Source organism: Sphingobium sp. FW305-3-2-15-F-TSA7 (assembly GCF_058787155.1).
The window spans coordinates 1-55,882 of the sequence record NZ_JBYSZM010000034.1; the positions used below are offsets into that span (position 1 = coordinate 1).

Annotated in this window: 58 protein-coding genes and 1 other RNA gene (1 of these 59 cut by a window edge); 22 read left to right on the forward strand and 37 right to left on the reverse strand. The window is 65.8% G+C overall.

The window, feature by feature from the left end:
• The 14 genes from AC3WN8_RS23090 to AC3WN8_RS23155 form a co-directional block, all read right to left on the reverse strand.
• Positions 1 to 272 (reverse strand): hypothetical protein (locus AC3WN8_RS23090; protein ID WP_492671843.1); only part of this gene is annotated, 272 nt, incomplete at its 3' end.
• Complete coding sequence (locus AC3WN8_RS23095; protein ID WP_492671844.1) at positions 272 to 799, reverse strand: J domain-containing protein; 528 nt, start codon at positions 797 to 799, stop codon at positions 272 to 274. The genes AC3WN8_RS23095 and AC3WN8_RS23090, both read right to left, overlap by 1 nt.
• Positions 800 to 876: 77 nt before the next feature.
• Positions 877 to 1,494 (reverse strand): YIP1 family protein, encoded by a 618-nt coding sequence (locus tag AC3WN8_RS23100; RefSeq protein WP_492671845.1) that lies wholly within the window; start codon positions 1,492 to 1,494, stop codon positions 877 to 879.
• 70 nt (positions 1,495 to 1,564) lie between these two features.
• Positions 1,565 to 3,388, reverse strand: coding sequence for a CHASE3 domain-containing protein (locus AC3WN8_RS23105; protein ID WP_492671846.1), 1,824 nt, complete (start codon positions 3,386 to 3,388; stop codon positions 1,565 to 1,567).
• Between the two features lie 90 nt (positions 3,389 to 3,478).
• Positions 3,479 to 3,853, reverse strand: an RNA gene (rnpB, locus tag AC3WN8_RS23110) — RNase P RNA component class A.
• 76 nt (positions 3,854 to 3,929) lie between these two features.
• The gene (locus AC3WN8_RS23115) at positions 3,930 to 4,562 is read right to left on the reverse strand and encodes an N-acetylmuramoyl-L-alanine amidase (RefSeq protein WP_492671930.1); all 633 of its coding nucleotides are present in this window, start codon (positions 4,560 to 4,562) and stop codon (positions 3,930 to 3,932) included.
• Positions 4,563 to 4,624: 62 nt separating this feature from the next.
• A complete protein-coding gene (locus tag AC3WN8_RS23120; protein ID WP_492671847.1) occupies positions 4,625 to 5,527 on the reverse strand; it encodes a DMT family transporter in 903 nt (300 codons plus the stop codon).
• Positions 5,528 to 5,635: 108 nt separating this feature from the next.
• A complete protein-coding gene (locus AC3WN8_RS23125) occupies positions 5,636 to 6,484 on the reverse strand; it encodes a CheR family methyltransferase (RefSeq protein ID WP_492671848.1) in 849 nt (282 codons plus the stop codon).
• Positions 6,481 to 7,596 carry a chemotaxis-specific protein-glutamate methyltransferase CheB gene (gene cheB / locus AC3WN8_RS23130; RefSeq protein ID WP_492671849.1) on the reverse strand — a complete coding sequence of 372 codons (1,116 nt, stop codon included), beginning with the start codon at positions 7,594 to 7,596 and terminating at the stop codon, positions 6,481 to 6,483. The genes AC3WN8_RS23125 and cheB overlap by 4 nt, the downstream gene beginning before the upstream one ends.
• Before the next feature lie 10 nt (positions 7,597 to 7,606).
• Entirely contained in the window at positions 7,607 to 7,975 is a 369-nt protein-coding gene (locus AC3WN8_RS23135) for a response regulator (RefSeq protein WP_492671850.1), read from the reverse strand.
• Positions 7,976 to 8,046: 71 nt separating this feature from the next.
• Positions 8,047 to 8,484, reverse strand: a complete 438-nt coding sequence (locus tag AC3WN8_RS23140; protein WP_492671851.1) for a chemotaxis protein CheW — start codon at positions 8,482 to 8,484, stop codon at positions 8,047 to 8,049.
• Between the two features lie 3 nt (positions 8,485 to 8,487).
• Positions 8,488 to 10,821 (reverse strand): chemotaxis protein CheA, encoded by a 2,334-nt coding sequence (locus AC3WN8_RS23145; protein WP_492671852.1) that lies wholly within the window; start codon positions 10,819 to 10,821, stop codon positions 8,488 to 8,490.
• 115 nt (positions 10,822 to 10,936) lie between these two features.
• The gene (locus AC3WN8_RS23150) at positions 10,937 to 11,593 is read right to left on the reverse strand and encodes a histidine phosphotransferase family protein (RefSeq protein WP_492671853.1); all 657 of its coding nucleotides are present in this window, start codon (positions 11,591 to 11,593) and stop codon (positions 10,937 to 10,939) included.
• Positions 11,594 to 11,642: 49 nt separating this feature from the next.
• Positions 11,643 to 12,047 carry a M67 family metallopeptidase gene (locus AC3WN8_RS23155; RefSeq protein ID WP_492671854.1) on the reverse strand — a complete coding sequence of 135 codons (405 nt, stop codon included), beginning with the start codon at positions 12,045 to 12,047 and terminating at the stop codon, positions 11,643 to 11,645.
• Between the two features lie 17 nt (positions 12,048 to 12,064).
• Between AC3WN8_RS23155 and AC3WN8_RS23160 the strand changes: the two genes are divergently transcribed.
• From AC3WN8_RS23160 to AC3WN8_RS23170, 3 genes are all read left to right on the forward strand, one after another.
• Positions 12,065 to 13,015 (forward strand): RluA family pseudouridine synthase, encoded by a 951-nt coding sequence (locus tag AC3WN8_RS23160; RefSeq protein ID WP_492671855.1) that lies wholly within the window; start codon positions 12,065 to 12,067, stop codon positions 13,013 to 13,015.
• Between the two features lie 56 nt (positions 13,016 to 13,071).
• Positions 13,072 to 13,980, forward strand: a complete 909-nt coding sequence (gene rpoH / locus AC3WN8_RS23165) for an RNA polymerase sigma factor RpoH (RefSeq protein ID WP_492671931.1) — start codon at positions 13,072 to 13,074, stop codon at positions 13,978 to 13,980.
• 160 nt (positions 13,981 to 14,140) lie between these two features.
• Entirely contained in the window at positions 14,141 to 14,809 is a 669-nt protein-coding gene (locus AC3WN8_RS23170; protein ID WP_492671856.1) for a glutathione S-transferase family protein, read from the forward strand.
• Between the two features lie 6 nt (positions 14,810 to 14,815).
• Here AC3WN8_RS23170 and AC3WN8_RS23175 read toward each other — a convergent pair whose 3' ends face one another.
• Entirely contained in the window at positions 14,816 to 15,175 is a 360-nt protein-coding gene (locus tag AC3WN8_RS23175; RefSeq protein ID WP_492671857.1) for a VOC family protein, read from the reverse strand.
• A complete protein-coding gene (locus tag AC3WN8_RS23180) occupies positions 15,172 to 16,140 on the reverse strand; it encodes a threonine ammonia-lyase (RefSeq protein ID WP_492671858.1) in 969 nt (322 codons plus the stop codon). The genes AC3WN8_RS23175 and AC3WN8_RS23180 overlap by 4 nt, the downstream gene beginning before the upstream one ends.
• Positions 16,141 to 16,236: 96 nt before the next feature.
• On the opposite strand from AC3WN8_RS23180, the gene AC3WN8_RS23185 reads away from it, so the two are divergent.
• Entirely contained in the window at positions 16,237 to 16,716 is a 480-nt protein-coding gene (locus AC3WN8_RS23185; protein ID WP_492671859.1) for an Lrp/AsnC family transcriptional regulator, read from the forward strand.
• Positions 16,717 to 16,774: 58 nt separating this feature from the next.
• Here the strand turns inward: AC3WN8_RS23185 and AC3WN8_RS23190 are convergent, their stop codons facing one another.
• Positions 16,775 to 17,224, reverse strand: coding sequence for a cupin domain-containing protein (locus AC3WN8_RS23190; RefSeq protein ID WP_492671860.1), 450 nt, complete (start codon positions 17,222 to 17,224; stop codon positions 16,775 to 16,777).
• 47 nt (positions 17,225 to 17,271) lie between these two features.
• On the opposite strand from AC3WN8_RS23190, the gene dapE reads away from it, so the two are divergent.
• Positions 17,272 to 18,414 (forward strand): succinyl-diaminopimelate desuccinylase, encoded by a 1,143-nt coding sequence (gene dapE / locus AC3WN8_RS23195; RefSeq protein ID WP_492671861.1) that lies wholly within the window; start codon positions 17,272 to 17,274, stop codon positions 18,412 to 18,414.
• 3 nt (positions 18,415 to 18,417) lie between these two features.
• Here dapE and AC3WN8_RS23200 read toward each other — a convergent pair whose 3' ends face one another.
• From AC3WN8_RS23200 to AC3WN8_RS23215, 4 genes are all read right to left on the reverse strand, one after another.
• Complete coding sequence (locus AC3WN8_RS23200; RefSeq protein ID WP_492671862.1) at positions 18,418 to 20,100, reverse strand: putative bifunctional diguanylate cyclase/phosphodiesterase; 1,683 nt, start codon at positions 20,098 to 20,100, stop codon at positions 18,418 to 18,420.
• A gap of 85 nt (positions 20,101 to 20,185) precedes the next feature.
• On the reverse strand, positions 20,186 to 20,728 hold the full coding sequence (locus AC3WN8_RS23205) for a Smr/MutS family protein (RefSeq protein WP_492671863.1): 543 nt from the start codon (positions 20,726 to 20,728) through the stop codon (positions 20,186 to 20,188).
• Complete coding sequence (mltA, locus tag AC3WN8_RS23210) at positions 20,703 to 22,004, reverse strand: murein transglycosylase A (protein WP_492671864.1); 1,302 nt, start codon at positions 22,002 to 22,004, stop codon at positions 20,703 to 20,705. The genes AC3WN8_RS23205 and mltA overlap by 26 nt, the downstream gene beginning before the upstream one ends.
• 2 nt (positions 22,005 to 22,006) lie before the next feature.
• Entirely contained in the window at positions 22,007 to 22,660 is a 654-nt protein-coding gene (locus AC3WN8_RS23215) for a Tim44/TimA family putative adaptor protein (protein ID WP_492671865.1), read from the reverse strand.
• 161 nt (positions 22,661 to 22,821) lie between these two features.
• Here AC3WN8_RS23215 and secB point away from each other — a divergent pair, with 161 nt between their 5' ends.
• From secB to AC3WN8_RS23235, 4 genes are all read left to right on the forward strand, one after another.
• Positions 22,822 to 23,334: a protein-export chaperone SecB gene (secB, locus tag AC3WN8_RS23220; protein ID WP_492671866.1), complete on the forward strand. Its 513-nt coding sequence runs from the start codon at positions 22,822 to 22,824 to the stop codon at positions 23,332 to 23,334.
• A gap of 24 nt (positions 23,335 to 23,358) precedes the next feature.
• Positions 23,359 to 24,915, forward strand: a complete 1,557-nt coding sequence (gene murJ, locus AC3WN8_RS23225) for a murein biosynthesis integral membrane protein MurJ (protein ID WP_492671867.1) — start codon at positions 23,359 to 23,361, stop codon at positions 24,913 to 24,915.
• A complete protein-coding gene (gene trpS, locus AC3WN8_RS23230) occupies positions 24,915 to 25,913 on the forward strand; it encodes a tryptophan--tRNA ligase (RefSeq protein WP_492671868.1) in 999 nt (332 codons plus the stop codon). Before murJ ends, trpS begins: the two co-directional genes overlap by 1 nt.
• A gap of 149 nt (positions 25,914 to 26,062) precedes the next feature.
• Complete coding sequence (locus AC3WN8_RS23235) at positions 26,063 to 26,716, forward strand: DUF4136 domain-containing protein (protein ID WP_492671869.1); 654 nt, start codon at positions 26,063 to 26,065, stop codon at positions 26,714 to 26,716.
• A 247-nt stretch (positions 26,717 to 26,963) separates the two neighbouring features.
• Here AC3WN8_RS23235 and dnaA read toward each other — a convergent pair whose 3' ends face one another.
• The 3 genes from dnaA to mutM form a co-directional block, all read right to left on the reverse strand.
• Positions 26,964 to 28,373 (reverse strand): chromosomal replication initiator protein DnaA, encoded by a 1,410-nt coding sequence (gene dnaA, locus AC3WN8_RS23240; protein WP_492671870.1) that lies wholly within the window; start codon positions 28,371 to 28,373, stop codon positions 26,964 to 26,966.
• A gap of 390 nt (positions 28,374 to 28,763) precedes the next feature.
• Positions 28,764 to 29,027, reverse strand: coding sequence for a 30S ribosomal protein S20 (rpsT, locus tag AC3WN8_RS23245; RefSeq protein ID WP_492671871.1), 264 nt, complete (start codon positions 29,025 to 29,027; stop codon positions 28,764 to 28,766).
• Between the two features lie 96 nt (positions 29,028 to 29,123).
• Positions 29,124 to 29,939, reverse strand: coding sequence for a bifunctional DNA-formamidopyrimidine glycosylase/DNA-(apurinic or apyrimidinic site) lyase (gene mutM, locus AC3WN8_RS23250; RefSeq protein ID WP_492671872.1), 816 nt, complete (start codon positions 29,937 to 29,939; stop codon positions 29,124 to 29,126).
• 55 nt (positions 29,940 to 29,994) lie between these two features.
• Here mutM and AC3WN8_RS23255 point away from each other — a divergent pair, with 55 nt between their 5' ends.
• The 9 genes from AC3WN8_RS23255 to aac(6') all read left to right on the forward strand — a co-directional run bounded on the left by AC3WN8_RS23255 (position 29,995) and on the right by aac(6') (position 36,191).
• Positions 29,995 to 30,726, forward strand: a complete 732-nt coding sequence (locus AC3WN8_RS23255; protein ID WP_492671873.1) for a class I SAM-dependent methyltransferase — start codon at positions 29,995 to 29,997, stop codon at positions 30,724 to 30,726.
• Positions 30,723 to 32,255, forward strand: coding sequence for a 2-polyprenylphenol 6-hydroxylase (gene ubiB / locus AC3WN8_RS23260; RefSeq protein ID WP_492671874.1), 1,533 nt, complete (start codon positions 30,723 to 30,725; stop codon positions 32,253 to 32,255). Before AC3WN8_RS23255 ends, ubiB begins: the two co-directional genes overlap by 4 nt.
• Before the next feature lie 79 nt (positions 32,256 to 32,334).
• Complete coding sequence (locus AC3WN8_RS23265; protein ID WP_492671875.1) at positions 32,335 to 32,571, forward strand: type II toxin-antitoxin system CcdA family antitoxin; 237 nt, start codon at positions 32,335 to 32,337, stop codon at positions 32,569 to 32,571.
• Complete coding sequence (locus AC3WN8_RS23270; protein WP_492671876.1) at positions 32,571 to 32,870, forward strand: CcdB family protein; 300 nt, start codon at positions 32,571 to 32,573, stop codon at positions 32,868 to 32,870. The genes AC3WN8_RS23265 and AC3WN8_RS23270 overlap by 1 nt, the downstream gene beginning before the upstream one ends.
• Positions 32,871 to 32,928: 58 nt before the next feature.
• Positions 32,929 to 34,113, forward strand: coding sequence for a bifunctional phosphopantothenoylcysteine decarboxylase/phosphopantothenate--cysteine ligase CoaBC (gene coaBC, locus AC3WN8_RS23275; RefSeq protein WP_492671877.1), 1,185 nt, complete (start codon positions 32,929 to 32,931; stop codon positions 34,111 to 34,113).
• Positions 34,110 to 34,535 carry a DoxX family protein gene (locus AC3WN8_RS23280; RefSeq protein ID WP_492671878.1) on the forward strand — a complete coding sequence of 142 codons (426 nt, stop codon included), beginning with the start codon at positions 34,110 to 34,112 and terminating at the stop codon, positions 34,533 to 34,535. The genes coaBC and AC3WN8_RS23280 overlap by 4 nt, the downstream gene beginning before the upstream one ends.
• Complete coding sequence (gene dut / locus AC3WN8_RS23285; protein ID WP_492671879.1) at positions 34,532 to 34,978, forward strand: dUTP diphosphatase; 447 nt, start codon at positions 34,532 to 34,534, stop codon at positions 34,976 to 34,978. The genes AC3WN8_RS23280 and dut overlap by 4 nt, the downstream gene beginning before the upstream one ends.
• 5 nt (positions 34,979 to 34,983) lie before the next feature.
• Entirely contained in the window at positions 34,984 to 35,739 is a 756-nt protein-coding gene (locus tag AC3WN8_RS23290) for a HesA/MoeB/ThiF family protein (RefSeq protein ID WP_492671880.1), read from the forward strand.
• Between the two features lie 2 nt (positions 35,740 to 35,741).
• On the forward strand, positions 35,742 to 36,191 hold the full coding sequence (aac(6'), locus tag AC3WN8_RS23295) for an aminoglycoside 6'-N-acetyltransferase (protein ID WP_492671932.1): 450 nt from the start codon (positions 35,742 to 35,744) through the stop codon (positions 36,189 to 36,191).
• A 15-nt stretch (positions 36,192 to 36,206) separates the two neighbouring features.
• Here the strand turns inward: aac(6') and topA are convergent, their stop codons facing one another.
• From topA to plsY, 4 genes are all read right to left on the reverse strand, one after another.
• Entirely contained in the window at positions 36,207 to 38,747 is a 2,541-nt protein-coding gene (gene topA, locus AC3WN8_RS23300) for a type I DNA topoisomerase (RefSeq protein ID WP_492671881.1), read from the reverse strand.
• Positions 38,748 to 38,822: 75 nt separating this feature from the next.
• On the reverse strand, positions 38,823 to 39,815 hold the full coding sequence (locus tag AC3WN8_RS23305) for a hypothetical protein (protein ID WP_492671882.1): 993 nt from the start codon (positions 39,813 to 39,815) through the stop codon (positions 38,823 to 38,825).
• Positions 39,816 to 39,924: 109 nt separating this feature from the next.
• The gene (gene dprA, locus AC3WN8_RS23310) at positions 39,925 to 41,034 is read right to left on the reverse strand and encodes a DNA-processing protein DprA (RefSeq protein ID WP_492671883.1); all 1,110 of its coding nucleotides are present in this window, start codon (positions 41,032 to 41,034) and stop codon (positions 39,925 to 39,927) included.
• A 1-nt stretch (position 41,035) separates the two neighbouring features.
• A complete protein-coding gene (gene plsY, locus AC3WN8_RS23315) occupies positions 41,036 to 41,629 on the reverse strand; it encodes a glycerol-3-phosphate 1-O-acyltransferase PlsY (protein ID WP_492671933.1) in 594 nt (197 codons plus the stop codon).
• A gap of 175 nt (positions 41,630 to 41,804) precedes the next feature.
• Here plsY and murI point away from each other — a divergent pair, with 175 nt between their 5' ends.
• Positions 41,805 to 42,602 carry a glutamate racemase gene (gene murI, locus AC3WN8_RS23320; protein WP_492671884.1) on the forward strand — a complete coding sequence of 266 codons (798 nt, stop codon included), beginning with the start codon at positions 41,805 to 41,807 and terminating at the stop codon, positions 42,600 to 42,602.
• A 156-nt stretch (positions 42,603 to 42,758) separates the two neighbouring features.
• Positions 42,759 to 43,973: a 5-aminolevulinate synthase gene (gene hemA, locus AC3WN8_RS23325; RefSeq protein WP_492671885.1), complete on the forward strand. Its 1,215-nt coding sequence runs from the start codon at positions 42,759 to 42,761 to the stop codon at positions 43,971 to 43,973.
• Positions 43,974 to 44,058: 85 nt separating this feature from the next.
• Here the strand turns inward: hemA and bla are convergent, their stop codons facing one another.
• Positions 44,059 to 44,949, reverse strand: a complete 891-nt coding sequence (gene bla / locus AC3WN8_RS23330; RefSeq protein ID WP_492671886.1) for a class A beta-lactamase — start codon at positions 44,947 to 44,949, stop codon at positions 44,059 to 44,061.
• Positions 44,950 to 45,046: 97 nt separating this feature from the next.
• On the opposite strand from bla, the gene AC3WN8_RS23335 reads away from it, so the two are divergent.
• Positions 45,047 to 45,913: a LysR substrate-binding domain-containing protein gene (locus AC3WN8_RS23335; protein WP_492671887.1), complete on the forward strand. Its 867-nt coding sequence runs from the start codon at positions 45,047 to 45,049 to the stop codon at positions 45,911 to 45,913.
• A gap of 3 nt (positions 45,914 to 45,916) precedes the next feature.
• Here the strand turns inward: AC3WN8_RS23335 and AC3WN8_RS23340 are convergent, their stop codons facing one another.
• The 4 genes from AC3WN8_RS23340 to AC3WN8_RS23355 all read right to left on the reverse strand — a co-directional run bounded on the left by AC3WN8_RS23340 (position 45,917) and on the right by AC3WN8_RS23355 (position 49,709).
• Positions 45,917 to 46,582, reverse strand: coding sequence for a class I SAM-dependent methyltransferase (locus tag AC3WN8_RS23340; protein ID WP_492671888.1), 666 nt, complete (start codon positions 46,580 to 46,582; stop codon positions 45,917 to 45,919).
• Positions 46,582 to 47,829 carry a BtaA family protein gene (locus tag AC3WN8_RS23345; protein ID WP_492671889.1) on the reverse strand — a complete coding sequence of 416 codons (1,248 nt, stop codon included), beginning with the start codon at positions 47,827 to 47,829 and terminating at the stop codon, positions 46,582 to 46,584. Before AC3WN8_RS23345 ends, AC3WN8_RS23340 begins: the two co-directional genes overlap by 1 nt.
• Positions 47,830 to 47,917: 88 nt before the next feature.
• Positions 47,918 to 49,096 (reverse strand): MFS transporter, encoded by a 1,179-nt coding sequence (locus AC3WN8_RS23350; RefSeq protein WP_492671890.1) that lies wholly within the window; start codon positions 49,094 to 49,096, stop codon positions 47,918 to 47,920.
• 49 nt (positions 49,097 to 49,145) lie between these two features.
• On the reverse strand, positions 49,146 to 49,709 hold the full coding sequence (locus AC3WN8_RS23355; RefSeq protein WP_492671891.1) for a helix-turn-helix domain-containing protein: 564 nt from the start codon (positions 49,707 to 49,709) through the stop codon (positions 49,146 to 49,148).
• Between the two features lie 246 nt (positions 49,710 to 49,955).
• Between AC3WN8_RS23355 and AC3WN8_RS23360 the strand changes: the two genes are divergently transcribed.
• Entirely contained in the window at positions 49,956 to 50,705 is a 750-nt protein-coding gene (locus AC3WN8_RS23360) for a phytanoyl-CoA dioxygenase family protein (protein ID WP_492671892.1), read from the forward strand.
• Here AC3WN8_RS23360 and AC3WN8_RS23365 read toward each other — a convergent pair.
• From AC3WN8_RS23365 to AC3WN8_RS23380, 4 genes are all read right to left on the reverse strand, one after another.
• A complete protein-coding gene (locus AC3WN8_RS23365; protein WP_492671893.1) occupies positions 50,702 to 51,073 on the reverse strand; it encodes a tRNA-binding protein in 372 nt (123 codons plus the stop codon). The two genes, AC3WN8_RS23360 and AC3WN8_RS23365, sit on opposite strands and share 4 nt — an antisense overlap.
• A gap of 105 nt (positions 51,074 to 51,178) precedes the next feature.
• Positions 51,179 to 54,406, reverse strand: a complete 3,228-nt coding sequence (locus AC3WN8_RS23370) for an amidohydrolase family protein (RefSeq protein ID WP_492671894.1) — start codon at positions 54,404 to 54,406, stop codon at positions 51,179 to 51,181.
• Positions 54,403 to 55,650: an amidohydrolase family protein gene (locus AC3WN8_RS23375; protein ID WP_492671895.1), complete on the reverse strand. Its 1,248-nt coding sequence runs from the start codon at positions 55,648 to 55,650 to the stop codon at positions 54,403 to 54,405. Before AC3WN8_RS23375 ends, AC3WN8_RS23370 begins: the two co-directional genes overlap by 4 nt.
• Positions 55,647 to 55,882 carry the 3' portion of an amidohydrolase family protein gene (locus AC3WN8_RS23380; protein ID WP_492671896.1) on the reverse strand. Its footprint extends 1,219 nt past the window's final position, so only the last 236 of its 1,455 coding nucleotides appear in the window; its start codon lies beyond the right edge, outside the window; it ends in the stop codon at positions 55,647 to 55,649. The genes AC3WN8_RS23375 and AC3WN8_RS23380 overlap by 4 nt, the downstream gene beginning before the upstream one ends.

Genomic DNA, 55,882 nt, shown 5'->3' on the forward strand with positions numbered 1-55,882 from the left:
ACCTCATCCATCCCCGTCCCCGGCTTGACCAGCAGCCAGTCGCGCGGACGGCGCGCATCGACCATCGTCACCGCGTGGCGCGGGCAGACGCCCAGGCATTTCACCTCGATGATTCCGACGGGGGCCTTGCACCCCTTCTTCCCGCCCAGTTCCTTCTTGAGCGCCTTGGCGAGCGGCATCTTGCCCTTCGGTCCGAAGCCGCCATGCTGGCGCTTCGAACATTTGCGGCAAACCAGCAAGGCCGTCTGCCAGTTGGAGCGAACCGCGCGCATCAGCGCGGGCGGCGCTCCTCGGCCTGGCGCAATATCTCGAACGCCGCCTGGATCGACTGGAAGCGCACTGCCGCCATCGCATCGCCGGGCTTCACATCGGGATGATTCTCCTTGGCCAGCCGGCGCCAGGCCTTTTTCACCGCTTCGAAATCGGCATCGTCGTCGAGTTCGAGCGCTTTCAGCGCGTTGAGCTCGTCGCGCGAACGGGTGCCGTCGCCGGGGCCACCCCAGCCATAATGGCGCGCCTGCTCGAAACCGGCCGCCTCGCGGCTCTCCTTCGCTTCGCGCGCGGCTGCTTCCTCGGCGGTCAACCCCTCGAAATAATTCCAGTTGCGGTTGTATTCGCCGGCATGCTCTTCGCAGAAATACCAGCGTTCGTTGCCGTTCGGCGATTTGGGTGCCGGCCGATCACCGGGCCGATCGCATCCTTCGCGATCGCACAGGCGAATCTTCGCGGCTTCGCGCGACGATTCATAGCCACGCCAGCGGGGAAAACCCCAGTCATAGGATCGGGAAGATCGGGTCATTGCCCCCGATGTAGCGAAGCAGCCCGTGGGCGCAATGGGCGTACGCCGGATTTCGCCGGCGCACGCCCATAAAGAGGTCAGCCCATCGATGCGCCGGCAAGCATGGCACTACCGAAGATTGCCCCCATGATCGCCGTCATGATGAGGCCAGTCACGAAAAGCGCCACGATGAGCCAGATCACCACGACCACGGCAGTATATCCAGGCGCCTTCGCCGCCGGAACGCTCATCGTCGGCGCGGCACCAAGGTAGAGAATGTAAATTCCATATGCCAGCGCGACCAGGCCAAGCAGACCGCCCAGCATGATCGGTAGCAATGGCGTAACCAGACCGATCACCCAGGTCGGGGTCGACGAATAGATGATCAGTTTCAGTCCCTGCACCAGATCGTTCTTGCCGTCGAAACTTGGAGCAAGAACGCCGGCCAGCAGACCTATCAGATAGAGCAGGCCGAGTTGGATCACATAGGACACCACTGCATAGCCGATGAGCGAACTGGAAAGACCGCCATATGCGTAGCCCATTGCGCCCAGTCCAAGCAGACCGGCCAAAACCGTCCCGGCAACCGGCAGCAGAGCCAGGATAGCCGCGTACCCCGTGTACAGGCTCTGCGCTGATGCGGGCTCCGCAGCAATCACCGGCCATTCGGTCTTGGGGGTCAGAAGAATATTCTTCGCACGATCGACAATGCTCATGAAACCGCCTCCCTGTTGCGGGGACGGAACGTGACGCATTCGCGCCCGACTGTAAAGCTGCGTCCCTGTATCAGTCTTCGTCGAGGACGCTGCGGATCTTGCGGGCAAGCTGCGCGATCGAATAGGGCTTGGCGAGGAAGTTGACGCCCGCATCGAGACGGCCGTTATGAACGACCGAATTGCGCGTATAGCCGGTCGTATAGAGAATGCGCAGCCCCGGGTGTTTCTGCAACGCCGCCTCGGCGAGGCGACGGCCATCCATCTCCGGCATCACCACATCGGTGAAGAGCAAGGCGACGTTGGATTGCGCATCGAGCATCGTCAGCGCCTCGGCGGCACCCGAGGCGGAGATCGCGGTGTAGCCGAGCTCACGCAGCGCATCGACCGAGAAGTGGCGGACGCGTTGTTCGTCTTCGACCACCAGGACGATCTCTTCGATGCGACCAAGCGGCGTATCCATGTTCGCGACCGCCATATGCGCGGGCTCCCCGGCCCCGAAGAAACGCGGCAGATAGAGTTTGATCGTGCTGCCTTCGTCATGCTCCGAATAGATCGCGATATGCCCGCCCGACTGTTTGACGAAGCCGAAGACCTGGCTGAGCCCCAGGCCGGTCCCCTTGCCCACCGGCTTGGTCGTGAAGAAGGGATCGAAGGCGCGCTCGATCACCTCCGCGCTCATCCCCGTGCCCGTATCGGTCACGCAGATCAGCACATATTGGCCGGGTATCACCTCGGCCTGGGCGGCGGCATAGGATTCATCGAGATGCGCGTTGGCGGTCTCGATGGTGAGCTTGCCGCCCCCGGGCATCGCGTCGCGCGCATTGACCGCGAGATTGACGATCGCGTTCTCGAGCTGGCCGACATCGACATGGGTGCGCCACAGGCCGCCGGCCAGGACCGTCTCCACCATCACCTGTTCGCCGAGCGTCCGCCGCAGCAATTCCGACATGGAGGCGACCAGCTTGTTCGCATCCGCCGGTTCCGGCGCAAGGGGCTGCTGCCGCGAAAAGGCCAACAGCCGCGCCGTCAACGTCGCCGCACGTTCGGCCCCTTCATGTGCATGATCGATCGAGGCCAGCGCGCGCGCCGGATCGCTCGTCAGCCGTCGCTTGGCAAGATCGAGATTACCAAGGACGATCGCCAGCATATTATTGAAATCATGCGCGATACCGCCAGTAAGCTGGCCGATCGACTCCATTTTCTGCATCTGGCGGAGCGTGCCCTCCGCCGCCTCGCGCGCGGATATCTGCTCACGCAACGCCACCGATGACGCCTGTGCCTCGTCGCGGGAGAGCCGCATCTCGGCGAATTGTTCACGTTGCGACCGCCACCAGAGAAAGACCGTGCCCAGCAAGATGGCGAGCCCCGCCAACAGGCCGAACATCAGCACACGAGACTGGCGGGCAACGCGGAGCTGCGCATTCTCGATCGCCATCCGGGACCGGGCGCGCTGCACGCCGATCGCCTCGCGGATCCGATCCATCAACGCGACGCCCTGATCGGTATCGACAAGCGCACGCGCGTTGTCGCTCTGGCCGGCGCGGACCAGATCGATCGTCCTCTGCATCTCGGCGAACTTGCGGTCGGCCAGAGGCCTCAGCGCCGCGACCACGGCGGCGCCGTCCGCCGAATGCCTCACCGCATCGTCGAGCGCCGGGCCGATGCGCTTCCGCCCCGATTCATAAGGGACAAGATAGTGGGATTCACCCGTCAGCACATAGCCGCGCTGGCCGATCTCACCGTCCTTGAGCGCCGACAGCGTCTCGGTGAGTGCCGCATGATAGTTGAAAACCCGTGTCGCCTCACCCGCCGCGAGGGACTGGGCGCGCGCGAACCACAGGCTGCCGACCACCATCGCCACCAGCAGACCGAAGCCGAACAACACCGGTGACACCGAACGGATCGAGTGTTTTCCCCCCAACATGGAACGGTTGGTAACGATCCCGCCGCGTCTGGCAAGTCAGGCCGCGCGGGATCGTCAAATCGTGCCAGAGGGCCTGTAAGCCGGGTTCTGTCCATCCCGGCAAGCCGGGATTGGGCGACCATTCCTCTAGCCCCCGACTTGCATCGGGGGTCAAGCAACCAACCCGGACGACCGGCCGGAATGAGGCCATGCGCCGTCCCTATTCGGTCTTGCTCCCGGTGGGGTTTACCATGCCGCTTCCGTTACCGGCCGCGCGGTGCGCTCTTACCGCACCCTTTCACCCTTACCTCATGCCGAAGCGCGAGGCGGTCTGCTCTCTGTGGCACTGTCCCTGGGGTCGCCCCCGCCGGGGGTTACCCGGCACCGTCATTCCGTGGAGCCCGGACTTTCCTCGCCCCCGTCTTGCGACGGGGCCGCGGCCGCCCAGCCCTCTGGCCGGGGCGCTATAGTCGCGATGAGGAGCGCATACCAGCATGCAATGCGGGAAAGGCCGCATCCTCGCGATGGCGTATCAATCGTCCCCTTGCGGCTGGGGCAGGAGCAAGGCGAGCAGGATCGCCCGGCATTCGCCGTCGATCTCGCCGTCGATCAGTTCCGGACGAAAGCGTCGCTGAAAGGCCACCACGGCCGCCAGCGGATCGGCAACCTCATAACCGAAGCGTTCCAGCGCGAGCAGGAATCCGGCATCGGACCATTCGGGGTCGAGCAGATTGCGGGTCGGGCGCGGCAGGGCAAGCCGCAACCGCGCGAGCCGGCCCCATGGGAACAGTTCGCCCGGATCGCGCTTGCGCGTCGGTGCGATATCCGAATGCCCCACGACGTTGCCGCGCGTGATCGCATAACGATCCTTGATATCGGCGACGAGCGGGATCAGCGCCTCGATCTGCGCATCCGGAAAAGGGCGATAGCCGTGATCATGCCCCGGATTGACGATCTCGATGCCGATGCTGATGCTGTTGATGTCGGTGATGCCGCGCCAATGCGAGCGCCCGGCATGCCAGGCGCGCTTGTCCTCCGCGACCATGCTGACCAGGCGACCATCCTCGTCGACCAGATAATGCGCCGACACCTTGGCGCCGGGATCGGTGAGTCGGGCAATCGCCACTTCGGCATCGGTCATGCCGGTATAATGGAGCACGATCATCGAAACCGGCGCGGCCCGCTCGTCGAAATTGGGGGACGGAAAATTGGCAGATGGCGTATCGATCAAACTGCCTTGCCTCCCCCTTCATGCACGCGCGCGGTACGGATCGTGACGATCGCGACGCCGACCAGCGCGACGACGCCGCCCGCGATCATAAGCGGCGTCAGCGGCGTGGCAAAGAAAAGCGACGCGACGACCACAGAAATCACCGGCGCCGCGAGCGTCAGAGGAACCACCGCACTGACCGCATGGCGCTGAAGCAGCCACGACATCGCGCCATGGCCGCCGATGGTCGAGCCGATCGCAGAAAAGGCGATCCAGCCGAAATCGCCGAGCCGGAGATCCGGCAAAGCCCGAACGGTCTCTGGTTCGAACACCACCGACACCGGCACCAGCGTGATGGTGCCGATCAATCCCATCCAGGCATAGATGGTCAGCACGGGCACGCCGCGCAGCCGGCGCTGGATCAGCGACGAGACCGCCCAGATGAAACTGCCCGCCGCCGTCAGCAGCATGCCCGGGATCTCGCGTCCGGCAGCCGGGTCGAACACCAGCAGCAACACCCCCAGAAAGGCGAGCCCCATGCCCGCCATCCGTATGAAATGGATGCGTTCGCCCAGGAAGATCACGGCCAGGATCATCGAAAAGGGAACGCCGACCTGTCCGGCAATGGCAAGCGCGCTGACATTGTCGGCGACGAACAGCGACGCATTGACGAACATGTAGAAGATGCCGCCCGACAGCAGACCCAGGCCGATCAGCTCGCGCATCCGCCCCGGCACGATCCGGAGCGCGGACGCGCAGACGATGAAGACTATCGCCTGGCGCAGCGCGGCGGCGGTGAACGGCCCGGTCGCCTCCACGCCCATTTTCACGGCGATGATGTTGAGCCCCCATAGGACGTTCATCATCGCCGCGACGAGCAGGTCGCGGGTGCCGAAGCGGATCGGGGCCGGGGCAGTCACATCCGAGGCCATAAAGGCTGATGTCGCGCGGTGGAAGCGCTTCGCGCCACCGAATCGAATGAATCATGCGCGGGCTCGAAGATGCCGGCGCATCCGGGATCGGTTCGCTCAGGCCGCGCGGTGCGATTGGTGGGGATTGCCCAGGGTTGGGCGGTAAAGCCCGCGCAACGTGCGCTCGGTGGCGAATTTGCCGGTCTGGCCAAGCACGGTCTCGCCCGCGCCGAGCATCAGCACCCCGTCGGGCACGATCGCCGTGGACAGGCGATCGAACGCCGCCGTGCGTGCCTCCAGCGGAAAATAGAGCAGGACGTTGCGGCACAGGATCAGGTCGAAATGGGCCGGCTGAGGCGGACGATCGAGGATATTGTGACGCTCGAAGCGGATCATCCGTCTGAGTTCGCGCTTTGCGGTCCAGCTTTCGCCGCTCTGGTCGAACCAGCGCAGCATCGAGCGGACCGGCAGGCCGCGCTGGATCTCGAACTGGGAAAACACGCCCCGGCCCGCACGCTCGACCGCATCTCGCGAGACATCGGTGCCGAGAATGTCGATCGTCCATCCCGACCAGCGCTCGGTGGCGTCGGCGAGCATGATCGCAAGCGAATAGGTTTCCTGCCCCGTCGAACAGCCCGCCGACCAGATGCGCAGCCGCCGTCGCGGCTCGCGCGCCGCGCGGATCATGTCGAGCGCGGGACCGTCGAGCAGCCGGAACACGGTATGATCGCGAAAGAAATAGGTCTCGTTGTTGAGCAGCGCATCGACCACGATATCGGCAAGGCCGCTCTCGCGATCCGACACCACGGCGGCGGCGAGCGCATCGATCGAGTCGAATCCGCATTCGCGCAACACCGGCTTCAGCGATATCTCGATCCGCCAGATCCGGCTGGCTGCGAGCTGCTGTCCGGTGCGTGCCTGGAGCAGGCCGGCCAGCACACGGATCGCATTCGCGCTCGCGGTCATGCGCTTTCCCAGCGCTTCTGCAGGATATGCGCGATTTCGGCGGGGGGCAGCACCGCGCTTGCCAGCCCGCTCTTGGCGACACTGCCGGGCATGCCCCAGACCACCGACGTCTCCACATCCTGCGCGAACACGTCGGCCCCCGCACTCGCCAGGTCGCGCGCGCCGGCGCTGCCGTCGCGCCCCATGCCGCTCAGCACCACGCCGACCGCCGTCGCGCCATAAACCGACGCGATGGAGGAGAACATCGGATCGACCGACGGCAGACACCCTGTCTCCGTCCTGTGCTGAAGCAATCGCACAGCCACCCGGCCGTCACGATCCTCGACACACAGATGCGCATGGCCGGGCGCGATATGGAGGCGTCCGGGCTGAACCGGCATGCCCTCACGCGCGACAAGCGCCTTGCGCCCGGACAGCGTCTGCATCTGATCGGCGAAGAACGGCATGAAAACCGCCGGCAGATGCTGCGTGATCAGGATCGGCACGTCGAGCGTCGCCGGCAGCGCGCGCAACAGCGCGGCGATGGCGTGTAGCCCGCCCGTCGATGCACCGATCGCGATGCAATCGAGCGGCCGATCCCCGGCGCGCAGGCGAAGTGCGGGCGAAATCGGACGCGGCATGTCGACCGAGCGCTCGATTATGGTCGTGCCGCTGCTTTCCGGACGGCCGAGCCGCAACAGCCGTTCGCGCAATATCTCGGAGAATTGGCCGCCAAAACTGCCCGTTCCCGGTTTGGCAAGCGTATCGGCAGCCCCCAGGGTCAGCGCCTCGACGGTCGCCGCCGCACCGTCGTCGGCCAGCGCCGAAACGATCAGCACGCGCGCGCCGCCGCTCCCCTCGATCAGATCGGGCAAGGCGGCGATGCCGCTGCGGCCAGGCATCTCGATATCGAGCAGGATCACGTCGAGCGGTTCGGCCAGATTGCCCAGCCGTGCGATCGCCTCCGCGGCGCTGGCGGCGGAATCGACGATTTCGAAGGCCGGATCCTGAGAGATCATCCGCGCCAGCACGGCCCGCGCCACCGCCGAATCGTCGACGATCATCAACCTGATCGGCCGTGCGTCGGGGCGGGTGCCCGATTGGGCCTCGGTGCGGAGAGTCCGGCCCGCCATGCGTTTCAGGTCAGGAGAAACCGACGATCTGAAGCTTGGTCTCCAGCGTCTCGCGATCGAACGGCTTCATGACATATTCGTCGGCACCGGCATCGATCGCCGCGCGGATATGCCCCATGCCGTTTTCCGTGGTGCAGAACACCACTTTCGGACGGACGACGAGGTCGGTCTTGCGGAGGGCGCGGAGGAATTCCATCCCGCTCATCACCGGCATGTTCCAGTCGAGCAGGATTACGTCGGGCGGCGCCGCCATACACTGATTGAGCGCGTCGCTGCCGTCGACCGCCTCGTCCACGGAGAAGTCGAGTGTTTCCAGAATGTGGCGCGCCACTTTCCGAATCACCTTTGAATCGTCGACGACGAGACATTTTCTGGACATGTTACCCACCCCTCCCCGCCCGATGGGGCGCGAAACCCACCACGTGATAAGAGCAAAGCGTAAGCATGGGGTTAAGCAGCCAAATTCTGAGGTGCGCCCGCGACGATCAATGCGGGATCGAGCAGCAGCAGCGATGCCGTGCCGTCGTCAAGCATGCCGCGCACGGCATGTTCCCAACCCGCGCCCAGACGCGTGCGAAGGGGTGACGGCGCGCCGTCGATCTCGCGGACATCCTCGACGCGATCGACCACCAGGCCATATTGATGTCCCTCGACCTCGACCACCACCGCCGTCAGCACCGTGGCGGCAGCACTTGGCGCGAGGGCAAGCGCGGCGCGGCAGTCGATCATCGTGATGATGCGGCTGCGCAGCGCGGCAAGGCCGAGAAGATGCGGCGGCATCAACGGGATCGGCGTGACATGCGCGACATGGACCACCGAATCGATATGCACCGCCTCGATCGCGATGCGTTGCCCGTCCAGCTCGGCGATCAGGTAAAGGGCCCGCATGGTTCAATCCCCCGCCCGCACGCGGCCGGCGCGAAGCGCGGTCATCAGCCCGGCACGATCATAACGATAGATGCTCGCCGGATCGGCATCACGCACGGCGATGTCGCTGCGCAGGCGCAACACGCGTGCCTTGGGCGCATGCGTCTCGGTGGCGCTGCCTTCATTGGCGATCACGATTTGCGCTTCCTCCGTGGCGGCATCCCCTGCAAAGGCGACGCGATATCCTGCGGCCTCGACAAGCGGACAGAGCACTTCGCGTATCCAGGGATCGTCGCGATCGCCAAGCAGGCATAGCGGCCGATCGACACCGGTGGAGCCGGATCCCGCGGCATCCGCGAACAGCCAATGCGGATCGAGAATCTCGACCTGCCGTCCGTCGAGCAATGCGACGCCGGCGACGATCCCCTCCTTGCGCGCCTGAACCACGGCACCCGACAGGCGGACGATATCGATCACTTCCTCGATCGCATAGGCAAGCTCGACTGCGCCGTCGTTCAGCCGCAGCACGCTCACCATGTCACGGCCCGCCAGCGTATCCAGGCCGACGAGCGGGATGATGCGATCCTCCACCGCCAGCCGCAGGCGCCCGGCGCCGAAGCTGATCTGGCCGCCCGCGACGTCCTCGATCCGTTCGATCACGCTCAGCCGCACCGCACGCTCGGTGCCGTCGAGATCGCGGAACAGCAGCATGGAGATGCCGGCATCGTCGACGGCCGCAACCGCCTCGGCCGGTTCGTCGGCACCGATGCCGGCGATGATCCCCGCGGTATCGGCAAGGCCGGCCGGATCGAGCAGCAGCATCGGCAGGCCGGTGTCGGGCAGCGTCATCCCGGCATAGATCCCGGCCGCCATGATCGCCGGGCAGGCGGGCCGGACCACCAGCTCCTGATGGTCATGGAGGTCCGCGACGCTGAGCGCATAGATCGCCCCGCCCGCCGGATTGAGGATGATCAGCGATCGCGGCATCGATTGCGCGGCACATTCGATGCCCAGGATCGTCTCGAGCGTGACCACCGGAATGCGCTCGTCGCGCAACCGCGCGATGAAGGCGTCGCCGACGGGTTCGATCGAAAGTGCGGCATTGTTGTCGCGCACGATCTCACGGATCGCCGCGCGCGGTATCGCGAACTGATGGTCGGCCACACCCACCACCAGTGCCGGAATGATCGAAAGCGTCAGGGGCATGCGCAGCGTCAAGGTCACGCCCTTGCCGGCAACACTGGCGATATCGACGACACCGCCGGTCCGTTCGATATTGGCGCGGACCACGTCCATGCCGACGCCGCGTCCCGAAAGCGCGGTGATCGTTCGCGCGGTCGAAAGCCCGGGCTCGAAGGCCAGGGCCAGACGCGCCTGGTGCGACAGCCGCTCGGCACGCTCGGGCGTGACGATCCCGGCGGCGATCGCGCGCGCGACCAGTTGGTCGACATCGATGCCGCGGCCGTCGTCGGCCACTTCGATCGCGATCTGGTTGCCCGATTGGCAGGCGGTGATGCGCAGCCGCCCCTGCGCAGGTTTTCCGGCGCGCGCGCGCTCTTCCGGCCGTTCGATGCCATGGTCGAGCGCGTTGCGGATGATGTGGGTCAACGGATCGCGGATCAATTCGATCATCTCGCGATCCAGCTCGACATCGCCGCCTTCGATGCGCAACTCGACCGGTTTGCCCAATTCGGCCGTCAGGTCGCGGACCAGGCGCGGGACCGACGCGAAGAGCTTTTCGATCCGCTGCATGCGTGTCCGGGTGATCGTGTCGCGCATATCGGCGACGCACAGCGAAAGGCGTTCGAACGCCCCTTCCACCGCGGCCTCGGTGCCCGCATCCTGCAATCGTCGCGACAGATCGTTGCGGGCAAGCACCAGATCGGAAACCCCGGCCATCATGCGATCGAGCAGATCGAGCGAGATCCGGATGCTGCGCGCGGCACCACGCTGCGCCGGCGCATGGGTTTCGGCCGGCACGTCGGCGGCGGCGCCATCGACGCGAACCGCGGCGATCAGATAATCGTCGCTGCCATGGACCGCCTCGCCCGTGTCGAGCGCCTCGGCCAGTTCGGCGATGCGGTCGACGATCGCCAGCACCGCGCTGACCAGCGCCCTGTCGGCCGGACGCGCACCTTCGCGCACCTGCGACAACGCATCCTCGGCGGCGTGGCTCAATCGTTCGAGTCGGTCGAGATTGAGGAAACCGCAGCTTCCCTTGACGGTATGGACGAAGCGGAACATCGCATCGAGCCGCTCGCGATCGGCCGGATCGGCTTCCCAGGCGACAAGCTCCCCCGACAGCGCCTCAAGCGTCTCGCGGGTTTCGGCGATGAATTCGGCGAGAATATCGTCCATGGGGTCCGCCAGCAGCTGCGGACCCGTCATGGCGGAGGCGTGGTTAAGAAGCCGTTAGAGCGTGTTCAAGAAAGCGCGGCAGAGCGCTTTCTCGAGGCGGCACCGGCCCGCTTCCCTAGCCTACAGCAACACCCGTGCCGATGACCGCGCCGAACAGCAGCGCCGGATCGTCGGGCTCGGAGACCTGGATCAGCCCGCCGCTTTCGGCGACGATCTGGTGCGCCAGCCAGGCGGCGGCGGCACGCGGCGTCAGCGCATCGGGGGCCACTTCGCCGAGCAGCGCCTTGCGCAGTTCGGCGTCGAGCACCAGCCGGGGTCCCTCGGCACGAACGACGATTTCGGTGTTGAGCCCGTTGCGCTCTGCGCCGACATCGAGCCGGCCGCCGCGCACGAGCGCATCGCCACCCATCAGCGCCAGATTGAGCAACACCTTGATCGCGGTCTTGCTGAGCGTCGCATCCGCAACCATCCAGCCCAGTTCGATACGGCCATCGACGCCGAACAGTCCCTCGATCGCGGCCTTGGCCTCGCGTGCATCGACCTCTTCGCCGAAACCGCCGGCGGCGCCGAACGCCAGGCGGAAGAATTTGAGCTTGTTCGCCGAGGTGCGCGCGCTTTCGCTGAGCAGTTCCAGGCAGCGGGCACGCATTTCCGGATCATGCTCGTCGGCGAGCAGTTCCAGCCCGTTGTTAAGCGCGCCGACCGGGCTCAGCAGGTCGTGGCAGAGCCGCGAGCAAAGCAGGCTGGCGAAATCCACGGTGTTGATCGACATTCCGATCCCTTCATTCGATTTGCGCGCCCTTCTGGCGAAGGCGGCCGCCTCATGCAACCAACGCGATCCGTTGGCAAATCTGCTTGCCACCCATATCGTCGCCCAACCGCCACAATTCGGCGCTCTCGCCCGCCAGGATCAGCCAGAGCTGCGCGGGCGTTCCGACCGCCGCTTCACGATCCCGCGCCGAGGGTTCCGCCGCGCCGCGCGGATGGCTGTGATAATGCCCGATCCAGGCCGGCCCGCCGGCGCGCGCGCCACGCGCCGCGTCGAACAATGACTGGGGATCGATTTCGAAACTGTCCTCGGGCCGCGGCGATACATTCGCGGCGGACACCGCATCCATGATTTCGAGGTCGTTTCCGAACAACAATCCGCAAATCTCGCGGTCGGGCGCCGCCGCCGCTTCGGCAAGAATCCGTTCGAGCAGCACCCTTGAAATCCGCATGGCCATTCCCATCTCCCTAAGCGATGGACCGGGGGGTTTCCACTGTCGATGCACGGATCGCGGACAGCGCGAACGGATGGCGTCTGGATCGCGCCCTTGCCGACGCGATACCCACGCTTTCGCGCGAACGCATCAAGGCGCTGATCGCCGGCGGCAAGGTTACCAACGCGGCCGGAAACGCGATGCGCGACCCTTCGGCCAAGGCCGCTGCCGGCATGGCCTTCGCCATCGAGATTCCGCTTCCCGAACCGGCGCACAACGAAGCGCAGGACATTCCGCTGGTGGTGGTGTTCGAGGACGAGCATCTGATCGTGATCGACAAGCCCGCGGGGCTCGTCGTCCATCCGGCCGCCGGCAATGCCGACGGTACGCTGGTGAACGCGCTGCTCCATCATTGCGGCGGCAGTCTGTCGGGCATTGGCGGCGTCGCGCGGCCGGGCATCGTCCACCGCATCGACAAGGACACGTCGGGCCTGATGGTCGCCGCCAAGACCGACCGGGCGCATGAAGGGCTGGCGAAGCAGTTCGCGGCGCATTCGATCGATCGGCGCTATCAGGCGATCGTCGGCGGCCGCCCCGCCCCGCCCGCGGGTACGGTGGATGCGCCGCTCGCGCGGTCGCCCAGCAATCGCAAGAAGATCGCGATCGTGGCGGGCGGCAAGCGTGCGGTGACGCATTATCGCACCCTCGAGTTGCTGAGGGATGCCGCACTGGTCGAATGCCGACTCGAAACCGGCCGGACGCATCAGGTTCGCGTCCATATGGCGTCGATCGGACATGCGCTGCTCGGCGATCCGGTTTATGGTCGCCCCAGGGACGCGCAACGTGCGGTGCTCAAACGGCTGGAATTCCACAGGCAGGCGCTGCACGCCGCGCATCTGGGCTTCCGCCATCCGATCACAAGCGCGACTTTAGCGTTTGATAGCAAAATGCCTGCGGATATGCAGGAACTGTTCAGCTCATTGGTGGTATAGAAGTTTCAAGAGAGACCGCGCCTCGATAGGGCGGTCGAAGGGAGTGAATGAAGACCATGGCCGGCAACACCAACGTCCCCGCGACGATCCCCGCTCTGGGTGGTGAACAGAGCCTCAATCGCTATCTGACCGAGATCAAGAAGTTTCCGATCCTGGCGCCCGAGCAGGAATATATGCTCGCCAAGCGCTATCAGGAACATCAGGATCCGGCGGCAGCGGCCCAACTCGTCACGTCGCACCTGCGACTCGTGGCCAAGATCGCCATGGGCTATCGCGGCTACGGCCTGCCCGTTTCCGAGCTGATTTCGGAGGGCAATATCGGCCTGATGCAGGGCGTGAAGAAATTCGAGCCCGATCGCGGTTTCCGCCTCGCCACCTATGCGATGTGGTGGATCCGCGCCTCGATCCAGGAATTCATCCTGCGCTCGTGGAGCCTCGTGAAGATGGGCACCACCGCCTCGCAGAAGAAGCTGTTCTTCAACCTGCGCCGGATGAAGAACAAGCTCGACGCGTTCGAGGATGGCGATCTGCGCCCCGAGGACGTCACCAAGATCGCGACCGATCTGGGCGTCAGCGAGGACGACGTCACCAGCATGAACAGGCGCATGGCGATGGGTGGCGACACCTCGCTCAACGTCTCGATGCGCGAGGATGGCGACGGCCAGTGGCAGGATTGGCTGCAGGATGAAGGCCCGTTGCAGGACGAGCGCATCGCCGATGCCGAGGAACGCGACGTTCGCCACACCATGCTGGTGGAAGCGATGACCGACCTCAACGATCGCGAGAAGCATATCCTGTCCGAACGCCGTCTGGCCGAGGACCCCAAGACGCTCGAGGAACTGAGCCAGGTCTATGGCGTGTCGCGCGAGCGCGTCCGCCAGATCGAGGTCCGCGCCTTCGAGAAGCTGCAAAAGGCGATGATGCGCATCGCCGGCGGCAAGGGACTGCTGCCCGCGCTCGCCTGAGCCGCGCACGTCACCGGAAATCGGGGGTCGCCACCTTCGGGTGCCGACCCCTTTTTTTCGTCCCAAACACTGTCATGCTGTGGGTGGCGAAGCGGCGGCGGCTCGTCTATCCGTCCTTCGCACCCCGGGATCGAGGGGTGGACAGGACCGGAGGGAATGGATGCTCAAGCTCTTCATCGGCAACAAGGCCTATTCCTCCTGGTCGCTGCGCGGCTGGCTGGCGGTGCGCCAGTCGGGATTGCCGTTCGAGGAGAATGTCGTCCCCCTATACGATCATGACTGGGACGTGCGCCGCGAAGGCGACGAATTCGCGCCGTCATCGGGCAAGGTGCCGATCCTGTGGGACGACGACGTCGTGGTCTGGGACAGCCTGGCGATCATCGAATATCTCGCCGAAAAGGCGGGCCGCGAGCGATTCTGGCCCGAAGACGCCGCCGCGCGCGGCATGGCACGATCGATGGCGGCCGAGATGCATTCGAGCTTCGCGGCACTGCGCCGCGAGCACAGCATGAACGTCCGCCAGATCTACGAGCCGCGCGAGCCGTCCGATGCCGTGAAGCAGGATATCGTCCGCATCATGCAACTCTGGGCCGAAGCGCGCGCGCGTTTCGGTGGCGAGGGCGATTTCCTGTTCGGCGATTTCGGCGCGGCGGACATCATGTTCGCCCCCGTCATCACCCGCTTCATCACCTATCAGCTTCCCGTCGCGCGGTTCGCCGAGCCCTATATGCGCGCGGTGATCACTCACCCCTTCATGCAGGACTGGATCGCCGGCGCGCAGGAAGAGGATTGGGTGATCGAGAAATTCGAGCAACCACAGGGCGTCTGAAACTCCCTATTGGGCGCCATGGCTGACGAATTCGACCAGCCGGCCATCGGGATCGCGCAGATAGCCGGCATAATAGTTCGGGTGGATATGCGGCGCGAGTGCGGGCGCACGATCCAGCTGGTGGCCGGCGCGTTCGCCCACCGCATAGATGCCGTCGACGGTCGCGCGATCGGGCGCGGCAAAGGCGAAATGCGCGTCGGACGCCGGATCGCCCTCGACCAGGAACAGGTCGAGCGAGCGCCCGTCGCCAAATCCCTTGGCGGCGGCATCCACCTTCAGCGCATAACCGAGCGGGGCGAGCAGGTCGGAATAGAAACGGACACTGGCGGGCAGGTCGCGCGTCCTGAGTTCGAGATGATCGATCATGGCTGTATCTCCAGCATTACGGGGGCAGAGGATTCGAGCGCGGGCGGATCGACATTGCCGCCGCACAAGGGGATGGCGACGCTGCGTCCGCGCCACCGCGCGGGGTCGGCGATCAGCGCGGCAAGCCCGGCAACGCCTGCGGGCTCGACGATCAGTCCGAGATGCGTTTCGACCAGCGCCATCGCCGTACGGATCGCATCCTCGTTCACCAGCACGACATCATCGGCAATCAGCCGCACGGCATCGACCGCATAGGCGACGGGCACGCGCACCGCGATGCCATCGGCGATGGTGCGTGCCTCGGGGGTTTCGACGATCCGGCCGGTGCGCACCGACTCGGCCATCGCCGGCGCCCGTTCGGCGGCGACCAGGACGATCTCGGTCCGTGGCGAGACATGCTTCATCCATGTCCCCACCCCCGACGCCAGCGCGCCATTGCCCAGCGGCACCAGCATCGCGTCGAACGGCCCGGCGCGCTCGGTCATTTCCAGCGCCAGCGTGCCGGCCCCCTCGGCGATCGCGGCATCCGCGCCATCCTCGACGAAACAAAGCCCGTCCTGCTCCGCGATCGAGCGGGCGATCCGCTTGGCATCGTCGAAATCGCGCCCGAGCAGGCGGACATCGGCACCCAGCCGCGTCATTGCCTCATGCTTCGCCACGACGATGCCGCGCGACGCGACGACGATCAGCGGAACCCCTCGGCTTCGTGCCGCCCAGGCCAGCCCCTGACCGAAATTGCCAGCGGACGCGCAGATCAGCGGCGGCGGCGAATCCATGCCGGCCAGGAAGGCACCCGCCCCCCTTCCCTTGAACGAGCGGATCGGATTTGCGGTCTCGTCCTTGAAGGTGACCATTGCGCCGACGAGCCTGTCGAGCGCGTCGGATCGCCGAAGCGGCGTGTCGAGGAAGACCGGATCGATCCGGTCGACGGCGGCAAGGATGCCCGGGGCGGTTGGATAGTGCATGGCCGGAGAATAACCGCTCACTTTTGCCGTTTTTCAGCGAATCATTGCCTGTCAGCACCTGAAATCGGCAAGATCAGCTGCTATGATGCCGGAATCATGCGTAACGCTCTGGATAATTTCGATCGCCGGATTCTCGATATCGTGCAGCGCGACGGCGAACTGACCGCCGACGCGATCGGCGCACGCATCGGCCTTTCCGCATCGGCGACGCTGCGCAGGCTGCGCCGGCTAAAAGCGGAAGGCACGATCGCGGCGACGGTCGCGGTGGTCGATCCGGCTGCGGTCGGCAGGCCGACCTTCTTCATCGTCGCGCTCGAAATCGAGCGCCAACGCCCGGAACTTCTGGCGCAACTGCGCCGCTGGTTCGCCGATGAGGATCAGGTGCAGCAAGTCTATTATGTCACGGGCAGCGCCGATTTCGTGCTGATCATCACCGCGCCCGACGTCGATTCCTACGATGCGCTGATGGCCAGGATGATCGCCGACAATGCCAATGTCCGCCGCTTCACGACAAATGTCGCGCTGGGCATCGGCAAGCGCGGCCTGTTGGTGCCGATCCCGCCCGCTACGGGGTGAGCCCGCGTGCGAGATGCCGGTATGGCGGGTCCCCCCGCCAAGCCAGCGGAGGCCAACGTCAGAATTCGCGACCGTCCTTGCGGCGCTGCTCGCCGAGCGCCCCAAACAGATGCATGTCGATATCCGGATAATGGCAATCGGTGGCTGCAGGCCGCCCGATCGCGACATAGACACAGTCGGCGGCGCTTTCGTTGATCAGGACATGACCGTTGCCGTCATTCTTGGGAAAGGCGGCAATGTCGCCGGCACGCATCGGGTGGCGGCCATGATCGTCGACCAGTATGGCTTCGCCCGCGATCATCACGACCAGTTCGTCCTCGCCTTCGTGCCAATGCCGCTGCGACGACCAGGCGCCCGGCTTCAGCACGACATGGCTGGCGCCGAAATCGGCGATCCCGCTGGCCGGCGCGAGGCGGCGATACCAGCGCTCCTTCACGACATCGGCATATTCGGCCGGATAGCCGGTGGCATTGGTCTGCGGAATCGCATCCAGATCAAGCTTGGGCATGGTCCCTCCCGCTATGCAAAGCGCGTGACTATGGGTAGGCGCCAAGCATGATATCGTCCATCGATCCCGTCGATCTCGCCGCGCGCCTGATCGCCTGCCCCAGCATCACCCCCGCCACCGGCGAAGTCTTCGACGTGCTCGAAGAGGCGCTGGTCGGCATCGGCTTTTCGGTCCACCGTTTCATCGCCGGCGAGGCACCCGACGGGCCGGTCGAGAATCTGTTTGCCGTGCGCGGCAGCGGCGCGCCGCATTTCGCCTATGCCGGGCATCTCGACGTCGTGCCGCCAGGCGACGGCTGGCATGGCGATCCCTTCGTGCCCGAGATCCGCGGCGACCTGCTCTACGGCCGCGGCGCGGTCGACATGAAGGGATCGATCGCCGCCTTTGCCGCCGCCGCCGCCCGCCAGGCCGATCATCCCGGAACGCTGAGCCTGATCATCACCGGCGACGAGGAGGGCTATGCCGTCTTCGGCACGGTCGAACTGATCAAGTGGATGACGGCCAATGGCCATCATCCCGACCTGTGCCTGGTCGGCGAGCCGACTTCGGTTGCGCGGCTGGGCGACATGATCAAGATCGGCCGGCGCGGATCGGTCAATATGTGGATCGAGGTCGCCGGCACCCAGGGCCATGTCGCCTATCCCCATCTGGCGGACAATCCGATCCCGCCGCTCGTCCGCATCCTTTCGCGCATCGAGGCGATCGAACTCGATCAGGGCACCGAATGGTTCCAGCCGTCCAATATCGAGATCACCGATATCGAGGTGGGCAATCCGGCAACCAACGTCATTCCGGCAAAGGCGACCGCACGACTGAGCATCCGGTTCAACGCGCTGCACAGCGGCGAAGCGCTAACCGAGCGCATCCGCGCGATCTGCGAGGCCGAATCGCCGCGCGCGACGTTGACGGCCCGTATCTCGGGGGAAGCTTTCCTGACCGCGCCGGGCGCCCTGTCGGACATGGTATCCGCCGCGATCACGCAGGTGACGGGCGTGACGCCCGAATTGTCGACGACAGGCGGGACGTCGGACGCGCGCTTCCTCTCGCAAATTTGCCCCGTGGTCGAATTCGGCCTGCTCAACGCGACGATGCACAAACTCGACGAAGCCGCGGCGATTCAGGACATTGCGGCGCTGACCGACATCTTCGTATTGATCATCGACCGCGCACTCGGGCGGCCCGAATCCTGAGAATCAGGCGCTGAGCGCCGAGCGCGCGCCATTGGTCCAGGTCAGGAAGTCGCGTTCGCGCATCGGCATCGCGATCGCATAGCCCTGCACGGCGTCGCAGCCGATCACGCGCAGCACATCGGCCTGCTCGCGCGTTTCGACGCCCTCGGCGATCACGCGATGGCCGAGCCCGTGGATCAGGCCGATCACGGCATGGACGATGGCGCGTGCCTGTTCCGAGCTGGTGACGTCGGCGATCATGCTCCGATCGAGCTTCACCTGATCGACCGGCATGTCGCGCAGGCGCGAAAAATTCGAATAGCCCGTCCCGAAATCGTCGATCGCGATCAGTGCGCCTTCGTTGCGCAGCGCCGCCATCTCGCTGAACACCGCCTCACCACAGGTCATGGCCAGTCCTTCGGTGATTTCGAGTTCCAGCATGCGCGGTGTCGCGCCGTGATACGCCAGCCGCTCGCGCAGCCGCCGGAAGAAATCGCGCTGCTCGATCTGGCGCGGGCTGATGTTGATCGCCAGCCGCTGGTCCAGACCGAGCTTCTCCCAGCGTGCGGCAGCGGCGGCCACCGCATCGATCACCCAATCGCCGATCTCGACGATCAGGCTGCTTTCCTCGGCCGTTTCGATGAAAGCGCCCGGCAGCCGCACGCCCTGTTCGGGATGATTCCATCGCAGCAGCGCTTCGGCCGACAGGGTGTTGCCGCTGACCAGTTCGATCTGCGGCTGAAAGACGAGTTCGAAACGCTGTTCGGAGAGCGCGAGCCGCAGGTCCCGCTCCAGGCACAGCTTCTCGTTGAGCGCGTCGGCCAGCGAATCGGTATAGGTCTGGACCTGGGCGCGGCCGCAGGCCTTGGCATGATACATGGCGACGTCGGCCGCCTTCATCAGCGTGGTCAACGAACGGCCATGATCGGGATGGAAAGCGAGGCCGATCGAGGCGCCAACCCGGATCGCATGACCCGACAGGTCGATATCCTCGCCCAGGGCGTAGAGGATACGCTGCGCGACGCGCTGACCGTCTTCCGTCGATGCGATATCGGGCAGGAACATCGTGAATTCGTCGCCGGCAAGCCGACCGATCCGCCCCAGTCCGCCCCGCCCCGGCGAGCCTTCGGCATTCAGCACGGCCCGCAACCGATTCGCCACCTTGGCGAGCAGCTGGTCGCCATGGGCATGGCCGAGCGAGTCGTTGACCGACTTGAAATTGTCGAGATCGACGAACAGCAAGGCCGAGCGCGCATCGGCGGGCAATTCGGTCAGGGTGCGTTCGACGTCGCGGCGGAAATTGGTCCGATTGGCGAGCGTCGTCACCGGATCGTACATGGCGAGATTGTGGATGCTGTCGAAGGTCGAGCGCGTCTCGGTGAACAGCGCGTCCATGCTGTCGGCCAGTTCGGGCAGGAATTCGCGCACCTCGGACGGCGTGCGCGATTCGAAATCGCCATGGGCCGCCTGCGCCAGCCGCTTGATCGCACTGTCGACTGCCGCGGCGACCGAAGCGAGTGCGCGATCCGCGGACGCCCAGCTCATCGCCGCGCAGACGATCGCAACGACCAGCGCGTTCGCCGCCGTGGCGCTGTTGGCGCCGTGCATGGCACCGCTTCCGCCTGCCAGGATGGCAAGGATGAAGGATCCCGCACCGACGCACATCGCGAACGCAATGGCCCGACTTTTAAGCGAAATCCCTTCCATCATGCTCCCGCGGCAGGTGACACCGAAACCTCCAATCCAGCGAATTGGATTAATGTTTCTTGTCACGACTCCGTAAAGATTGGCTTTACGATGTCGTTCTGTCGCGTTTCAGGATGATGTAGAGCGCCCCGTTTCCGCCATGGCGGGGATGCGCGTTCCGGATCGCGGCAATGCGATCGGCATGGCGCGACGATGCCAGCCAGTCGCCCACCGCTCCCCGGATCGCACCGCGGCCGCGCCGGTCGCCGCGCGGCGGCTTGCCCGTCACCAGCAGGATCATCCGGGTTCCGCGCGAAACCGCGCGTGCCAGGCTCGTATCGAGCAATCGCCACGCAGAATCGAGCGTGTGACCGTGCAGGTCCACCGTCATCTCAGGATCCACCACGCCGCGTTGCAGCCGTCGATCCCAGCCGCCGTCCAGCGTGTTGGCGGCTGGTGCGGTGCGCGCATCCTTGATGGAGGGAGGCTTGGCAACTGCCGCGGGCGTCGGTTTCGGACGGTCCGGCGCCGGATGAACCGGCGGATCGAGCGGACGAATGGGTGCCGGCCGCCCATCGAGCGGCGTCACGCTGGCGATCACGCGCGCCCAGAGCGCGCGCTCGTCAGCGCCGAGCCGCCGCCCCGCCACCGGGTGCCGCCTCCGCAAGCCGCGCCAGCGTGCCGACGGGCAGCAGCAGGAACGCGGTCCCCCGGCCGGACATGCCGCCCGCGATCGCCCGCGCTTCGGCACCCGCACCCCAGAATGTATCGATGCGATTGGCGCCCTTGATCGCGCCGCCCGTATCCTGCGCCACCCAGATACCCGCGGTTTCCGCGCGATCGAGCGAAAGGAAAACGGGGGCGCCCAAAGGCACATAGGCGGGATCGGCAGCCACGCTCGCACGCCCGCTCACCGGAAGACCCATCGCGCCGAGCGGCCCGGGACCGGTCAGTTCGCGGAAAAAGACGAAACTCTTATTCTCGCGCATCGCCGCCTGCCCCTTGGCGGGGTCGGCGCGCAGATAGGCCATGATGCCCTGCATCGATCCCTGGCCGCGCGGGATCTCGCCCCGGTCGATCAGCAGCTTGCCGATCCCGGTATAATCGCGCCCGTTCTGATTGTCGTAACCGATGCGCATCACGCCGCCATCGGGCAGGAGCAGCCGGCCGGATCCCTGGATCTGGAGAAAGAAGAATTCGACGGGATCGGCGGCCCAGGCGATCTCCAGGCCCCGGCCAGCCAGTGCGCCTTCCTCGATCTGGGTGCGGTCATAATAGGGAACGAACGCATTGCGGTCGACGCGTCCGCGGATACGCTTGCCTTTCAGCGCCTCGTTGAACAGGCTGAGATCGACGTCGATCAGATCGGCCGGACGGCGATAGACCGGCACTTCATATCCAGAGCGCCGCTCACGCGAGCCGCGAATCTCAGGTTCGAAATAGCCGGTGGCATGGGCGGCACCGGTGCCGACCTGTACCGTCTCGAAATAGCGGCGAAAGAAACCGGCGGCGTCGTTGTTCGACCAGCCCGTGGCGGCTGCGCATGCGGGTGCCCAGTCGCTACCACGGGTCAGTCCGCTCGCATCGGTCCGCCGCTGGACGGACGGGCACGAAATACGGAAGGCGGCGAGCGCACGACGCGCCTGGGCTTCGCCGATCTCGAGCTTGGCGATGGGGGTACCGGCAACGACGCCCTGGCTGCGCGCATTGGCGGCATCGGCGGGCGGCGGCGCGGCGGGCATCGCCGCAATCGGTGTCGCGGGCTGCGGCCGCGCCGCCCGCTCCGGCTGAGCTTGCGTTCCGGACTGGGCTGGGCGGTTCGGTTGCGGCCGCGCCGGCGCATTCGCCGACGGCGGCACGATGGCCCCCGAGCAGGCAGCCAGCGTCAATACGGCGAGTATCGCCGTCCCCCGCCATATCGCCATGATCAGGCGGCCTCGTCGGTGTCGGTCAGGATCCAGTTGGGATCGTTCGAACGCAGATTGCGGCTGAATGTCCAGACATCATGCGTTGGAACGGCGTCGCTCAGCGATCCGGCGATGACGTTGCCGTCGAGATCGCGCGTCACCGCAGCGATGTCGGCATCGAAGCGTACGGTAACGGAGGCGGTCTGCCCCTGAACCTCTGCGTCCGAGATTATTGCGTTCTCGATCAGGACCAGGCGATTGTCGAGCACCTGGCCCGCCGCCTTGCGATCGGCGATCGCTTCCGCAAAAGCGGCCCGGACGTCGTCGCCGACAAGCTCGCCGAGAGTCTCTTCATCGCCCGACCAATAGGCCTCCAGCACCATGCGATAGGCCGCCTTGGCACCTTCGACGAAACGGGTGGGTTCGAACTGGGAATCGAGCGCGGCGATCGCGCGGACACCACGGATCGCGGCGGGGCCGACAGCGGGATCGCCCACAACGCGGGCTTCGGGACTGATGTCGGGAACGGGCGCATTGGCCCGTGCCGGGGCGATGCGCTCGTCCGCGGTGCGCGGCAGCGGCTGCTGCTCATGGCCAGTGCGCTTGCCCAGCACGGCATAGAGCCGGAAAGCCAGGAAGAGCGTTACCAAGGCAAGAATGACAACCGTTACCACAAAACCTCCGATCGCGCGTCAACACCCTACATAGGCGCATGACGCGCGTGTTTCAAATCGTCGACTGAGAAGTGTGTTCCGCACCACCCGGCATTGCCCTTCCCGGCAGCGCCTGCTAGCGCGCGCGGCATCTTTTCAAGGTATCGAGGACAAATCCGGACATGGCCGAAGAAGAAGGCGCGACGATCCCGAACGAGCCGCTGGCGAACGGCGAGGACACCCTCCCCCAGGTCGGCGTCATTTCGCAATATGTGAAGGATTTCTCGTTCGAGAATCCCAATTCGCCCGCAGTCTATCAGTGGGCGGGCCAGCCCAAGATCGACATCCAGTTCAACATCGGCGCCAATCAGGTCGGTGAGGACGTCCATGAGGTCGTGCTCAAGATCGATGCCCGCGCCGAGGCCGAGGACGGACAGGTCGCCTTCCAGGTCGAATTGTCCTATGCCGGGCTCTTCGGACTGCGCAACATTCCCGAGGATCAGCTTCAGCCCTTCCTGCTTGCCGAAGCGCCGCGAATCCTGTTCCCCTTCGCCCGCCGGATTCTGGCGGACGCGGTGCGCGACGGCGGCTTCCCGCCGCTGATGCTGGAGCCGATCGACTTTGGCGGTCTCTATCTGAGCCAGATCCAGGCACAGAGCGATCTCGCCACCGTGGAAACCGGCGGCCAGGCCTGATCCGGGCCATAGGAGGAGCGTGACGTGAACCTCCTCAAATCGATGGGCACCATCGGCGGACTGACCATGGTCAGTCGCGTCTTCGGCTTCGCGCGCGAAATGCTGATGTCGCGCATCATGGGCGCGAGCGGCGCAGCCGACGCGTTCCTGGTGGCGTTCCGCCTGCCCAACACCTTTCGCCGCCTGTTCGGCGAAGGCGCCTTTTCCGCCGGTTTCGTGCCGCTGTTCAGTCAGCGCTTCCACGGACCCGGCGGCATGGCGGACGCCAAGCGCTTCTCCGAGGAGGTGCTGGCCTTCTTCGTGCCCGCTCTGCTCGTCTTCACGCTCGTCTTCGAAGTGGCGATGCCGCTGTTCGTCTGGGCGATCGCGTCGGGCTATGCCGACGAACCCGAGAAATTCGCGCTCACCGTGTTCCTCAGCCGGATCACCTTCCCCTATCTGCTGCTGATCAGCCTGGTGTCCTTCTTTTCGGGCATCCTCAATTCGCTGACGAAATTCGCGGCCGCCGCCTTCGCGCCGGCATTGCTCAACGTCGCGATGCTGATCGCACTGCTCATCGTCCCGACCGGCGGGGTACGCAGCGCCACCGCGCTTGCGGTCGGCGTCACCGTGGGCGGCGTGCTCCAGCTCATCCTGCTGTGGCATGGCGCGCGCAAGGCGGGCGTTTCGCTGACATTGCGCAAGCCGCGGATGACGCCCGATGTACGGCAATTCTTCGTCGTGGTGATCCCCGCGACGCTTGGCGCGGGCGTCTATCAGATCAGCCAGCTTATCGACACCTTCTTCGCCACCCGGCTTCCCGAAGGTTCGATGAGCTATCTCAACTATTCGGACCGCCTGAACCAGCTGCCTTTGTCGGTGATCGGCACCGCGCTGGGCACCGCGATCCTGCCGCATATCAGCCGCTTCATCAGCCAGGGCAATCCCGGAGAGGCGGCCAAGGTCCAGGGTCAGGCAGTCGATCTTTCGATGCTGCTGTGTCTGCCCGCCGCCATCGCGCTCGGCGTCGTGGCGCCGGCGCTGGTTGCGGCCCTGTTCCAGGGCGGCCGCTTCACCGCCCATGACGCGATGATCACCGGCAACGTGCTCGCGCTCATCGCATCGGGCTTGCCCGCCTATGTCCTGGTCAAGGTCATCACGCCCGGCTTCTATGCACGCGGCGATACCAAGACTCCGGTCAAGACAGCGGTGATCGTGCTCGTCGCGAATGTGGTGCTCAATTTCGCGCTGATCCCACCCTTTGGCATCTACGGTCTCGCCATGGCGATTTCGGGCTGTTCCTGGCTCAATGCGATCATGCTCTACGCGATCCTCAGCCGCCGGGGCCACTTCCGCATCGAAGGCTGGCTGTGGAGCCGCATCGCCCGGCAATTGCTGGCGGGCGCGATCATGGCGGCGGCGTTGTGGGGCATGCGCATGCTGTTGCAGGACTGGTTCGCCGGATCGGTCGTCCAGCGCCTCATTGGCGTGATCGGCCTGTGTGGCGTCGGTGGTCTTGTCTATTTCGTCACCGCCTTCGTCGTTGGCGGCATCGACCGCAACGCGATCCTCGTTCTCCTCCGCAAGAAGAAAGCTGTCTGATGCGCGTCCTTTCGGGAATCCAGACCACCGGAAACCTCCACCTCGGCAATTATCTGGGCGCGATCAAGAATTGGGTGAAGATGCAAGACGAGGCCGAATGCCTCTATTTCCTCGCCGATCTCCACGCGATCTCGATCTACAACGATCCCGCCGAACTGACGCGCAACACGCGCGACATGGCGGCAGCGCTGATCGCGTCGGGCATCGACCCCAAGCGTTCGACGCTGTTCAACCAGGCGCAGGTGCCCGCGCACCCCGAACTTGCCTGGCTGCTCAACGGCACCGCACGGATCGGCTGGCTCAACCGCATGACCCAGTTCAAGGAGAAATCGGGCAAGAATCGCGACAGCGCCAGCGCCGCGCTCTACGTCTATCCCGTACTCCAGGCGGCCGACATCCTGCTCTATCAATCGACCCATGTGCCCGTGGGCGAGGATCAGCGTCAGCATCTCGAGCTGACGCGCGACATCGCGATCAAGTTCAACCAGGATTTCGGACGCGAGGTCTTCACCATCCCCGACGCCTATATTCCCAAGACCGCGGCACGGATCATGTCGCTGCGCGACGGCACCGCCAAGATGTCCAAGTCCGATCCGTCGGACATGAGCCGGATCAACCTGGCCGACGACACCGACATGATCGCGCAGAAGGTCCGCAAGGCCAAGACCGATCCCGAGCCGTTGCCCGACAATGAGGCCGCACTGGCGGAACGCCCGGAAGCCCGCAACCTGGTCAATATCTATGCCACGCTGGCCGACACGACGCCCGAGGCCGTACTCGCCGATTATGCCGGCCAGGGCTTCGGCCAGTTCAAGCCAGCGCTGGCCGATCTGATGGTTTCCGTGCTCGGCCCGATCACCGCGCGCTACAATGAATTGCGCGCCGATCCCGCTCAGCTCGACGCCTATCTTTCGCTCGGCGCGGAAAAGGCCCGGACGCTTGCCCAACCGACGCTCGATGCCGCGTATGACGCGCTAGGACTGGTCAGGGGCAGGTGAACGGACATGCGCGACATCGGCCCGGTCAGGCACGGACGAACCGTGCAACCCCATCGATGGGCTGTGCGTTCAATTGCTATTCATGCGGTTTGACATAAACGTCTACGTCACTGAAACATTGAATGGTTTCACCCCGAAGGGTCAAGGTCATGTCTATCGTCCGTAAAATCGCGTTGGCGGCTGCACCGATCGCTCTGCTTGCGCTCGGCGGCTGCGCCACCGGGCTCACCTCCAACGTCACCCGTTTCCAGCAGATGCCGGCCCCGCAGGGCCAGACTTTCGCGATCGTGGCGCGCGATCCCGTGCTGCAGGACAGCCTGGAATTCGCGCAATATGCGCGCCTCGTCGAAGCGCGGCTGGCCCAGCAGGGCTATGCCCGCGCCGAATCGCCGGCAAGCGCCAGCCTGCTGGTCAAGCTCGACTATGGCGTCGACAAGGGCCGCGAGAAGATCCGCAGTTCGCCCTTCGCCTATGGCTCGGGCTGGAATCGTGACCCCTTCTACTGGGGCCCCTATCGTCGCTGGGGCCGTGGCGGCTTCATCTACGGATTCCATGATCCGTTCCTGTTCGGCGGCTATGGCTATAACGATGTCGAGAGCTACACGGTCTATACCGCCGATCTCGACATGGTGATCGAGCGCCGCAGCGGCGAACGCGTGTTCGAAGGCGAGGCCAAGGCCCAGTCGCGCAGCGACGACCTGACCTATCTCGTCCCCAACCTCGTCGAGGCGATGTTCACGGGCTTCCCGGGCAATTCGGGCGAGACGATGCGCATCACCGTTCCGCCCCCGCCAAAGAGCTGATCGGCCCGAACATATCCCTGATCTGAAACAGGGCGCCATGCCAACCCGGCAGAACCGGGACGGCGTGGCGCCCTTTCTGTTTTCATATCGGAAGCGCGTGTCCGATCGACAGCAACCGCGGCTGCAGACTGTCCCGCAAAGCCGAGCATCATTGTGAGAGGCGAAGCGCGCACTGGCAGACGGTAAAAGGGCTGGTGATGACGCGGATTTCAGCGCCGGGCCGCGGATGTGCCCGGCGGATCGCGTCTCAGCTTTCCAGTTCGCGGATCAGCGAACGGACGTCCTTGTCGATGTCGGCATCGCTTTCGCGCAGCTTCTCGATCTGCCGGACCGCGTAGATCACCGTGGTATGGTCGCGGCCGCCGAATTTGCGTCCGATCTCGGGCAGCGAGCGCGGCGTCATCCGCTTCGCCAGATACATCGCGATCTGGCGCGGCCGCGCAACGGCACGCGCGCGCCGGGCGGAGACCATATCGTTCTGGCGTATATTGAAATGCGCACAGACCCGGCGCTGAATCTCGTCGATCGTCACCCGGCGCTGGCTGGCCTGAAGCACGTCGACCAGCACTTCCTGTGCGAAATCGACGTCGATCGGACGGCCGTTGAGCTGGCCATAGGCGACGACCCGGTTGAGCGCGCCTTCCATCTCGCGGATGTTGCTCGCGATGCGGTGCGCCAGCATCTCGATGACCTCGCCGGGAATGGCGACGCCTTCGACCGTGGCGGCCTTGCGCTGCAGGATTGCCAGCCGCAGGGCGTGATCCGCCGGCTTGATATCCGCAACCAGCCCCATCGACAGGCGAGAGAGGATGCGCCCCTCAATGCCTTCGAGCGCCTGGGGTGAGCGATCGGCGCCGATCACCAGCCGACGGCCGCTCGTCATGATCTCATTGACGGTGTGGAGGAACTCCTCCTGCGTCGATCCCTTGCCGGCGATGAACTGGATATCGTCGATCATCAGCAGGTCCGCAGACCGGAGTCGCGCCTTGAACGCCAGCGTGTCCTTGGCGCGCATCGCCGAGACGAACTCGACCATGAACTTCTCGGCGGACATGTAGAGCACGTTTGCCTGAGGGTTATGGCGGCGAAACGCATGGCCGATCGCATGCATCAGGTGGGTCTTGCCCTGCCCGGTCCCACCATGGATGAAGAGCGGATTGAACAGGACCGCGCCACCTTCGCCGAGCGTACGTGCCGCATTCGCGGCAAGCGCGTTGGCATCTCCCGACACGAAATTCTCGAAGGTGAAGCGCGGATCGAGCAGAGAGCCCGCAACGGTCGGCGCAAGAGCCTCGGGCACAGCCTCCGGCTCGGCCTGATCACTGCCCTCACCCGCTTCGGCCGACATCGCATAGACTGGCCGCGACTCGCCGTCGTCGGCGACGATCTCGACGCTCCGGACGCCGCACCCGACCGCGCGCCAGGCAAGCGTCAGCCGCTCCGCAAAATGCGACTCGACCCAGCGGGCCATGAAGGCAGAGGGCAGCACGAGTTCGACCGTGGCGTCGGCGGCGCGGAAGCGGCCAAGACCGATCGGCTTCAGCCAATGGTCGAACGTCCGCACGCCGCAGTCCCGGCGAAGGCCTGTACGGACAGCTTCCCACGCCTGAGTCAGCGTCGCGCTCTCCATCGCCAGTCCATCACCCCCCAACACCATTATGTCTAAGCCCTAACCCTTTCCTGCAGGTCGCCCCGCTTGTTCACCCGCACAGCGATCCCACGGCCGGAACGACTGGTCGCGGCGCGGAGAACGCTGAGGTGTGCTGCTCCGGCAACCGATTCGATTGCCGGCAAGAGGGGTTTTGTGAGACGGACTCGGTCCGGGATCAAGGCCGTGAATGTCAAAAATTTGAAATAAACACGCTTGACGGCGGAAATCCGACATCTCTCAGATATCGTTGATTTTCAACAGCTTAATAAAAGTTGCCGAATCGTAACTACCGCGAATCGCGGGAAAAGCTGGCATGACAATCGCGTGACAGAAAAATGAAAAAAGCCCGCCGGCATCGCTGCCGGCGGGCTTCCGAACCCTGAAAGCGAAAACGACTCAGCCGAGAGCGGCGACTCGCTTCGTCAGACGCGCGAACTTGCGCGACGCGGTGTTCTTGTGAAGCACGCCCTTGGCAACGCCGCGAGCCAGCTCGGGCTGCGCAGCGGCGAGCGCGTTGGCTGCATCTGCCTTGACGCCGGATTCGAGCGCAGCTTCCACTTTCTTGATGAAAGTACGGATGCGACCGATGCGGTTGCCGTTGACCTCAGCGCGACGATCGTTGCGGCGGATGCGCTTTTTTGCCTGCGGCGTGTTCGCCATTTTGTGATGCCTCTGCTTCTCGAAAAAACAAGGCGCGGGGTTGCCCGCGCCCGGAAAGCGGCTCCCTTAGTCAGGTTTCCGCAAATCGTCAACCGCTCAGCGCTGGCATTTCGCGCAGAAAAAGGTCGATCGTCCACTGTCGACGCGACGCTCTACCGGCTTGCCGCATGTGGGGCAATCCAGTCCCTCGCGCCCATAAACGCGCCATTGCTTGAAGAAATAGCCAAGCTCGCCATCGGGCCGCACAAAATCCCGCAATGTCGATCCGCCGGCCTCGATCGCGGACGCCAGCACCGCCTTGATCGCGGCGACCAGCGGATCGAGTCGTTTGCGCGTGATCCGCCCTCCGGGCGTGACCGGCGAGATTCCGGCGATGTGCAGCGCCTCGCACACATAGATGTTGCCGAGACCAGCAACGACTCGCTGATCGAGCAGCAGTGCCTTGACCGGCGCGATCCGATTCTCGAACGCATCGGCCAGATGTGCAGCGTCGAACACATCATCCAGCGGCTCCGGCCCCAGCGCCGCGAACGGCGCGAACACCGAAAGCGCCGCGGTCTCGACCAGATCGAGCGAACCGAATCGTCGCGGATCGTTGAGCGCCAACCTGCGCCCGCCTGCGGTCTCGATCACCAGATGGTCGTGGGTTCCGATCTCTTCCGGATCGACGCGCCACCGCCCCGACATGCCCAGATGGAAGATCAGCGTATCGCCTCGGTCGGTGTCGATCAGCCCGTATTTGGCGCGCCGCCCAAGCCCCGTCACGCGCGCACCGGTCAGCCGCTGACGAAGGTCGGGCGGGATCGCGCGGCGCAGATCCGCACGGCGGGGCTCGACACGCGTCAGCTCCGCGCCGTCCAGCACGGAGCGGAGGCCGCGGACAGTGGTCTCGACTTCTGGAAGCTCTGGCATCGCCCTCGCTTAACAGCCTTTGCCCCACCAACAAGTCTTAGCTAGAGGATGGCCCATGACCGACACCGTCTCCTTCGGCTATGAGGATATCGCCCCCGACGAAAAGACCGCGCGTGTCCGCGGCGTCTTTTCGAGCGTCGCCTCCAGCTACGACATCATGAACGACGCCATGTCCGGCGGCATGCACCGGCTGTGGAAGGATCGCTTCGTCCGCCGCGTGAAACCCCGCGCCGGCGAGCGCATCCTCGATGTCGCGGGCGGTACCGGCGATATCGCGTTCCGCATGGCGCCGTCCGGCGCCGACATCACCGTGTCGGACATCAATCCGGAAATGCTGGCCGTCGGCATGGAACGCGCGGCCAAGCGCGGCATCGAAGGGCTGATCTGGCAGGAGGAGAATGCCGAGCAGTTGAGCTTCGCGGATTCGAGCTTCGACGCCTATACCATCGCCTTCGGCATCCGGAACGTGACCCGGATCCAGCAGGCGCTGGGCGATGCGCATCGCGTGCTCAAGCGCGGCGGGCGATTCTTCTGCCTGGAATTCTCGACGACACTCTGGCCCGGCTTCGCCGAAATCTACGATGCCTATTCGCACAAGCTCGTCCCCAAGCTCGGCAAGGCGCTGGCGAAGGACGAAGACAGCTATCGCTACCTGATCGAATCGATCCGCCGCTTTCCCGATATGAAGACATTCGAGGGCATGATCGCCAAGGCCGGCTTCGTGCAGACGCGTGTCGAGCCGCTGCTCGGCGGGCTGGTCGCCATTCATAGCGGCTGGAAGATTTGACCCATCCCATCGTCCATTCCTGGCGCCTCTGGAAATGGGGGCGCACACTGGCGCGCCACGGCGCGCTGACGGGTATCGAGCACGATGCGCTGACACCGCCGCGCGTGCGCTGGCTCATCCGCTTCCTTCGCCTGGGCACGCGCGTGCCGAAACAGCCGCGCTATGCCGATGCATTCCAGGCGATCGGCCCGGCCGCGATCAAGCTCGGCCAGTCGCTCGCGACCCGCCCCGACCTGGTCGGCGAGGTCGCCGCCAACGACCTGTTCCGCCTTCAGGATGCGCTGCCCCCTGCCCCGTTCGAGCAGATCCGGGCCAGCATCGAGACCGCGCTGGGGAAGCCGATCGAGACGCTGTTCCAGTCGATCGACCCCGATCCCGTCGGCGCGGCATCGATCGCCCAGGTCCACAAGGCCATCACCACCGATGGCCGCGTCGTGGCGGTCAAGGTGTTGCGCCCCGGCATCGAGGATGATTTCGCCGCCGCGATCGAGACTTATGAATGGGCGGCCGCGCAGGCCGAGGCATTCGGCGGCGAGATCGCACGGCTGCGCCCGCGGCTCGTCATCGCCACCTTCCGCCAATGGACGTTGCGCGAACTCGACCTGCGGCGCGAAGCGGCCTCCGCTTCCGAACTGTCCGAGGCGATGGCGGCCGAACCGGGCTATCATATCCCGGCGATCGACTGGCAGCGTACCGCGCGCCGCGTGATGACGCTGGAATGGCTCGACGGCATCAAGCTGTCCAAGCGCGACGCGCTGATCGAGGCCGGCCATGATCCCGCGGTGCTGGCCGCGCGCCTCGTCCGGGCCTTTCTGCGCCAGGCGATCGCCGAAGGTTTCTTCCACGCCGATCTCCATCAGGGCAATCTGTTCGCGCTGCCCAATGGCGATCTCGCCGCGATCGATTTCGGCATCATGGGGCGGATCAACCGCCAGGCGCGGATGTGGCTCGCCGAGATCCTCTATGGCCTGCTGACCGGCAATTACCGCCGCGTCGCGGAGATCCATTTCGAAGCGGGCTATGTGCCGCCGCACCACAATGTCGACGAATTCACCACGGCATTGCGCGCGGTGGGGGAACCGATTCGTGGCCTGCCGGTCAAGGATGTGTCGATCGGGCAGATGCTCGACGGGCTGTTCGCGATCACGCGCGATTTCGACATGCAGACCCAGCCGCATCTGCTGCTGCTCCAGAAGACGATGGTGATGGTCGAGGGTGTCGCACAGACGCTCGATCCCGACATCAACATGTGGGACGTGTCCGGCCCGTTCGTGAAGGAATGGCTGCGCACCGAATTGGGCCCTGAGGCGCAGATCGCCGACCGGCTGATTCTGGACTTCCGCACGCTGCGCGGCCTGCCCGACCTGATCCGCCGGATCGAAGCGCAATATCCCAAGCCCGGCGCGGCGCCCCCGCCCCCACCGCTGCGCGAGGTTGAAGTGATCCGCATCGGCGGCGGCTGGCGCTACGCGGCCACCGCAATCCTCGCGGCCGGGCTGGGCGCGGCCGCGATGGCGCTTTTCGGCTGAGACATTTTTCCGATCGATGCTGCACGATTGACTCGCGCAATCATGCGCATACATTATGCGCATTCATCTGGAGAAACTCATGCGCAGATCCGCAGCTCAGAAGCGCGCGACAAATGTCTCCATCGACGCCGAACTGATCGACGAGGCCAAGCGGCTGAACGTCAACATCTCCCAGGCCTGCGAGCGCGGGCTAGAGGAGCAGGTCGCGAAGTCGCGCGCGGAAGCCTGGCTCGAGGCGAATCGCGAGGCGATCGAATCCTCCAATGCCTATGTGGAAAAGCACGGGTTGCCACTCGAACGCTATCGCCTGTTCTGATGGCCCGCTTCGACGTTCATCGTTCCCCAGGCGCTTCAGGCTTCCTGCTGGATTGCCAGGCCGATGTCCTGAGTGGCCTCAATACCCGCTTCGTCGTCCCGCTGCTCCCACCGGAGATCGCTCCGCTTGCGGGCGAACGGCTCAATCCGAGTTTCACGGTGGCCGGCGAGACCGTTATCATGGTCACGCAATTCGCATCCTCCGTCCCGTTGCGCGATCTCGGCTCACACGTCGAATCCTTGGCCAGTGAGCAGCCAGCGATCATGAATGCGATCGACATGCTGCTGACCGGCTATTGATGCCGCACCGCTCATCCGATCTCGACAGCCGCGCAGTCGCGGGGCATGAGTGCCGACGATGACCGCTCGGCGCATCCTTCTTATCGTTGGCGGCGGAATCGCGGCCTACAAGGCCTGCGAGCTGATCCGCCTGATCCGCAAGGCCGGCATGTCCGTGCGCTGCGTGCTGACCGAGGGCGGCGCGCATTTCGTAACGCCGATGACGCTGGCGGCACTCTCCGAACAACCCGTCCACACCAATCTCTTCGACCTCAAGGACGAGGCCGAGATGGGTCATATCCAATTGAGCCGCCAGGCCGACCTGATCGTGATCGCGCCCGCGACCGCCGATCTTCTCGCCAAGATGGCGGCGGGCATTTCCGACAGCCTTGCCACCACGCTGCTGCTCGCGACCGACAAGCCAGTGCTCGCGGTTCCGGCGATGAACGTCCGCATGTGGCAGCATGCCGCCACGCGCCGCAATGTGACGCAGTTGCGCGCGGACGGCGTGACGATCATCGAACCCGACGAAGGCCCGATGGCGTGCGGCGAGTACGGCCCAGGCCGCCTGCCCGATCCGCAGGCGATCATGGGCGCGATCCAGGCGCATTTTTCACGGAGCGACGCGCTTGCCGGCCGTCATATCCTCGTCACGGCGGGGCCGACGCATGAGCCGATCGACCCGGTCCGCTACATCGCCAACCGCTCGTCGGGGAAACAGGGCTTCGCCATCGCCGGTGCGCTCGCTGCTCTGGGCGCGCGCGTGACTTTGGTCGCAGGTCCGGTCACATTGCCGACGCCGCCGGGCGTGACACGCGTCGATGTCGAGACCGCGCGCGAGATGGCGGTGGCGGTCGATGCCGCGCTGCCCGCCGACGCCGCGGTGATGGTCGCCGCAGTGGCGGACTGGCACACCGAGGCGAGCCCGGAAAAGATCAAGAAGACCGGTGACGGCACGCCACCGACGCTGCGTTTCACCGAGAATCCCGACATATTGGCGACGCTTGCCGCCTCCCCCGCCCGCCCCCGCCTCGTCATCGGCTTCGCGGCGGAGACCGAGAAGCTGATCGAGCACGCAACCGCCAAGCGCGCGCGCAAAAAGGCCGACTGGATCGTCGCCAACGACGTGTCGGTCGATGTGATGGGCGGCGAGCGCAACAGCGTCCATATCGTCACCGCCGACGGCGTCGAAAGCTGGGAGACATTGCCCAAACAGGCGGTCGCCGATCGTCTGGCCGCGCGGATCGCCCAGGCGCTGGCATGAACCGCGACCTGTTGCTGCTGCGTCCGCTTGCCGCGCTCAGCGACCTAGCCCTGCTCATGGCGCGGCTGCTCACCGGCAGCTTCCTGATCCATGGCGTGCTCGACAATATCGCCAGCCGCGAGCGTATGGCCGAATTCGCCGGCTTCCTTGCCGCCAATGGCTTCGCCGCGCCTGACGTCATGGCGCCACTGTCGGTCTGGGCGCAGCTTGCGATCGGCATCGCGCTGATCCTGGGCCTGCTGACACGCTGGGCCGGGCTGCTGCTGGCCTTTAATTTCACGGTCGGCGTGGTGATGGTCCACCTGGCGCAGAGCTTCCGCGAGATCTGGCCCGCCGCGGTGCTGATCGCGCTCGGCCTGCTCTTCGCGACGCTCGGCGCCGGCCGTATCGCACTCGATCGATTGCTCGAAAGGAAATCATGACCATTACGATCGCGCTGAAGCGCCTGCCCCATGGCGAGGGCCTGCCCGTTCCTGCCTATGCGACCGAGCATGCCGCGGGCATGGACGTGGTCTCGGCCGAAGACGTGATCCTGCCCCCCGGCGGCCGCCATGCCGTCGCCACCGGCTTCGCCATGGCGATCCCGGCGGGTTATGAAGTGCAGGTGCGGCCACGCTCGGGCCTGGCGCTCAAGCACGGCATCTCGCTGCCCAATACCCCCGGCACGATCGACGCCGATTATCGCGGCGAATTGAAGATCATCATGATCAACCTGGGCACCGAGGCCTTCGCGATCGCACGCGGCGACCGCATCGCGCAGCTCGTCGCCGCGCCGGTCCAGCCCGCGATCTTCGCCGAAGTCGAGTCGCTCGACGAGACCGTACGCGGCGCCGGCGGCTTCGGTTCGACCGGAATACGCGGCTGACCGCCATGAACCTGTCCGACGAGGAGCTGGACCGCTACGCCCGCCACATCGTGCTCAAGCAGGTCGGGGGCACCGGTCAGGGCTTGCTCAAACAGGCGCGTGTCACCGTGGTCGGCGCGGGCGGAATCGGCTGTCCGGCGATCCAGTATCTCGCGGCGGCCGGGGTCGGCGCACTGACCATCATCGACGACGACCGGGTGAGCCTGGCCAATCTCCAACGCCAGACCTTGTTCACGACGGGCGATGTCGGCGCGCTGAAGGCCGAGCGCGCGGCCGATGCGGTCCGCGCACTCAATCCGCATGTCGAGGCGATTGCGAAAGTGGCGCGTATCACCGCCGCCAATGTCGGCGAACTGATCGCGGCAACCGATCTCGTGCTCGACGGATGCGACAATTTCGCGACGCGACTGGTGGTCTCCGATCATTGCACGCGTGCGTACATCCCGCTGGTTTCGGCAGCGATCGGCCAGTTCCAGGGGCAGATCGGCACGTTTCGCGGCTGGGAGGCGGACAAGCCCTGTTATCGCTGCTTCGTGGGCGATGCGCATGATCCCGACGATTGCGACAGCTGCGCCGAACAGGGTGTGCTCGGCGCGATGGCCGGGATGATGGGCAGCTTCGCCGCGATGGAAGCGATCCGTCATGTCACCGATTTCGGGCCCGATGCCGCAGGCAAGCTCCATATCTTCGATGGAATCACACCGATGATGCGGACGATCAAATTGCCCAAGGACCCGGCCTGCCGCACCTGTTCGACATGACCATGCTTGTCCGGAGATGCACGCACGCCGATCTGGACGATCTGATCGCGCTTCGCGAGGCGCTGTGGCCGTTCCTGAAGGACGAGCCCGACGACACCGAAGCGGCAGAGATGCTGTCGCGCGAGGATTTGGCGATCTTTCTCGTGATCGATGGGACCGGCGCCGCGATCGGCTTCGCCGAAGTCTCGCTGCGGCGCGATTATGTGAATGGCTGCGAGACATCGCCGGTCGGCTTTCTCGAAGGCATTTATGTCGATCCCGCCCACCGGCTGACGGGCGTCGCACGAGCGCTTTGCGACGCGGCGCAAGGCTGGGCGGCGGCGCAGGGCTGTACCGAGTTCGCATCCGATGCGCTGCTCGACAACGAGGCCAGCCATGCCATGCACGACGCGCTCGGCTTCGAGGAAACCGAACGCGTCGTTTACTTCCGCAAGACGTTGCCGGCGCAGTAAACGCCGGCCTCGCTGCTACTCGGCCTTCGCCTTCTTGGCAGGCGCCTTTTTCTTCGCCGGCGCCTTCTTGGCCGCGGGCTTCTTCTTGGCCTTGCCCTTGGCTGGAGCCGCCGCCGCGCGCGTATCGATCAGCTGTGCGGCTTCCTCCAGCGTCAGCGCATCCTTGTCGATCGTCTTGGGCAAGGTCGCATTGGTGGTGCCGTCGGTGACATAGGGCCCGAACCGGCCCTCCATCAGCTTGATCTCGAGCTCGGTGCGCGGATGCGCGCCGAGCACACGCAAAGGCTCACGCGAGCCACGCTGCGGACGCCCGCCGCCCGCCGCCGCCTCGGCCAGTTTCACAACCGCGGCGTTCATGCCCGTTTCGAACACTTCGGCAGTCGAGGTCAGCCGCGCATATTTCCCATCATGTGCGAGATATGGCCCATAACGCCCTATGCTTGCTGTGATCGGCTTGGCGGTCTCCGGATGGTCACCGACCGTGCGCGGCAATGAGAGCAGCCGCACCGCCCAGTCGAAATCGAGCTCGACATCCTTGGGGATCGACGCGCGCTTGGCTTCCTTGCCGTCGCCGAGCTGGACATAGGGGCCGAACCGGCCCGAGCGCTTGGAGACTTCGAGGCCAGTCTCCGGATCGCTGCCCAGCACTTCGGGTCCGGTATCGCCGCCCTGGTCGCCGCTGCCCCCCGCCTGCGCGAAGCGGCGGGTGTATTTGCATTCGGGATAGTTGGAGCAGGCGATGAACGCGCCGAAGCGGCCGCCACGCAAGGACAGCTTGCCTTCGCCGCAATTGGGGCAGAGCCGCGGATCGCTGCCATCCTCCTTATCGGGGAACAGCAAGGGCGCAAGGAACTGGTCGAGCGCCGCGGTGATGTCCGACGGCTTCTGTTCCATCACCTCGGCGGTGCGCGGCTTGAAATCGCGCCAGAATGCTTCGAGCACTTTCTGCCACTGCGCGCGGCCGCCCGAAATATCGTCGAGCTCGTCCTCGAGCCCGGCGGTATAATCATAACTCACATAGCGTTCGAAAAAGCGTTCGAGGAACGCCGTCACCAGCCGCCCGCTTTCCTCCGCGAAGAAGCGGTTCTTTTCCACCCGGACGTAGGAACGGTCCTTAAGCGTCTGCAGAGTCGACGCATAAGTAGACGGCCGGCCGATCCCCAGCTCTTCCATCTTCTTGACCAGGCTCGCTTCCGAATAGCGCGGCGGCGGCTGGGTGAAATGCTGTTCGGCATGGACCGCCTTCTTGGCCGGCGCATCGCCTTCGGACATGCGCGGCAGACGACGCGAATCCTCGTCGCCCTCATCGTCGCGGCCTTCCTCATACAGCGCGAGATAGCCGGGAAAGAGCACGACCTGCCCGGTCGCCCGCAGACCGGTCTGGCCGGTGCCGTCGGTGAGTTCGACGGTCGTGCGCTCCAGCCGCGCCGAGGCCATCTGGCTCGCCAGTGCCCGCTTCCAGATCAGGTCGTAAAGCCGGGCATGATCGCCCGAACCGAGCTTGTCCTTGGAGAAATCGGTCGGACGGATCGCTTCGTGGGCTTCCTGCGCGTTCTTAGCCTTGGCGGTATATTGGCGCGGCTTGTCGGGCACATAACTGCCGTCATACCGGTTGGCGATGGCGCCGCGTGCCGCGGAGATGGCACTGCCGTCCATCTGGACGCCGTCGGTCCGCATATAGGTGATCGCGCCATCCTCGTAGAGATTCTGCGCCACCCGCATGGTGTGGCTGGCGGAGAAGCCCAATTTGCGCGCCGCTTCCTGCTGCAGCGTCGAGGTGGTGAAGGGTGGCGGCGGATTGCGCGTGAGCGGCTTGGTCTCGACCGAGGCGGCACTGAACCGGCCCGATTCGACAGCCGCCTTGGCGGCCTCCGCGTCGCCCTGGTTGCCCAGCGTCAGCCGGTCGACCTTGTCACCCTTCCAGCGCGAGAGCCGCGCGACGAAGGACTGGCCGTCCTGCTCCATATCGGCAGTGACCGACCAATATTCCTGCGGGCGGAACAGTTCGATCTCCCGCTCGCGATCGACGACGAGCCGGAGCGCGACCGATTGCACGCGCCCCGCGGACTTGGCGCCGGGCAGCTTGCGCCACAACACCGGCGAGAGCGTGAAGCCGACCAGATAGTCGAGCGCGCGCCGGGCGCGATACGCATCGATCAGATCCTCGTCGAGTGCACGCGGCGCCTTCATCGCTTCGGTCACCGCCGCCTTGGTGATCGCGTTGAAGGTCACGCGCTCGACCTCCCTTGGCAGCGCCCTTTTCTGCCGCAGCACTTCCTGGACATGCCAGGAGATCGCCTCACCCTCGCGATCGGGGTCGGTCGCGAGGATCAGGCGATCGGCCTTCTTCGCCTCATCGGTGATCGCCTTGAGCTGCTTGCCCTTGTCGGCGTAATTCTCCCACTCCATCGCGAAGTCGGCATCGGGATCGACCGAGCCGTCCTTGGCGGGAAGGTCGCGAATGTGACCATAGGATGCGAGCACGCGAAAATCGCTGCCCAGATACTTCTCGATGGTTTTCGCCTTGGCGGGGGATTCGACGATGACAAGCTGCATGATGATCCTGATTCCACTCTCTACGCGTACGCGCGAGGGTGGGAAGCCTCAGGCGGTGCCGTCAAGCGCTTCCGTTCATCGCAGACTCGCCAGCCGCCCGACCAGCACCTCATTGGCATCGAACACCGCCTGTTTCGCGCCGGGAACATAAGTGCCGGGCCGCGCGGTGAAGGTGAATTTCTTCGAGCTGTTGGTGCCCACACCACCAAGCAGCCCGATCGCATTGCCGATGGCGTTGGATGTCTTCTCACCACCCGACATGGAATCCCGCTTGTCGAAGAAATCGCCGCCCACCGCGACGGGATCGGCCAGCGCCAAGGTCGCCGACTGGTAGTTCGGTCCGACCACGGTCAGTTTGGACTGATCGGGCAACAGCGCCAGGCTGCCCTTCACGCTCACCGCGGAAGACGACCGGAACCAGCCGCCATATTCGTCGCTATCGGCGAAATCGACATAGTAGATCGCGTTGACCACGTTGACGCCGGTTTCCTTGGCATAAGTGGTGGCGCCGTTCATGACCTGGGTGCCGCTCATGATCAGGCCCATCGCGCCGAAGCCGCTTGCCACGACATCGCCGGTGACGAGCTTGAGCGGCGCGGTCTGCGATGCGCTGACGAAGAGCACGTTCGCATTGTCGTCACGCCCCGTCCGCGTCGTCATTTCCTTGTTCCCGGGCTCGCCCTTCGCCTTGGCATAGGCAGGGTGCGCCGCGAGCGTGGCGCGATCGACGACCTCGAAGCCCGCCGCAACCAGTTTCGCCGCCAGATCGGCATGTGCCGCGTCCGCGATATCCTGCAGATCGGCCTGACTATAGCCGGCAAGCGTGCTGCGCACCGTCGAACGCCCGCCAAAGCCGCCGCCCATCAGGCCGCCGCCCGCCTTGGTCGAATCCTTGCGTTCGATCAGAAAGCCGACGGTGAACTGGCCGATGACGACCCGCTGCGTCCCCTTCACATTCTTGGCGGACGTCACCTTGACCGGATCCTTCGCCTTGGCGGCAAGCGCGGCGACGGGCATGGCAACCAGCACGAATACAGGCAGCAGTTTCGAGATGATATGAAAGGGCACGGCAATTTCCCCCGGAGGATTGCGCGACCCGGCGCGATGCTTAACGCCTTTTCAACCGAGATTCAAAGCACAAAGCATGGCCCGGCTTGCGGCGAGCGCATGATCGGCTTCAGGCCCCCCCCAGGCTGACCCTACCACCGGCATGCCGTTCGATCCGGCCGGCGAGTTCCAGTTCGAGCAGCACGGTCTGGACCGTGGCAGGCGATGTGCCCGACTGGCGGATGAGTTCGTCGACCGGCACCGGCGCATGGCCGAGCAGCGAGACGATCCGCGACCGGTCGCGATCCGCCACATCAGCATCGGCCGGCGGCGGCGCATAGGCTTCGCCCGGCTGGGCGAGGCGCATGCTGCCGATCGGGGTGATCGCCTCGATCACGTCGGCCGCCGACTGGATGAGCGTGGCACCCTCGCGGATCAGTCCGTTGCAGCCCTGCGCACGCGGATCGAGCGGCGATCCGGGCACCGCCATCACTTCGCGTCCGGCTTCGTTCGCAAGCCGTGCGGTGATCAGCGATCCCGAACGCGGTGCGGCCTCAACCACCACCGTGCCGAGCGCCATGCCGGCGATGATCCGGTTGCGGCTGGGGAAATGCCGCGCCAGCGGTTCGCGCCCCGGCGGCTGTTCGGCGATCAGCAGGCCGCGGCGCGCAATCTCCTCCTGCAGGCCCACATTCTCCGGCGGAAAGGCGATGTCGATTCCGCTCGCGATCACCGCGGCGGTTCCCGCATCGATCGAACCTTGATGCGCGGCAGTGTCGATTCCCCGCGCAAGACCGGAGACCACCAGCACACCGGCATCGCTCAACCCCTGGGCGAGTTGGCGCGCGAAGCGGCAGGCGGCGGCCGATGCGTTACGCGCGCCAACGATCGCCACAGTCCGCCGCGCGACCAGTGCGGGATCGCCGCGCACGATCAGCGCGGGCGGCGCGGTCTCGATCTCCCCCAGCAGCGGCGGATAAGGCGGCTGGCCGAGGAACAGATATTGTGCGCCCAGCCGCTCGACCGTGCGCATCTCCTGCTCGATCTCGGCCTGGCCGGCGATGCGCGGCGGACGCCCGCCGCCACGCGCGGCGAGATCGGGCAGCGCATCGAGCGCCGCCTGGGGCGTCCCGAAGCGTGCAAGCAGATGGCGATAGGTGACCGGTCCGATCTGGCCCGACCGGATCAGCCGGAGGCGCGCAAACCGGTCGTCGGCACGATCCGCGCCATCGGCTGCCATGTCAGGCGCGCCCGATCCTCGGCTCGGTCCCGGCCAGCAGCCGCTCGATATTGCCGCGATGCTTCCACAGCACGATCAGCGACAGCGCGAGGAAGAGCACGACCAGATCGAAACGCCCGAGCACCGCCGCGGTGACGGGCAAGAGGATTGCGGCGGACATGCCGCCGAGCGACGAGATGCGCGTCACGGCGATCGTCCCGATCCAGACCAGCGCGAAGACCAAAGCGTAGACTATGCTGCCCGTCAGCACGCTGAAGGCAAGCGCGATGCCGAACAATGTGGCGACGCCCTTGCCGCCGCGAAAGCGCAGCCAGACGGGGTAGACATGGCCGAGGAACGCGCCGACTGCCGCGAGCACCGCGAAATCGGGGCTGATGAAGGCGGCGATCAGCACCGCGGCAGCCCCCTTCGCCATGTCGAGCAGCAGGGTGAGTGCCGCCAGCCATTTGCGCCCGGTGCGCAGCACGTTGGTGGCGCCGATATTGCCCGATCCGATCGCGCGCAGATCGCCGGCACCGGCGATCCGGGTGAGGATCAGCCCGAAGGGAATCGAACCCATCAGATATCCGAGCAGCAACGCGGCTGCGGGTCCGATCCAGATGCTGAAGTCCAAATCCCGCCCCTTTCGCCCATAACATAGTGGATTGTGGCGTTGCCGCAATAAAGCCGATCAAGAGACAGGTCCATGACCACGGTGATCGATCCGCGCTTGCGCAAACCCGCGACCGGCCGGCTTCCACCGCTGTGCGCATGGTTCTAGAGGGGCGGTCATGGTCGATATGCGCCCCATCCTCTTCTTCGATTCGGGCGTGGGCGGTCTTTCCGTGCTCGCGCCCGCCCGCGCCCTGCTGGCCAGGGCGCCCTTCATCTATGTCGCTGACAATGGCGGTTTTCCCTATGGAACGCGCAGCGAAGCCGAAATCGCCGCGCGGGTGCCCGCGTTGCTCGGGCGCCTTGCCGAGCGCTACCGTCCGCGGCTGATCGTCATCGCCTGCAATACCGCATCGACAATCGCGCTTGCCCATGTCCGCTCGGCGCTCGACGTGCCGATCGTCGGCACGGTTCCGGCGATCAAACCCGCCGCCTTGCTGTCGAAGACCCGTGCGATCGGGGTGCTCGGCACCGATGCGACGATCCGCCAGCCCTATGTCGACCGGCTCGCCGCCGAGTTCGCGGCGGACTGCGCGGTCTTTCGCCACGGCTCCGCGGAACTGGTCACCGCCGCCGAGGCCAAATTGCGCGGCGGCACGCCCGACCCGGCCATCTTCGCGCGCGCCATTGCCGGGCTGACCGGACAACCGGGCGGCAGTGCCATCGACACGATCGTGCTCGCCTGTACCCATTTTCCGCTGGTCGAGGACGAGCTGGCTGCAGCCTCCCCTCACCCGATCGCCTTTGTCGATGGCGGCGAAGGCATTGCCCGGCGCATCGCCCATCTGACAGCTGGGCAGGATTGGCCCGATACGACGCCCGAAGGCGTGATGGTCTTCACTACCGCCGACTCCGCCAATGCCGCACTTGCCCCCGCATTGGCGCGATATGGGCTTATCCGCGTCGAGACGCTTTGACTAAGGTCTGGTTGACTGGGGCCTGGCCCTGGGACAATTTGACCGGGGCATTTACGTATGTTGCGAGCCGTTCTCGCTGGCCATAGCCGCATCGCGACGTTAAAGGCGGACCCGAGAGGCGGGCGCAGCGTCATCATTGGCTGAGGGGCCGGGACATTGGATTATCAGCGCGTTTTTACCCAGGCGATCGATCGGCTTCATGCCGAAGGGCGCTATCGCGTGTTCATCGACATCCTGCGCAACAAGGGCACGTTCCCCAATGCGCGCTGTTTCGCGGGCCATAACGGACCCAAGCCGATCACGGTCTGGTGCTCGAACGACTATCTCGCCATGGGCCAGCATCCCAAGGTGATCGCTGCGATGGAGGAAGCGCTCCACGACGTCGGCGCCGGATCGGGCGGCACGCGCAATATCGGCGGCAACACCCATTATCACATCGATCTCGAATATGAGCTTGCCGATCTGCACGGCAAGGAAGGCGCGCTGCTCTTCACGTCGGGCTATGTCTCGAACGAAGCGACATTGGCGACGCTCGGCAAATTGCTGCCCGGCTGCGTGATCTTCTCCGACGAGCTCAACCACGCCTCGATGATCGCGGGCATCCGCAACTCGGGCTGCGAAAAGCGCGTCTTCCGTCACAACGACCTCGAGCATCTCGAAGAATTGCTGGCGGCCGAGGACGAGGACACGCCCAAGCTGATCGCGTTCGAGAGCGTCTATTCGATGGACGGCGACGTCGCCCCGCTCCACGCAATCTGCGATCTCGCCGACAAATACAACGCGTTGACCTATCTCGACGAAGTCCATGCTGTCGGCATGTACGGTGTGCGCGGCGGCGGCATTTCCGAGCGCGACGACGCCGCGCACCGCATCACCATCATCGAAGGCACGCTGGGCAAGGCGTTCGGCGTGATGGGCGGCTATATCGCCGCCGACAAGATGATCGTCGACGTGATCCGCAGCTATGCGCCCGGCTTCATCTTCACCACCTCGCTTTCGCCCGTGCTCGTCGCCGGCGTACTCGCGGCGGTGCGCCACCTCAAGGCATCGAGCGTCGAGCGTGACGGCCAGCAGGCTGCGGCCGCGCAGTTGAAGGCGATGTTCGCCGAGGCCGGGCTGCCGGTGATGCCGTCGACGACGCATATCGTGCCGCTGATGGTCGGCGATCCCGTCCGCGCCAAGAAGATCAGCGATATCCTGCTCGCTGAATATGGCGTCTATGTGCAGCCGATCAATTATCCGACCGTGCCGCGCGGCACGGAGCGGTTGCGCTTCACCCCCGGCCCCGCGCACGACGAATCGATGATGCGCGACCTGACCAAGGCGCTGGTCGAGATCTGGGACCGGCTGGAGATGCGCAAAGCCGCCTAGGGCTGATGGCGCGTCACACCTCGGTACAAAGTTCACCGTCATTCCAGCAAAAGCTGGAATGACGGAGCGGAAGACGAATTAGCGTCTACAGATATCGCACCACCGCACGCGCCACATCGGCAAGCGCGCCGTGCCGTGCAGCCTGAGCAGCCTTGCTCTCCGCCAGATAGGCCGTGACCAGCACGGGCTTGCGCGCTGGCGGCCACAGGATCGCGACGTCGTTGGTCACGCCGTTTTCGCTCGCACCGGTCTTGTCGCCGACGCGCCAATCCGCCGGCAGCCCTGCGCGTATCCGCGTATCGCCCGTCTTGTTGGCGATCAGCCATTGCGTGACCTGTTCGCGCGATGCCGGCGCCAGCGCCTTGCCGGTCAGCACGGCACGCATCGACTGCAGCATCGCTTCCGGTGTGGTGGTGTCGCGCGGATCGCCCGGAATGGCCTCGCTCATCATCGGCTCGTTCCGGTCGAGCCGGGTGGCCGCGTCGCCCAGGCTGCGCAGGAAAGCGTTGAAGCCGGCAAGCCCGCCGACCGAAGGCAGCAACAGATTGGCCGCAGCATTGTCGCTGAGCGTGACTGTCGCCTCGCAGAGTTCGGCGACGGTGAGCGTGCCGCCGAAGCGTTTCTCGACCGCAGGCGAGTTGGGTACAAAATCGCTCTTGGCGATCGCCACGGGGCGATCGAGCCGCTCCTTGCCCTGTTCGACCCGCCGGAGCACGGCGGCCGCGAGCAGGAATTTGAAAGTGCTGCACATCGGAAACCGCTCGGCGCCGCGCCATGCGAACCAATAGCCGCTGCCCGTATCGAGAATCGCGACGCCCAGCCGCCCGCCGACGCCGGCCTCGATCCTTTTCATCTGCGCCGACAGCGCCTCGTTGAGCCCCGGATCGCGCCCGAGCGCGCGTACGAGTTGCGGCGTCAGCGCGGCCCCGACCGTCGCTGCCCCAAATCCGATCAATACATCCCGCCGTCCGATCATCGCTTACCTCCATCAATATCGACGGAAATTAGCGCTTGGAGCGCCACTCACAATCGATCATATCTCGGACGAGCCATAAGTTTTTCTGGGATCTAGGATGGATCGACCGCATTTACCGCTCAACGCGCTGCGCGCCTTCGAGGCCGCGGCACGGCACCTCAGCCTCACTCGCGCCGGCCTCGAACTGCGCGTCAGCCAGGCCGCGGTCAGCCATCAGGTCAACGGGCTGGAGCAGCGGCTGGGCGTTCCGCTGTTCCGCCGCCTGCCACGCGGCCTCGCGCTCACCGACGAGGGCGCGGCGCTGGTGCCGGTGCTGGCGGAAAGCTTCGACCGGATCTCGGCGGTGCTCGATCGTTATGCGGGCGGGCGGATGCGCGAAGTGCTGACGCTGGGCGTGGTCGGCACCTTCGCCACCGGCTGGCTGCTGCCGCGTCTCTCCGCCTTCGCGACCGCCCATCCCTTTGTCGATCTACGGCTGCTGACCAACAACAATCGCGTCGACCTGGCGGGGGACGGGCTCGATTATGCCATCCGCTTCGGCGACGGCGCATGGCATGGCGTAGAGGCAGATCGGCTGATGACGGCGCCGCTGACGCCGATGTGCGCGCCGGCCGTGGCGCAGCGGCTGGGCCATCCGGGCGACCTTGCCGGTGAGGCGCTGCTGCGATCCTATCGCCCCGACGAATGGCCGCTCTGGTTCGAGATCGCGCAAACGCCCTGCCCGCCGCTTCATGGACCGATGTTCGATTCCTCGGTGACGACCGCCGCCGCCGCCATCGCGGGCGCCGGCGTCGCGCTACTGCCCGCGCGCATGTTCGAGGATGCGCTCGACCAGGGGCGGCTCGTCCGTCCCTTCCCTCAGGACGTCGAGACCGGCGCCTATTGGCTGACCCGTCTCAAGACGCGTAAACCGGGCGAGGCGATGCGCGCATTCCGCGACTGGCTGATCGAAGCGTGCGCGTAAAGCTTACCGTCCTTTTGGCCGCCGCAAGACCGCGCTCCAGGCATAGCCGCGATGGAGCGGTTTGAAATCGAGGACCAGCCCGCGATCCTCGGCCAGCGTCGCCAGGATGACCCGCAGATCGGCGCGCGGCCGGACGGAGAAGCGCGCAAGCCAGGCGAACAGCATCGCGCGCCACCAGCGCGGCAACCGCTCCTGCTGCCCGAAATCGACGATATGGATCGCACCGCCGGGTGCGAGCACGTCGATCGCCGCCGAGATCGCTTCGCGCCAGCCGGGGATCATCGAGAGCGTGTAGGAAAAGAAGATACGATCGAAATCCTTGCGGCCGAACATCGCTTTCGCATCGAACCCCGTCGCGTCACCCTGCGCCAGCTTGACCCGGCTCGACAGCCCGGCACGACGCACCGATGCACTCGCGGTTTCGAGCATCGCACGCGAGATATCGAAACCGTGCAGCCGCGCCTGCGGCCAGGCCCGCGCCGCCGCGATCAGGTTGCGCCCGGTGCCGCAACCGACTTCAAGCACCGCGCCCTTTGGCGGCGGGCGCAGTCCAGCGATCAGCCGGTCGCGGCCGAGCAGATAATATTTGCGGGTCAGGTCGTAGACGTGGCGCTGGGTCCGGTAGATGGCATCCATATGGTCCGCGGTGGACGCCGCGACTGGCCCCATCAGGCGGCGCCCTTCAGCACATAGAGGTGGACTCCGCCATAGATTGACGAACGATCGCGCCGTGTGAAATCGCGCGAAGCGGCCTCCTCATAGTGCCAGCGATCGAGAATGGCGTCGGGCACACGGCCGGGCAGCAGGGTCGGTTCGGCCGCCGTCCGGAAGAGCACGCGCGAACCGGGCTTCGCGGTGCGCGTGATCTCGCTCCACAGCGTGGTGAGCTGCGCGTCGGTCATCCAGTCCTGCGCGTCGAGCAGGACGTAGCGATCAAGGCTGGCATCGCCATTCTCGCGCAGGAAATCAACGAAATTGGCGTGGCGGACATCGACCCGGTCGACGCGCGACACCACCGCCTCGTAATTGGCAGCCTCCAGATAGGGCGGCACCGACGCGCCCGGCGCCTTGCCATAGCCCTTGCCGAAGGCCTGCCAGGCGAAATAGTTGGAGCCGATATCGAAATCGCAGGCGAGCTTCTCCAGCCGCTCGCGCAGCACCAGCGCCATATCCTTGCCGCCGGCGAGCACTTCATATTGCGCGGGCGGGATGCCCAGGCCGAACAGCGACGCGGGATTGCTGGTCAGCCAGCGGATGAACCGCCGGTCGAACACCGGCGCGAAATGCGCGTCGAAGATCACGCGCTGTTCCTCGATCGAACCGGCCTCGAGCAATTGCCGGGGATCGACGCCGTAAAGCTTGGCGAGCAGATGTGCGACGTCGATGAAATTGCCGAGCAGGCCCCGGCGGTAAAAATTACGCGCGAATCCACCGATCCGGCGCCGGCCGATCATGTCGCGCCCTTCCCAATAGCGACGCGACGTCTCGTCGAGATACGGGGCGACATGCTGCTTATAGGCCGTGACGTTCTCGCGGCGGTCGGCATCGCCGAAAAAGCGGTAGAAGCTGCCATGATCGGGCAGCCGTCGCGCCGCAGCCAGCTTGAGCCGGTTGAGCGCGATGTGGGCGGTGTTGAGATCGACGGCGGTGATCCGCGCCGGATTGGCGGTCAGATAGGACAGCACGTTGCAGCCACCGCTGGCGATCGTCACCAGATGCGTATCGGGGCCGAGCTGGAGCGCCTCCAGATCGACGACGGGATCTTCCCAGATCTGCGCATAGACCAGTCCGCGAAAGGCGAAGGTGAAGGCGCGTTCGAGCAGTCCTTGCTTCGAAAGCTGGCCATGCTGGAGGACCGCATCGCGCACGCGATGATTGGATCCCGGTTTCGTGTCGGTGATTGCGGCGCTCGCCATGGTGCGTCCCCTGCCCGGTTTCGGAGCGCTTAGCCGCGCGCCGTGACGACATGGTGACGATTTGGCGAAGGATCCGAGACGGTGCGCCTCAGCGATCCTCGCGTAACGCGGGCAGCACCGCGAGCAGGAGGACGCCCGCAACCGCGATCAGCGCGGCGCCGGCCGACAGCGGCACCAGCCCCCGCTCGATGAACGGCGCGACACAGGCGGTGCCCAGCGAGGTGATCAGCAGGATCGCGACGATCACCAGTGCCGCGCCGCGCGCATCGTCCCCCCTCGCCGCGACCACGGCGCGATGGAAGCCGGGCGGTCCGCGCAGTCCCAACCCGACATTGAACAGTAGGAAGATCGCGGTCACGCTCACCGTGTTCACACCACCCGCCAGCGCATAGCCCAGCATCGCGACGCCGCCCGCCGCCGAGATCGCATTGCCGGTCAGGATCATCTGCTCCGCGCCGAAACGGCGGGCCAGCGTGCCGGCCAGGTTGGATGCGACGACGAAGCAGGCGATGCCGCTGATCTGCATCGCGATGAAATCGCCGATGCTGCCGCCCATTGCCATGGTGAAGACGGTAGGCGCGCCGAACACGAAGACGAGCAACGCACCCAGCGTGCAGGCATGGCTCAACGCATAACGCATGAACACCGGATCGCCGATCAGGCGCAGATAGCCCCCACCATTCCGGCTCGCCGCGGGCCTCGGCAGATGGCGATGGCGCAGCATGGTGATCGCCGCGAGGATGACGCCCAGTGCTGCGAGCACATCGAAGCTCGCGCGCCAGCCCCACAGGCCGAGCAGCCACAGCCCGACCAGCGGCGCAAGCGCGGGCACGAGCGATTCGATGCTGCCGAGCAGCCCGAGCGCGCCGACCGCGCGGGCATCGCCATAAAGCAGACGCAACAATCCGGGCGCGAAGACCGCCGCCGCCGCCCCGGCCGCGCCCTGTACGAAGCGCAGCGCGATCAGCATGTCGAGCGACGGGCTGAACCCGCACAGCAACGAGACCAGCCCATAGGTCAGCAACGAAGCCGCCAGCAGCCGGCGCTGGTCGAACCGGGCGCCGAGTTCGCCGAAGAGCAGCAACCCGGCCGCGGCGCCCGCGGTGAAACTGGCGAGCACCAACTGGGCGCGCGGTAAATCCCCGCCCAGGATCGCCGGCAGGCCGGGCACCGCGGGCAGGATCAGGTCGGTCCCGGCGATACCGATGACCGTGCCGCTGACGATCAACAGGAAGGCGCCGGCATGGCGGCTGGAAATCGTGCTCATTCGCCCGGTCTAGCCATGGCAGTACGCGCAGCAACGCATAAATTATGCGTCAGTCGAGAGTCTCTACCAGCCGCGCGGCGGTACCATCGGACAGGATGAAGCGTGTCCAGCGACAGCGGCTCGGGCGAACGGGCACGACATCCGACCCGTTCGATCCCGTCGCCATCTCGACCGGCGCAACCGCAGGTTTTTCGCGCCAACCCAGGGCAGGCAGCCTTGCCTCCATTGCCGCCAGCTCCTCGGTGATGAAGGGCCAGAGCGACTGGCCGATCATCGCGTCGGGCGCGCAACCGAAACCCCGCGCCCGCGCCGGGGACAAGGCAAGCAGCCGATGGCTGAGATCGCAGATCAGATGCAGGGCACGCGGGCTTTCGCCCACCAGCCCCGCCAGCACGCGATCGGCCCCGGCATCGAGCCGCGCCGCGAGCAGTGCCTCCACCCTGGCGCGCTCGGCGGGCTCCATCGCCTGCAGCCCCGATTCCCAGCGCGACACCGTCGACTGCGCCACGCCGAAGCGTTCGGCGACGTCCGATTGCTTGACGCGGTGGAGCACCCGCCAGCGCCTGAGCGCACGGCCAAGCGGCGCCTGTGGCAGCAGCATCGCGCCGGGCATGGAGACTCGCTGACCCATGGCGATTGTGTAGCGCGAGACTTGCGGGGGTGAAACGGAGTACCCTCAACCGTTCGTCCCGAGCCCTTCGACTGCCTGCCAAGGCAGGCGCTCAGGATGAACTTCTCCGCTCTGCGGAGAAGTCGAGGGACGTGGTGCGGGTCTCAGCGTCCCTCGACTTCGCTCGGGACGAACGGGTTTGAGTCAGTCGAATTGGATGATTAGATCGCGATGATGCGCGAAGATTCCATGATCATCGATTTTATCCGCGACGGGTTCGTTCGGATCGACGGCGCTTTTCCCCGCGCGCTGGCGGACGAGGCGCGATCGATGCTGTGGCGCGACACCGGCTGCGATCCGGACGATCCCGAAACATGGACACGCCCCGTCATCCGGCTCGGCATGTATCATCAGCCGCCCTTCGTCGAGGCGGCGAACACGCCTGTCCTCCAAACTGCCTATGACCGGCTGGTCGGAGCTGGACGGTGGCTGCCGTTGCGGGCGATGGGGACTTTCCCGATCCGCTTTCCATCACCCGACGATCCGGGCGATGCCGGCTGGCATATCGATGCAAGCTTCGGCTACGAAAATCCCGACTTCATGGAATGGCGCGCCAATATCGCGTCACGCGGACGGGCGTTGCTGATGCTGTTCCTGTTCTCGGACGTGTGCGAAAACGATGCGCCGACACGGATCAGGGTTGGATCGCACCGTCCGATCGCGCGCATGCTCGCCCCGGCGGGCGATGCGGGACTGACGTTGAGGGAACTGGCCGCCAACGGCTTTGCCGAGACCGCGTCATGCGCGGAGACGCTCGCGACCGGAGAGGCCGGCACCGTCTATCTTTGCCACCCCTTCCTCGTCCATTCCGCGCAGCCGCATCGCGGCACGCGTCCGCGCTTCCTGGCGCAGCCACCGCTGCTGCCGAACGGGCCGCTCGATCCTTCGGGCGATTCTCCGGTCGAACGCGCGATCGCAGCGGGCTCGAAACCGCTCTAGAAAAGCCGCCCACCATCGGGCACCGCAAGCCCCGGCACCGCCAGCACAACCTCACCATCGGCATCGGGAAAGCCCAAAGTCAGCACTTCGGACATGAACTTGCCGATCTGGCGCGGCGGGAAATTGACGACCGCCGCGACCTGACGGCCGATCAGCATCTCGGGCGTATAATGGCGCGTGATCTGCGCGGAGGATTTCTTGCGGCCGATCGCCGGGCCGAAATCGATGACCAGCTTGATCGACGGCTTGCGCGCTTCGGGATAGGGCTCGGCCTCGACGATGGTGCCGACGCGGATATCGACCGCGAGGAACTGGTCGAAACCGATCGGATCGGCGGCCGGGGCCGAGGAATCGTGGGAAAGATGCATAGATACTCCGGGCGGCATGGCGATCTTCGGGGGCCATCCGCATCGGTGCGATAAACCCGATAGGCAGGGATTCGACAAGCGTCGATCCGGCCGGAGCCGGCGCGCCTATCGTGCCGCTTCGGCGGGCAGCCAGGTCTCTTGCGGGTCGGACGCGAACCAGGGTGCGGGCAAAGGCCTTGCCAATGGCCAGATCTCGTCGAGCGTGTCGGCGGCATAGAGCCGACCGTCGCGCATCACGCCCGAGATCGACAGCGTGTTGCGGATATCCGCGCGCGGATCGCGATCGAGGACGATCAGGTCGGCAAGCTTGCCGGGTTCGAGCGTGCCCAGATCGTTGAGCCGGCCGATCGTCTCGGCCGAGCCCGCGGTCGCGGCATGGAGCGCGGCCATCGGCTTCATGCCCCCCATGACATGCGCCTCGATTTCCCAGTGGAAACCCAGCCCGGGTATTTCGCCATGCGCGCCCATGCCGATCAGCCCGCCCGCCGCGGCAATGGTCGCGACATCGGCCGCGATCGCCGGAAAGCGATAGGTTTCGAGTGGCTGCCAGGGCTTGCTCGTCAATTTCTGCTCGATCGCGAAGGGCGTCCAGAAGCGGCGGAGCTTCGCATCGGTCCAGGGATTGCGATCGGCGATGAACCAGTCGGTCGCCGATGTGCCGCTATTGGTGATCGCCAGCGTCGTCGTATAGCTGGTCCGCATCTCGGTCAGCAGCCTGACCACATCGCTTTGCAGCGGCGGTGCGGCCAGCGCATGTTCGTTGCCGGCAATGCCGTCGATGATCTGCGACAGATCGAGCTTCATCGACAGCGCGCCCTCGGCAGTCGGCAGCAGGCCAAGCTCGCGCGCGGCGATCGCCAGCCACTGGCGCACGCGCCGGTTGCCGCTGCGGTAGATCTTGATGTTGCCGAGGCCATAGGCGTCGCGATAGCGATGCAGCACCGCGCGCACCTGATCGAGCGACTGGAAACGGTTCATCGAGAAAATCGCCTGGCCGGTCGAGCGCAGCCGCGGCCCGACCATCAGCCCGGTATCGAGCAGATCCTGATAGGCGAGTTGATCGATGCTCAATGTCGAGGGGTCAAAGGCAGTGGTGACGCCATAGGCCAGCCGCGCACGCAGCCCCCATTCCTCAAGGCTCAGCACATCGCGCCGGACATTGCCAATATGATCATGGACGTCGATGAAGCCGGGCAGCACCGTCTTTCCGCCCAGTTCGCGGATCGTGGCACCCGCCGGGATCGCGATCGTACCGCGCACGCCGATCGCGGCGATGCGGCCATTGGTGATCAGGATATCGGCGTCGTCGATCACGCGGTCGCCATGCGCCATCGTCATCGCGCGTCCACCGCGCAGCATGATGCTGCCCGCTGGCCGGTCGCGCGGCAGCTGGGCGACCAGATCGACGCCGGTGATCGGCCGCGCCGTGCCGGTGATCGCGCCGGCCATCGGCAGCCGCGTGAAATGCGCGCCCACCGACCAGTCGATCGCGCCATCGCACGACCATTCGAAATAATCAGCGCCGATATCGGTGAGCTGGCGATGCGGCAGCGCAGTGTCGAGCAGATCGACCTCCTTCGCGCCATCGGCCGGCATCGCGACAAGATGGAGCTGTTGCGCCACCTGGGCGAGCAGCCACTTGCCGTCGGGGCTGATCCGCAGATCGTCGACCGGGGCGCTGCCTTCGCTGAAATACCAGCCCGCCCCCTTCACCTGGACGATCCGTTCGCGCGCGCCCGTCGCGAGGTCGATCGCGTTCAGCCCGTCGCCGGCCTGGATATGGACGACGCCCGGCTTCGCCGAAAAATGCGGCCGCCCGCCAAGGCGCCCGTGTGCAAGCACGCGTGCCGGGCCGCCCGAGACGGGAAACAACACCAATTCCCCCTCCCGCAGCCGGCCATATTCGAAATTGCTCTGCTGGCGCGCGGCCATTGCCGATCGCATGGCGACGATCGCGCGGCCATCGGGGGTGAAGACGGGATAGCTGTAATAGGCCGGTATGTCGCTGACGCGCACCGGCGCGCCCGAGCCATCGGCCGCGATCGTCCAGATCGCCCCGCCGGCCCGCTCGCTCCATGTGACGAAGGCGATCCGATCGCCATCGGGGCTCCAGCCCGGCTGGAATGCCGGATCGGCACCCGTTGCGAACTTGAGGGCCGGTCCGCCGCGCACCGGCTGGACGTAGAGTGACCCCAGCGCCGAAAAGGCGATGCGGCTGCCGTCGGGTGCGGCGACCGGCGCCTGTGCCAGTCGCGCGCGCACGGGCCCGTCGCCTTCATGGAGGCGCACGCGCGTGGTCGGCCCCACCGCCAGACGCACGGGTGCGCGAAACGCGACCCTGGTGGTTTCCCCGCCATCGAGCGGCCGACGTTCGATCTCGCCATTGCGGCTGAGCAGCAGCGCGGTACCATCAGGCGTGAAGGCGTAATGCGGCAGCAGATCCTGCCAGGACGATGCCTGTGCCTGATCGAGCGGTGCCTCCCCGATCGCCCGGTCGGTGCCGTCGACGAGATCGCGCACACGCAGCACCGTCTTTCCGGCCCGGCGCGTGCCATAAGCGAGCCGTCGCCCATCGGGCGAGATCACTGGCCGGAAGAAGGTCTCGCGGTCGGTACCGCGCGCACCTGAACTGGTGACGATCGCGGTTTCGGCGCCGGTCGCCAGATCGCGGCGCATGATCGTCCAGGCCGGCGCGACATCGAAGTTCATCCCGCCGGTCGCGCGGGCATAATAGAGCCATTTGCCATCGCGCGAGACCGATACGCCGAGCGTGCTGCGCCAGCTCTCGCGCGGGGCGTCGGGCGATGGCTTGACCGGAACGAGCAGTTCGCCGGTGCCGTCGAGCGCGTAGCGCCAGAGTTCGTAATTGTTGAGATCGGGCCGGAACCGGCTGACCAGGATCGCCTTGCCATCAGCGCTCCACGCCGGAGAGGTCAGCACGGTATCGTCGTCATGGCCGCCGATCCGGCGCGCCTGCGAACCGTCGGCGCGCGCGATCCACACCGCTTCGCCGCCCGAACGATCGCTGACATAGGTCAGCCAGCGGCCGTCGGGCGAAAAACCGGGCTGCGTCTCGAACGCCATGCCGCTGGCGATGGCGGTGGCACGCCCGCCGCTGGCGGGCATCACATAGAGGTCGCCGAGCAAGTCGAAGGCGATGCTGCGTCCGTCGGACGAGACGTCGAGCGACATCCATGTGCCGCGCGTGGTCTCGAAATCGATATGACGCGCGGGGGCAAGCGGCAGTGTCGCGGTCTCGCCTCCGCCGTCACGCGCCTGCGCCGTCCCCGCAGCCAGCAGGGCGGCCGCCAGCAGGGACAGCCGCCGCGTCACGGCACCGCCACGCCGCGATAACGCTCCGCCAGCGCGTCCTGGCGCGTCCGCGTCGACACCCGGCGCCCTTCGATCAGGATCGTCACCGCCTGGGTCGCGGGTTCGAGCGGATCGCCGTCCCAGATCACCAGATCGGCATCGCTGCCCGGCGCCAGCATTCCCGCGCCGCGCCCGCCCCAGATCGCGACCGGATTGACCGTTGCCGCCTTGAGCGCGGTTGCATAGGGCAGGCCGTCGGCCACCGCGAGCCCGGCGCCCTCGCGCAGCGCAACACCGGCATTATAGGTGAAGTTGATGGGTCCGCCGGTCAGGCCGAAAGCGATGGTGACGCCCGCGCGCGCCAGGATCGCGGCATTGTCGCGCCGCGCACCGAGCTGATCGAAGGTCGAAGGCATGTTCGCCTGGGGATCGATCACAACCGGGATATGCGCCGCCGCCAGCGCATCCGCCGCGCGCCATGCCTCGGCACCACCGACGATCACCACCTTGATGCGATAATCGGCGGCCAGGCGGATCGCTTCGCGGATGTCGGATTCGCGGTGCGTGACGATGCCGAGCGGCTGCAGGCCCGTCAGCATGGCACGCACCGCCACGGCGTCACGCCGGCTGAGCAACGGTTTTTCGTCGCCACTGGCCGTCGCGCCGTTCGACCTGGCTTCGTCCAGCGCGTCACGCAGCCTTTGCCATTGCGCGGCACGCGACCCGAGCGGCGAGGTGCCGCCGCCGATGACGACGAACATCGCGGCTTTCGCGCGATCGAGGATATCCGATCCCTCGCGCAGCCGGATCATCGCCGCCTCGCCCGAAAATGGCAGGACCTCAGACGGCGACGGATAGCTGAGCGCCCGCGTCAGCCCGTCGGCGCGCGCCAGCTCGACCAGGCCGGAATTGCCGTTGAGCGCATAGCGTATGTCGAAAGACGCGCCCGCCGTGCCGTCATTGGACGCGACATCGCGCGTGTCCTGTGCGGCGGAGACTTCGGTCAGGCCAAGCTGGGTGGCGGCATTGACGAAACCCGGCGTCACCGGCCGCCCGGCAGCGTCGATCACCGGCACCCCGGCAGGCACCGGCCCGGCGCCGCGCACCGAGACGATCTTGCCGTCGGTGACGAGAATGGTCGCATCGGCGACGGGCTCGTCCGACTGCATCGTCCACGCCCTGGCATGAACGATCGCCACCGATTGGGCGGCCGCCGGCAGCGGCAGCGCGACCGCGCAGAGTGCGGCGAGGCCCACGCGCCTCACGGCTTCACTCCGGCGCGGCGACCCAGTTCGAAATCGGAGGCCGGTTCGCCGGCGGGTGCCGACCGATCATAGGCGATCCCGCCATCGAGCAGCACCAGATCGGCCTTGCTGTAGATGCTGAACGGATTGCCCGACCACAGCACGACATCAGCGTTGTAGCCTGGCGCCAGCGTGCCGATCCGGTCGCCGAGCCCGAGCAGCCGGGCCGGCTGGCTGGTGATCCATGCGATCA

Coding starts and splice junctions, on each gene's coding strand:
- AC3WN8_RS23095 (WP_492671844.1), bottom strand. CDS start 799: ATGACCCGATCTTCCCGATCCTATGACTGGGGTTTTCCCCGCTGGCGT.
- AC3WN8_RS23100 (WP_492671845.1), bottom strand. CDS start 1,494: ATGAGCATTGTCGATCGTGCGAAGAATATTCTTCTGACCCCCAAGACC.
- AC3WN8_RS23115 (WP_492671930.1), bottom strand. CDS start 4,562: ATGATCGTGCTCCATTATACCGGCATGACCGATGCCGAAGTGGCGATT.
- AC3WN8_RS23125 (WP_492671848.1), bottom strand. CDS start 6,484: ATGACCGCGAGCGCGAATGCGATCCGTGTGCTGGCCGGCCTGCTCCAG.
- cheB (WP_492671849.1), bottom strand. CDS start 7,596: ATGGCGGGCCGGACTCTCCGCACCGAGGCCCAATCGGGCACCCGCCCC.
- AC3WN8_RS23135 (WP_492671850.1), bottom strand. CDS start 7,975: ATGTCCAGAAAATGTCTCGTCGTCGACGATTCAAAGGTGATTCGGAAA.
- AC3WN8_RS23140 (WP_492671851.1), bottom strand. CDS start 8,484: ATGCGGGCCCTTTACCTGATCGCCGAGCTGGACGGGCAACGCATCGCG.
- AC3WN8_RS23145 (WP_492671852.1), bottom strand. CDS start 10,821: ATGGACGATATTCTCGCCGAATTCATCGCCGAAACCCGCGAGACGCTT.
- AC3WN8_RS23150 (WP_492671853.1), bottom strand. CDS start 11,593: ATGTCGATCAACACCGTGGATTTCGCCAGCCTGCTTTGCTCGCGGCTC.
- AC3WN8_RS23155 (WP_492671854.1), bottom strand. CDS start 12,047: ATGGCCATGCGGATTTCAAGGGTGCTGCTCGAACGGATTCTTGCCGAA.
- AC3WN8_RS23160 (WP_492671855.1), top strand. CDS start 12,065: ATGGACCGGGGGGTTTCCACTGTCGATGCACGGATCGCGGACAGCGCG.
- rpoH (WP_492671931.1), top strand. CDS start 13,072: ATGGCCGGCAACACCAACGTCCCCGCGACGATCCCCGCTCTGGGTGGT.
- AC3WN8_RS23170 (WP_492671856.1), top strand. CDS start 14,141: ATGCTCAAGCTCTTCATCGGCAACAAGGCCTATTCCTCCTGGTCGCTG.
- AC3WN8_RS23175 (WP_492671857.1), bottom strand. CDS start 15,175: ATGATCGATCATCTCGAACTCAGGACGCGCGACCTGCCCGCCAGTGTC.
- AC3WN8_RS23180 (WP_492671858.1), bottom strand. CDS start 16,140: ATGCACTATCCAACCGCCCCGGGCATCCTTGCCGCCGTCGACCGGATC.
- AC3WN8_RS23185 (WP_492671859.1), top strand. CDS start 16,237: ATGCGTAACGCTCTGGATAATTTCGATCGCCGGATTCTCGATATCGTG.
- AC3WN8_RS23190 (WP_492671860.1), bottom strand. CDS start 17,224: ATGCCCAAGCTTGATCTGGATGCGATTCCGCAGACCAATGCCACCGGC.
- dapE (WP_492671861.1), top strand. CDS start 17,272: ATGATATCGTCCATCGATCCCGTCGATCTCGCCGCGCGCCTGATCGCC.
- AC3WN8_RS23200 (WP_492671862.1), bottom strand. CDS start 20,100: ATGGAAGGGATTTCGCTTAAAAGTCGGGCCATTGCGTTCGCGATGTGC.
- mltA (WP_492671864.1), bottom strand. CDS start 22,004: ATGGCGATATGGCGGGGGACGGCGATACTCGCCGTATTGACGCTGGCT.
- secB (WP_492671866.1), top strand. CDS start 22,822: ATGGCCGAAGAAGAAGGCGCGACGATCCCGAACGAGCCGCTGGCGAAC.
- trpS (WP_492671868.1), top strand. CDS start 24,915: ATGCGCGTCCTTTCGGGAATCCAGACCACCGGAAACCTCCACCTCGGC.
- AC3WN8_RS23235 (WP_492671869.1), top strand. CDS start 26,063: ATGTCTATCGTCCGTAAAATCGCGTTGGCGGCTGCACCGATCGCTCTG.
- dnaA (WP_492671870.1), bottom strand. CDS start 28,373: ATGGTGTTGGGGGGTGATGGACTGGCGATGGAGAGCGCGACGCTGACT.
- rpsT (WP_492671871.1), bottom strand. CDS start 29,027: ATGGCGAACACGCCGCAGGCAAAAAAGCGCATCCGCCGCAACGATCGT.
- mutM (WP_492671872.1), bottom strand. CDS start 29,939: ATGCCAGAGCTTCCAGAAGTCGAGACCACTGTCCGCGGCCTCCGCTCC.
- AC3WN8_RS23255 (WP_492671873.1), top strand. CDS start 29,995: ATGACCGACACCGTCTCCTTCGGCTATGAGGATATCGCCCCCGACGAA.
- AC3WN8_RS23265 (WP_492671875.1), top strand. CDS start 32,335: ATGCGCAGATCCGCAGCTCAGAAGCGCGCGACAAATGTCTCCATCGAC.
- AC3WN8_RS23270 (WP_492671876.1), top strand. CDS start 32,571: ATGGCCCGCTTCGACGTTCATCGTTCCCCAGGCGCTTCAGGCTTCCTG.
- coaBC (WP_492671877.1), top strand. CDS start 32,929: ATGACCGCTCGGCGCATCCTTCTTATCGTTGGCGGCGGAATCGCGGCC.
- AC3WN8_RS23280 (WP_492671878.1), top strand. CDS start 34,110: ATGAACCGCGACCTGTTGCTGCTGCGTCCGCTTGCCGCGCTCAGCGAC.
- dut (WP_492671879.1), top strand. CDS start 34,532: ATGACCATTACGATCGCGCTGAAGCGCCTGCCCCATGGCGAGGGCCTG.
- AC3WN8_RS23290 (WP_492671880.1), top strand. CDS start 34,984: ATGAACCTGTCCGACGAGGAGCTGGACCGCTACGCCCGCCACATCGTG.
- topA (WP_492671881.1), bottom strand. CDS start 38,747: ATGCAGCTTGTCATCGTCGAATCCCCCGCCAAGGCGAAAACCATCGAG.
- dprA (WP_492671883.1), bottom strand. CDS start 41,034: ATGGCAGCCGATGGCGCGGATCGTGCCGACGACCGGTTTGCGCGCCTC.
- murI (WP_492671884.1), top strand. CDS start 41,805: ATGGTCGATATGCGCCCCATCCTCTTCTTCGATTCGGGCGTGGGCGGT.
- bla (WP_492671886.1), bottom strand. CDS start 44,949: ATGATCGGACGGCGGGATGTATTGATCGGATTTGGGGCAGCGACGGTC.
- AC3WN8_RS23335 (WP_492671887.1), top strand. CDS start 45,047: ATGGATCGACCGCATTTACCGCTCAACGCGCTGCGCGCCTTCGAGGCC.
- AC3WN8_RS23340 (WP_492671888.1), bottom strand. CDS start 46,582: ATGGGGCCAGTCGCGGCGTCCACCGCGGACCATATGGATGCCATCTAC.
- AC3WN8_RS23345 (WP_492671889.1), bottom strand. CDS start 47,829: ATGGCGAGCGCCGCAATCACCGACACGAAACCGGGATCCAATCATCGC.
- AC3WN8_RS23350 (WP_492671890.1), bottom strand. CDS start 49,096: ATGAGCACGATTTCCAGCCGCCATGCCGGCGCCTTCCTGTTGATCGTC.
- AC3WN8_RS23355 (WP_492671891.1), bottom strand. CDS start 49,709: ATGCCCGGCGCGATGCTGCTGCCACAGGCGCCGCTTGGCCGTGCGCTC.
- AC3WN8_RS23360 (WP_492671892.1), top strand. CDS start 49,956: ATGATCATCGATTTTATCCGCGACGGGTTCGTTCGGATCGACGGCGCT.
- AC3WN8_RS23365 (WP_492671893.1), bottom strand. CDS start 51,073: ATGCATCTTTCCCACGATTCCTCGGCCCCGGCCGCCGATCCGATCGGT.